This is a genomic window from Streptomyces sp. NPDC055506 (assembly GCF_053643595.1).
Genome location: NZ_JBSHKH010000016.1, coordinates 1 through 57,671 on the forward strand (window position 1 = coordinate 1; position 57,671 = coordinate 57,671).

The 57,671-nt window shown below is 71.4% G+C and carries 46 protein-coding genes and 1 pseudogene (1 of these 47 running past the window's edge); 18 read left to right on the plus strand and 29 right to left on the minus strand.

The features are described from left to right. Positions 1–29 precede the first annotated feature (29 nt). The 4 genes from ACWIF2_RS09010 to ACWIF2_RS09025 all read right to left on the minus strand — a co-directional run bounded on the left by ACWIF2_RS09010 (position 30) and on the right by ACWIF2_RS09025 (position 6,066). A complete protein-coding gene (locus ACWIF2_RS09010) occupies positions 30–1,919 on the minus strand; it encodes a glycoside hydrolase family 97 catalytic domain-containing protein (RefSeq protein ID WP_454359457.1) in 1,890 nt (629 codons plus the stop codon). Between the two features lie 24 nt (positions 1,920–1,943). Further along, positions 1,944–4,265, minus strand: a complete 2,322-nt coding sequence (locus ACWIF2_RS09015) for a glycosyl hydrolase family 95 catalytic domain-containing protein (protein WP_454359458.1) — start codon at positions 4,263–4,265, stop codon at positions 1,944–1,946. Positions 4,266–4,609: 344 nt separating this feature from the next. Next, a complete protein-coding gene (locus ACWIF2_RS09020) occupies positions 4,610–5,323 on the minus strand; it encodes an SDR family NAD(P)-dependent oxidoreductase (protein ID WP_454359459.1) in 714 nt (237 codons plus the stop codon). Between the two features lie 44 nt (positions 5,324–5,367). Further along, on the minus strand, positions 5,368–6,066 hold the full coding sequence (locus ACWIF2_RS09025) for a TetR/AcrR family transcriptional regulator (protein ID WP_454359460.1): 699 nt from the start codon (positions 6,064–6,066) through the stop codon (positions 5,368–5,370). On the opposite strand from ACWIF2_RS09025, the pseudogene ACWIF2_RS09030 reads away from it, so the two are divergent. Next, positions 6,046–6,999, plus strand: a pseudogene (locus tag ACWIF2_RS09030) (dicarboxylate/amino acid:cation symporter); the annotation flags it as partial. The gene ACWIF2_RS09025 and the pseudogene ACWIF2_RS09030 overlap by 21 nt on opposite strands. Before the next feature lie 228 nt (positions 7,000–7,227). Here ACWIF2_RS09030 and ACWIF2_RS09035 read toward each other — a convergent pair. Genes ACWIF2_RS09035 through ACWIF2_RS09055 form a run of 5 tightly spaced genes read right to left on the minus strand, consistent with a single transcriptional unit; the run spans position 7,228 to position 11,571 of the window. Next, entirely contained in the window at positions 7,228–8,148 is a 921-nt protein-coding gene (locus tag ACWIF2_RS09035; protein WP_454359522.1) for a sugar kinase, read from the minus strand. Between the two features lie 41 nt (positions 8,149–8,189). Beyond that, positions 8,190–8,810: a bifunctional 4-hydroxy-2-oxoglutarate aldolase/2-dehydro-3-deoxy-phosphogluconate aldolase gene (locus ACWIF2_RS09040; RefSeq protein ID WP_454359461.1), complete on the minus strand. Its 621-nt coding sequence runs from the start codon at positions 8,808–8,810 to the stop codon at positions 8,190–8,192. Positions 8,811–8,865: 55 nt separating this feature from the next. Continuing rightward, positions 8,866–10,011 carry a galactonate dehydratase gene (gene dgoD, locus ACWIF2_RS09045; RefSeq protein ID WP_454359462.1) on the minus strand — a complete coding sequence of 382 codons (1,146 nt, stop codon included), beginning with the start codon at positions 10,009–10,011 and terminating at the stop codon, positions 8,866–8,868. Further along, a complete protein-coding gene (locus ACWIF2_RS09050) occupies positions 10,008–10,754 on the minus strand; it encodes a FadR/GntR family transcriptional regulator (protein ID WP_382488211.1) in 747 nt (248 codons plus the stop codon). The genes dgoD and ACWIF2_RS09050 overlap by 4 nt, the downstream gene beginning before the upstream one ends. A 55-nt stretch (positions 10,755–10,809) precedes the next feature. Then, positions 10,810–11,571: an SDR family NAD(P)-dependent oxidoreductase gene (locus tag ACWIF2_RS09055; RefSeq protein WP_454359463.1), complete on the minus strand. Its 762-nt coding sequence runs from the start codon at positions 11,569–11,571 to the stop codon at positions 10,810–10,812. A 116-nt stretch (positions 11,572–11,687) separates the two neighbouring features. On the opposite strand from ACWIF2_RS09055, the gene ACWIF2_RS09060 reads away from it, so the two are divergent. Genes ACWIF2_RS09060 through ACWIF2_RS09075 form a run of 4 tightly spaced genes read left to right on the plus strand, consistent with a single transcriptional unit; the run spans position 11,688 to position 16,929 of the window. Next, a complete protein-coding gene (locus ACWIF2_RS09060) occupies positions 11,688–13,727 on the plus strand; it encodes a beta-galactosidase (protein ID WP_454359464.1) in 2,040 nt (679 codons plus the stop codon). A gap of 30 nt (positions 13,728–13,757) precedes the next feature. Next, positions 13,758–15,101: an ABC transporter substrate-binding protein gene (locus ACWIF2_RS09065; RefSeq protein WP_454359465.1), complete on the plus strand. Its 1,344-nt coding sequence runs from the start codon at positions 13,758–13,760 to the stop codon at positions 15,099–15,101. Further along, positions 15,098–16,069 (plus strand): carbohydrate ABC transporter permease, encoded by a 972-nt coding sequence (locus ACWIF2_RS09070; protein WP_454359466.1) that lies wholly within the window; start codon positions 15,098–15,100, stop codon positions 16,067–16,069. The genes ACWIF2_RS09065 and ACWIF2_RS09070 overlap by 4 nt, the downstream gene beginning before the upstream one ends. Then, positions 16,066–16,929: a carbohydrate ABC transporter permease gene (locus tag ACWIF2_RS09075; protein WP_454359467.1), complete on the plus strand. Its 864-nt coding sequence runs from the start codon at positions 16,066–16,068 to the stop codon at positions 16,927–16,929. Before ACWIF2_RS09070 ends, ACWIF2_RS09075 begins: the two co-directional genes overlap by 4 nt. A gap of 2 nt (positions 16,930–16,931) precedes the next feature. Here ACWIF2_RS09075 and ACWIF2_RS09080 read toward each other — a convergent pair whose 3' ends face one another. The 3 genes from ACWIF2_RS09080 to ACWIF2_RS09090 all read right to left on the minus strand — a co-directional run bounded on the left by ACWIF2_RS09080 (position 16,932) and on the right by ACWIF2_RS09090 (position 20,730). Then, positions 16,932–18,965: a glycoside hydrolase family 2 protein gene (locus ACWIF2_RS09080; protein WP_454359468.1), complete on the minus strand. Its 2,034-nt coding sequence runs from the start codon at positions 18,963–18,965 to the stop codon at positions 16,932–16,934. 171 nt (positions 18,966–19,136) lie between these two features. Further along, on the minus strand, positions 19,137–19,568 hold the full coding sequence (locus ACWIF2_RS09085; RefSeq protein ID WP_454359469.1) for a cytidine deaminase family protein: 432 nt from the start codon (positions 19,566–19,568) through the stop codon (positions 19,137–19,139). 1 nt (position 19,569) lies between these two features. After that, positions 19,570–20,730, minus strand: a complete 1,161-nt coding sequence (locus ACWIF2_RS09090; protein ID WP_454359470.1) for a nuclear transport factor 2 family protein — start codon at positions 20,728–20,730, stop codon at positions 19,570–19,572. 95 nt (positions 20,731–20,825) lie between these two features. Between ACWIF2_RS09090 and ACWIF2_RS09095 the strand changes: the two genes are divergently transcribed. Next, complete coding sequence (locus ACWIF2_RS09095; RefSeq protein ID WP_454359471.1) at positions 20,826–21,785, plus strand: LysR family transcriptional regulator; 960 nt, start codon at positions 20,826–20,828, stop codon at positions 21,783–21,785. Here the strand turns inward: ACWIF2_RS09095 and ACWIF2_RS09100 are convergent. Beyond that, positions 21,739–22,272, minus strand: coding sequence for an AAA family ATPase (locus tag ACWIF2_RS09100; RefSeq protein ID WP_454359523.1), 534 nt, complete (start codon positions 22,270–22,272; stop codon positions 21,739–21,741). The genes ACWIF2_RS09095 and ACWIF2_RS09100 overlap by 47 nt on opposite strands. Positions 22,273–22,393: 121 nt before the next feature. Between ACWIF2_RS09100 and ACWIF2_RS09105 the strand changes: the two genes are divergently transcribed. Together ACWIF2_RS09105 and ACWIF2_RS09110 are read left to right on the plus strand one after the other, a co-directional pair. Beyond that, positions 22,394–22,690, plus strand: coding sequence for a glycoside hydrolase family 97 C-terminal domain-containing protein (locus ACWIF2_RS09105; protein WP_454359472.1), 297 nt, complete (start codon positions 22,394–22,396; stop codon positions 22,688–22,690). Between the two features lie 295 nt (positions 22,691–22,985). Continuing rightward, complete coding sequence (locus tag ACWIF2_RS09110) at positions 22,986–23,396, plus strand: DUF5958 family protein (protein ID WP_454359473.1); 411 nt, start codon at positions 22,986–22,988, stop codon at positions 23,394–23,396. A gap of 30 nt (positions 23,397–23,426) precedes the next feature. On the opposite strand, the gene ACWIF2_RS09115 is transcribed toward ACWIF2_RS09110, so the two are convergent. From ACWIF2_RS09115 to ACWIF2_RS09135, 5 genes are all read right to left on the minus strand, one after another. Continuing rightward, positions 23,427–23,852: a hypothetical protein gene (locus ACWIF2_RS09115; protein WP_454359474.1), complete on the minus strand. Its 426-nt coding sequence runs from the start codon at positions 23,850–23,852 to the stop codon at positions 23,427–23,429. Between the two features lie 236 nt (positions 23,853–24,088). Further along, on the minus strand, positions 24,089–25,486 hold the full coding sequence (locus ACWIF2_RS09120; RefSeq protein WP_454359475.1) for an NtaA/DmoA family FMN-dependent monooxygenase: 1,398 nt from the start codon (positions 25,484–25,486) through the stop codon (positions 24,089–24,091). 21 nt (positions 25,487–25,507) lie between these two features. Further along, a complete protein-coding gene (locus ACWIF2_RS09125) occupies positions 25,508–26,710 on the minus strand; it encodes an LLM class flavin-dependent oxidoreductase (protein WP_454359476.1) in 1,203 nt (400 codons plus the stop codon). 103 nt (positions 26,711–26,813) lie between these two features. Further along, positions 26,814–27,761: a glutathione S-transferase C-terminal domain-containing protein gene (locus ACWIF2_RS09130; RefSeq protein WP_454359477.1), complete on the minus strand. Its 948-nt coding sequence runs from the start codon at positions 27,759–27,761 to the stop codon at positions 26,814–26,816. Positions 27,762–28,136: 375 nt separating this feature from the next. Then, entirely contained in the window at positions 28,137–29,054 is a 918-nt protein-coding gene (locus tag ACWIF2_RS09135; protein ID WP_454359478.1) for an LLM class F420-dependent oxidoreductase, read from the minus strand. A 93-nt stretch (positions 29,055–29,147) separates the two neighbouring features. Between ACWIF2_RS09135 and ACWIF2_RS09140 the strand changes: the two genes are divergently transcribed. The 5 genes from ACWIF2_RS09140 to ACWIF2_RS09160 all read left to right on the plus strand — a co-directional run bounded on the left by ACWIF2_RS09140 (position 29,148) and on the right by ACWIF2_RS09160 (position 41,976). Further along, positions 29,148–29,669, plus strand: coding sequence for a DinB family protein (locus ACWIF2_RS09140; RefSeq protein ID WP_454359479.1), 522 nt, complete (start codon positions 29,148–29,150; stop codon positions 29,667–29,669). 82 nt (positions 29,670–29,751) lie between these two features. Continuing rightward, positions 29,752–37,794, plus strand: a complete 8,043-nt coding sequence (locus ACWIF2_RS09145; RefSeq protein WP_454359480.1) for an SDR family NAD(P)-dependent oxidoreductase — start codon at positions 29,752–29,754, stop codon at positions 37,792–37,794. After that, positions 37,791–39,284, plus strand: coding sequence for a tryptophan 7-halogenase (locus tag ACWIF2_RS09150; RefSeq protein ID WP_454359481.1), 1,494 nt, complete (start codon positions 37,791–37,793; stop codon positions 39,282–39,284). The genes ACWIF2_RS09145 and ACWIF2_RS09150 overlap by 4 nt, the downstream gene beginning before the upstream one ends. 113 nt (positions 39,285–39,397) lie before the next feature. Next, entirely contained in the window at positions 39,398–40,909 is a 1,512-nt protein-coding gene (locus ACWIF2_RS09155) for an aromatic amino acid ammonia-lyase (RefSeq protein WP_454359524.1), read from the plus strand. Beyond that, positions 40,906–41,976 (plus strand): ABC transporter substrate-binding protein, encoded by a 1,071-nt coding sequence (locus tag ACWIF2_RS09160; protein WP_454359482.1) that lies wholly within the window; start codon positions 40,906–40,908, stop codon positions 41,974–41,976. Before ACWIF2_RS09155 ends, ACWIF2_RS09160 begins: the two co-directional genes overlap by 4 nt. A gap of 7 nt (positions 41,977–41,983) precedes the next feature. On the opposite strand, the gene ACWIF2_RS09165 is transcribed toward ACWIF2_RS09160, so the two are convergent. Beyond that, entirely contained in the window at positions 41,984–42,838 is an 855-nt protein-coding gene (locus ACWIF2_RS09165) for an endonuclease/exonuclease/phosphatase family protein (protein ID WP_454359483.1), read from the minus strand. A gap of 381 nt (positions 42,839–43,219) precedes the next feature. Between ACWIF2_RS09165 and ACWIF2_RS09170 the strand changes: the two genes are divergently transcribed. The 3 genes from ACWIF2_RS09170 (at position 43,220) to ACWIF2_RS09180 (ending at position 45,866) form a co-directional block, all read left to right on the plus strand. After that, positions 43,220–43,363: a hypothetical protein gene (locus ACWIF2_RS09170; RefSeq protein WP_454359484.1), complete on the plus strand. Its 144-nt coding sequence runs from the start codon at positions 43,220–43,222 to the stop codon at positions 43,361–43,363. Further along, positions 43,363–44,316 (plus strand): phosphoglycerate dehydrogenase, encoded by a 954-nt coding sequence (locus ACWIF2_RS09175; protein WP_454359485.1) that lies wholly within the window; start codon positions 43,363–43,365, stop codon positions 44,314–44,316. Before ACWIF2_RS09170 ends, ACWIF2_RS09175 begins: the two co-directional genes overlap by 1 nt. 119 nt (positions 44,317–44,435) lie before the next feature. Next, positions 44,436–45,866 carry an Nramp family divalent metal transporter gene (locus ACWIF2_RS09180; RefSeq protein ID WP_454359486.1) on the plus strand — a complete coding sequence of 477 codons (1,431 nt, stop codon included), beginning with the start codon at positions 44,436–44,438 and terminating at the stop codon, positions 45,864–45,866. A gap of 26 nt (positions 45,867–45,892) precedes the next feature. Here ACWIF2_RS09180 and ACWIF2_RS09185 read toward each other — a convergent pair whose 3' ends face one another. The 9 genes from ACWIF2_RS09185 to ACWIF2_RS09225 all read right to left on the minus strand — a co-directional run bounded on the left by ACWIF2_RS09185 (position 45,893) and on the right by ACWIF2_RS09225 (position 53,023). Next, on the minus strand, positions 45,893–46,054 hold the full coding sequence (locus tag ACWIF2_RS09185; protein ID WP_454359487.1) for a hypothetical protein: 162 nt from the start codon (positions 46,052–46,054) through the stop codon (positions 45,893–45,895). A gap of 165 nt (positions 46,055–46,219) precedes the next feature. Then, positions 46,220–46,909 carry a maleylpyruvate isomerase family mycothiol-dependent enzyme gene (locus ACWIF2_RS09190; RefSeq protein WP_454359488.1) on the minus strand — a complete coding sequence of 230 codons (690 nt, stop codon included), beginning with the start codon at positions 46,907–46,909 and terminating at the stop codon, positions 46,220–46,222. Between the two features lie 30 nt (positions 46,910–46,939). Then, positions 46,940–47,449: an N-acetyltransferase family protein gene (locus ACWIF2_RS09195; protein ID WP_454359489.1), complete on the minus strand. Its 510-nt coding sequence runs from the start codon at positions 47,447–47,449 to the stop codon at positions 46,940–46,942. Between the two features lie 210 nt (positions 47,450–47,659). After that, a complete protein-coding gene (locus ACWIF2_RS09200; RefSeq protein ID WP_454359490.1) occupies positions 47,660–48,385 on the minus strand; it encodes a dienelactone hydrolase family protein in 726 nt (241 codons plus the stop codon). 191 nt (positions 48,386–48,576) lie between these two features. Beyond that, entirely contained in the window at positions 48,577–49,407 is an 831-nt protein-coding gene (locus ACWIF2_RS09205) for a barstar family protein (RefSeq protein ID WP_454359491.1), read from the minus strand. Positions 49,408–49,622: 215 nt separating this feature from the next. Next, entirely contained in the window at positions 49,623–49,922 is a 300-nt protein-coding gene (locus ACWIF2_RS09210) for a hypothetical protein (RefSeq protein ID WP_454359492.1), read from the minus strand. 31 nt (positions 49,923–49,953) lie between these two features. Continuing rightward, the gene (locus tag ACWIF2_RS09215; protein WP_454359493.1) at positions 49,954–50,346 is read right to left on the minus strand and encodes a nuclear transport factor 2 family protein; all 393 of its coding nucleotides are present in this window, start codon (positions 50,344–50,346) and stop codon (positions 49,954–49,956) included. 140 nt (positions 50,347–50,486) lie between these two features. Beyond that, positions 50,487–51,485, minus strand: a complete 999-nt coding sequence (locus tag ACWIF2_RS09220) for a helix-turn-helix transcriptional regulator (RefSeq protein WP_454359494.1) — start codon at positions 51,483–51,485, stop codon at positions 50,487–50,489. 104 nt (positions 51,486–51,589) lie between these two features. Next, positions 51,590–53,023 carry a glycoside hydrolase family 43 protein gene (locus ACWIF2_RS09225; protein ID WP_454359495.1) on the minus strand — a complete coding sequence of 478 codons (1,434 nt, stop codon included), beginning with the start codon at positions 53,021–53,023 and terminating at the stop codon, positions 51,590–51,592. Between the two features lie 231 nt (positions 53,024–53,254). Here ACWIF2_RS09225 and ACWIF2_RS09230 point away from each other — a divergent pair, with 231 nt between their 5' ends. Together ACWIF2_RS09230 and ACWIF2_RS09235 are read left to right on the plus strand one after the other, a co-directional pair. Continuing rightward, the gene (locus ACWIF2_RS09230) at positions 53,255–54,343 is read left to right on the plus strand and encodes an ABC transporter substrate-binding protein (RefSeq protein ID WP_454359496.1); all 1,089 of its coding nucleotides are present in this window, start codon (positions 53,255–53,257) and stop codon (positions 54,341–54,343) included. A gap of 54 nt (positions 54,344–54,397) precedes the next feature. Continuing rightward, positions 54,398–57,235, plus strand: a complete 2,838-nt coding sequence (locus ACWIF2_RS09235) for a SpoIIE family protein phosphatase (RefSeq protein WP_454359497.1) — start codon at positions 54,398–54,400, stop codon at positions 57,233–57,235. 25 nt (positions 57,236–57,260) lie between these two features. Here ACWIF2_RS09235 and ACWIF2_RS09240 read toward each other — a convergent pair whose 3' ends face one another. Continuing rightward, positions 57,261–57,671, minus strand: partial view of a GNAT family N-acetyltransferase gene (locus ACWIF2_RS09240; protein ID WP_454359498.1) — the 3' portion only. The gene runs 297 nt beyond the window's last position; only the last 411 of its 708 coding nucleotides appear in the window; its start codon lies beyond the right edge, outside the window; it ends in the stop codon at positions 57,261–57,263.

Here is a 57,671-nt window from a genome sequence, read left to right on the forward strand (position 1 = left end):
GAAACACTCATGCTGGTCCTCCGGAAAGCTCAGCGGTGACAGCTGGTCAGGCCCGGGCGCCAGGCGCAGGCGATGCCCGCGAAGCCCCCGTTGGCCACGACATCCACGGCGAGCGTGTCGCCGTCGCGCAGTACCTGACGCCTCTGGACGAGACCGCCGGTGCCGTCCTCGACCGTCTCGACCAGCCAGCGTCCGGGGCCGATGGTCAGCGGCACCTCGGCCCGGCGGGCGGCACCGGCGTACACCCCGCCCAGGAACCAGCGGTCGCCGCCGCGGCGGGCGAGCACGGCTTCCTGTCCGGGATGCCCGGCGAGCAGCCGGGTGTCGTCCCAGGCCGCGGGGACCTGGTCGAAGTACGCCCGGGCGAGCGGCCGGGCGTCGTACGACTCGGGGGTGCCGGCGAACATCTGCAGGCCCGACTCGTAGGCGACGGTGAGGCCGACCTCGGCGGCGTCGGAGTTGGGGCGCAGGCCGACGCGCTGGAAGGCGCCGGGGGTGAAGTCCATGGAGCCGATGACGTTGCGGGTGAAGGGCAGGGTGGTGAGGTGGGCGGCGGTGTTGGTGCGCTTCTCCTCGCCGGCGACACCCTCCAGGGTCATGACGTGCGGCCAGGTGCGCTGGATGCCCTTGGGGATCGTGGAGCCGTGGAAGTTGACCAGGAGGTGGTGGGCGGCGGTCTCCGGGAGGATCGCGTCGTACCACCGGAGCGTGGACTGTGCCTCCGAGTCCATGAAGTCGATCTTGACGCCCTTGACGCCCCAGCGTTCCAGGGTGGGCAGCCACCGGGCGCGTTCCTCGGCCGTGTCGAGGTCGCGCTGGTGGATCCAGACGATGATGCCGACGCCCTTGGCGCGCGCGTGGTCGACGAGTTCGGGCATCCAGCTGTTGGTCTGCCAGTCCGGGTCGGTGGTGTCCCACGCGTCGGCCTTGAAGTACCAGCCCGCGTCGACGGCCTCGTAGGGCCAGCCGCGTTCGGCGGCGTAGTCGACGTAGGCCTTCTGCGCGGCGAGGCTCTGCCCGGCCGGGCGGCCGCCGGCGAGCCAGGTCCACAGGGCGGTGCCGGGCTTGATCCAGGAGGTGTCGCCGGCCTTCGACGCGGGGGCGAGGTCGTCGGTGAAGGTGGAGCGGGTGACCGTGGACAGGTCGCCGGTGACCATGGCCCGCCAGGGGGTGGCGAGGGGGCCGTCGGTGCGGACCCGGTCGTCGGCGAGCTTGACGCGGTAGGCGCCGGTGCCCTGTTCGTGGGCGAGCCGGGCGCCGGAGTAGGCACCGGTGAGGTCGGACTCGGCGAGCAGGGTGTAGCCGCCGTCGGTCGCGAACAGCGCCTGGTCCGAGTACTCGCCGGTGGGGGCGGTGGCGGCCGTGTACCGGACGAACTGGCCCTCGTTGTCGGCCCGGTAGGTGCCCAGCCACGCGCTCGCGTCCGGCGGCAGGTGGAAGGCGGAGGTCTCGCCGAGCACGTCGCCGGACGCGGCGGGCAGGACGTACCGGTAGGCGACGCCGTCGGCGGAGGCCCGGACGAGGAGGTCGAGCCGGGCACCCTTCGGGGTGGCGAACGACAGTCGGGTCTCGTTCATGCGGACCCGGCGGTCCAGACGCTTGCCGGATTTCGTGCGGTACCGCTCGTCGATCGTCCGGCTCTTGCGCCGCAGGAAGCGGAGGTCCTGGGAGAGGTCGGCCTGTTCGGTGACGATGCCGACGGGCGACGGCTCGATGACCGTACGTCCGGCCCGGGTCACGGACAGGCTCAGTGTGCCGGTGCTGTCGTCCAGGGATATCCGTGCGCGGGGTGCGTGTGCGGAGGCGGACACCGCCCAGGTGTGCTCCTGCTTCTCGGCCCGGGCGGGGGCGGTCGTGAGGAGTGTGGCCGCCAGGCCGGTGCACAGCGCGGCGACCGCGGTTCTGATCGGAACAGCCATGGAACCCTCCGAGGTGTGTGGGCTTTACGGCAGTCCCCAGGCGGGGCCCGGTTCGCTGACGGTGACCGGCGCGATGACGAGGTCGGGGCGGGAGCCGGAGTGCACGAGCACCTCGCGGCCCTTGGGCAGGTCGATGGAGAGCACCCCGTCGCCCAGGTCGCGGGTGCGGGCGGGGCGGCCGTCGTCGAGGAGCACGGTGAGCCGGCCGCCGAGCCCGTGCTTCAGCTTGAGGGGCTCGCCCGCCAGGCTTTTGATCCGGATGAACCGGGTCCTGCCCGCCTTGCGGACGGCGCTGACCAGGAAGGCGCCCTGCGTGCGGAAGTCGTGCAGGGTGAGGTCCGCCCACGCCGTGGGGACGGCGGGGAAGACGCGGATCACGCCGCCCCAGCTCTGGCAGAACATGTCGTGCAGGGACTGCGAGGCGGACAGCGGTGTCTCGATGACCGGACCGGCCTCGGTGTAGTGGGTGTTGGCCTGGCAGGGGTAGCGGGTGGAGGTGTCGAAGAACTTCCGGAGATAGGTGATCGCGGTGTCGCCGTCGCCGGTCATCGCGTACATGGAGGCGGCGCCGGTGTAGCTGTAGCCGCGGTGGGCGCCGGTCAGCGCGTGCCAGTGCTCGATCGACCTGGTGATCAGTTCGCGGTTCTCGGGCTGGTCCCAGTTGACGAGGTACAGCGGGTACACCATCAGCAGGTGCGAGTAGTGGCGGTGGGACTGTGCGTACGGGGTGCCGGCGCCGATCATGAAGCCGTTGCCGTCGACCGGGTAGGGCGTGAGCTTGGCCAGCGCCTCGTGCCAGCGCGGGGCCGACGGGTCGTCGATGCCGAGGAGTTCGGCGGAGTCGATGAGGGTCTGGCAGGCCCAGCGGATCAGGGCCAGGTCGTAGGTGGTGTCCTGCGGCGGTACGACGGGGTACTCGGGCGAGAGCGTGCTGGGCAGATGGAGCTTGCCGTCGCTGCCAGGGGTGAGGAAGTGCAGGTAGTAGGCGACGGCCCGGCGGAGCAACGGGAAGACCGTGTCGCGCAGGAGGGCCTCGTCCATGGAGTGCCGGTAGGACAGCCACACGTTGTGCAGCGCCCAGGTGAGGTTGCCGACCTCGCTGCCGGAGCCGGGCCTGCCCACCGCGCGGTTGGCGAACATGTCGGAGCTGCGTCCGACGCCGGAGCTGTCGGCGCGGTAGGCGGCGGGCACGTTGGCGATGAGCTGTTCCTGGTTGCGGCGCAGGGTGGTGGCGAGCGCGTCGAGTTCCAGGTGGTTGGAGCCGTGGACGAGCCAGTACTCCAGCTGGATGTTGAGGTTCCACCAGACCGCGGGCCAGGGGGTGGGCTCCAGCCACGGCCCGCAGGTGGCCATGACGGGGCCGTCCGCGCGGCTGGCGGAGGCGGCCTTGTAGAGCTGGATCCAGTGGAAGCTCTGCAGCCGCTGGTCGGGGAACGAGACGAAGCTCTTCTTGTAGAAGGCGTGCCACCAGCGGCTGTGCCGTCGCCTGAGGGCACCGTACGAGGTCGCTCCCCGCAGGTTGCGGAGTGAGTCGGCCTCGGCGGCGGTGGTGGAGGGGGCGCTGTGCCCGACGCTGAGCAGCAGTTCGTCGCCGTCGCGCCGGTAGGCGGTGGCGGTCTGGCCGCCGGTGAGGGGCTGGAGGACCTGCTCGGTGCCGTCGGCGGCGGTCCGGGTGGTCCAGGGCGGGTTGGGGGTGTAGTCGGCGGGCGGGGCCTCCTGGATCTTCCGGGGGCTGATGGCCTCCTCGGGGTGGAAGGTCCAGACGGTCCGCTCGCCGCCGGAGGCCCGTACCCGGACGGCGAGCACCTCTTCGTGGACGAGTGCGGAGAGGGTGAGGGTGCCGGCGGTAGTGGTGACGGTGCCGGTGAGTTCGGCGTTCCACAGGCTCAGCCGCCAGTCGACGGCGGTGATGGTGCCGACGGGGTCGAGCGTCAGGTGCCCCACCGGCAGCCGGCAGGTGCCCCAGCCGCTGCCGAACTCGGGGCGGTGGTCCTGGACCCGGCCGTGCTGGACGGTGAAGCGGACGCGGTTGGCGTCCGGCTCCCGGTAGATCATGCTGCCGAGCAGCCCGTCGCCGAGGAACGGGCCCTCGTACCAGCGGGTGGGCAGCCTGGTCCACAGCAGGTCCTGGCCGCGCAGGAACGTCGCCCAGGCACCGTCGGTGGTCATGGTGTCGCGGAGACTCCAGGGGCGTCCGGCACCCCCGTCGGCGGCGGACGGCAGCGTCTGTCCGGACTCCTCCGCGTGGGCTGTTCCGGGCAGGGCGGCTGCTGCCGCGCCGGAGAGGGCGGTGCCGAGTACGGCTCTGCGGGCCACCTTTGAATGGTGCTCCGGCTGTGAGGTCATGCGTCCTCCAGAGCTGACGGCTCATCAATACATCGGGTGTATCGCGGAACCTAGCAGCACTCGTGCACCTGTCAATGACCTCAGTAGCGCGACTCATCCGATGTATCGGGCCCCGACCTGGGCCGCGCCCAAGTGTTGCAGGTCGCGCTCTTCCACCGGGTGCGTGAGTTCTTCGCGACGTACGACGTCCTGCTGCTGCCGGTCAGCCAGGTCGCGCCCTTCGACGTCGGCCTCCCCTACCCCGCCTCCGTGGACGGCACCGGCATGGACGACGCGGGTGGGGGAACGGCGGCCGGGGGTCGTGGCCGCGGGCACCGCGGAGGGCGGTCGGTCATGAGCCCCCGTCAGTCGAGCGGGACGCCCGTGTGGTGCTCCAGGGTTTCGATGAGGCGGGCCTGGAACTCCTCGTCCCGCGCGGCGGGGTGCGGTGTCTGTACCCGCCGGTGGTGCCAGTAGCCGCCGGTGCTCGGGGTCACGTCGGGGTGCGTGGCGAGCCAGACCTGGGTCTGATGCCCGGCGGTCAGGTCGTCCGGTGCGTGGCGACCGCCCATGCGGGTGGGGACCCACCCCGGGTCGACCGCGTGGCTGGACGTTCCCTCCCAGCGGGACGCGAAGGCGAGCGCGAGGGCGGTCACCCACAGCTTGGTGTCGTCGTAGGAAGCCGTGCCGGTGGTCAGCCGTCGCAGGTCGATGGAGCCGGTCCGGTGCATGGAGCTGCTGAGGTAGACGAGCCTGCCCGGCTTCTCCATCAGGGCCGTCAGCAGGTAGGGCGCGACGGTGTTGACGGTGACGTCCTCCGGGCGGTTCATGACGCCGGCGTTGTGGATGACGGCGTCGAAACGGCCGAACCCGGAGGCCTGCCGGGCGACCTCGCGGATCTCCTCCGGCTCGGCGAGGTCCCCGGTGACGGCGCCCTTCCACCGGGCCGTGTCCCCCACTTCGGTGAGACGGGCCGGGCTGCGGACGTGGATCACCACCTCGTGCCCGTCGTCGGCCAGCGCGTCGGCCGTGTCGCGCCCGAGTCCGTCGGCCGCGCCGGTCACGAGGACCAGTGCCATGTCGGTCAACTCCCTTTCCTGTACGGGCCGATCCGGTCCGGAGATCAGCCGCTCTCGTCGGGGGCCACAGCGGCGGGACCCCCGGGGCCGGCGCGGAGCATGGCCTTGTAGAGGGCGTCGTGCTCGGGCGAGTCGGGCAGCGGCCCGCGCGCGGGGGCCTCCAGGGACTGGATCAGCAGGGCGACGACACGGCGCCAGGCGTCGGGCGCCGCCTCGCCGGTGGCGTTGACGACACCGGCGTTGGCCATGTGGATCAGCACCAGGTCCGAGGGGTCGAAGTCCGCGCGCAGCCGCCCGGCGGCCTTGGCACGGCCGATGAGCTCGACCATGGACGCGTACGCCTCGTCGCGGCGCCGTTCCAGCGCCTTGGCAGTGGGGAAGGTCATGGTCAGGACGTCGGCGAAGCCGAAGTCGGCGGCCTGCATCGCGCAGGCCTTCTCGATGTAGCCGACGAACCCGTTCCAGGGGTCGGGGTCCTCCAGAGCGACCGCGACCGCTTCGGCATAGGCGTCCATGCGGTCGGAGAAGACGGCGGCGACCAGCTCCTCCTTCGTCGGGAAGCGCCGGAACATCGTGGCGATCCCCACCCCCGCCTCACGGGCCACGGACGCCATGGACGCGTTCAGGCCGTCACGCGCGAACATCAGGCGCGCGGCGGCGATGATCCGCTCCCGGTTGCGCTCGGCGTCGCTGCGCAGCGGCTGCGCGGCGGGGCCATCGGATTGCTGGTCGCGGCGGGTCATACCGGCCAGTCTAGCTACCGGTATGGCCTATCCAGTTGTAGGTACGCAGCACGGCTGCCTCTCCCACCAGGTCGCGCTCGATGCGCGCGCTCCGCGCCATCCGATACCGCTCGGCCGTGCGGGCCCCTTGACGGCCAACTCCAGTCGATCATCGCCGTCTGCCTCGGAGCCCTGACCGGAACCCTCGCCCCCTCGGCCGGCGAGCAGATGAAGATCCTCGGGGAGGTGTTCCTGAACCTGGTGCAGGTCGTGGTCCTGCCGCTGGTCTTCCCGCTCATCGTGCTGGGCATCGCCCGCATGGAGTCGGTCAAGAAGGTCGGCCGGATCGCCGGCAAGGCCATCCTCTACTTTGAGATCGTCACGACTGTCATCCTGCTGATCGCGATCGGCGAGAAGTCCGAGCCCTTCGCCAACGTCCTGGAGCCCGTCGCCTCGGTGATGTTCAAGGTCGTCGGCTACGTCATCCGCATCGCGCCGCTGGGCGTCCTCGGCTTCATCTCCTACGACGTCACCCACTACGGCTTCGGCAACCTGCGCGGCCTGATGGGCTTCATCGCCGTCGTCTACGCGGGCCTGGCGATCGACGTCGGCGTGCTCTTCCCGCTGATCGCCGCGGCTTACCGCATCCGCTACATCCCGCTGATGAAGTCGATCGCCGGGCTGGCCGGGATCGCCGTCGTCACCCGCAGTTCCGGGTCGGTGCCGGCCCCGCTGATGGGCCAGCTGGAGGCGTTCGGCCTCATCCGGTCGACGACCTCGTTCGTCGTCCCCCTCGGGTACTCCTTCAACACCGACGGCTCGGTCCTCTACCAGGCCGCCGCCCTGGTCTTCCTCGCCAACGCCTACGGCGCAGACACCTCGCTGCCGGCCCTGCTCCTCATGGTCGGCGTGCTGGTGGTCCTCTCCAAGGGCATGGCCGGTGTCGCCTCCGCCTCCATCGTCGTGCTCATCGCAGCCGGCAACTCCATCGGACTGCCCGCCGAAGGCATCGCGAGGCGAAGCGCGGTACCGACGACCTCCCGCACACTCCGGCCGAGACCGAGGCCACGGCCCTCCAGAAGAAACCCGTCCAGTGACCACCTCTTCCTCGGAGATCATCGGCATCCTCGGCCGCGCCCGCCTGGCAGCGCGGCTGCCGCCGTGGATGCTCAGCCTCCTGGATCAGCGGATGGTCGTGCCGTCGGGCCGGTCGAGCAGGCCGAGTTCGTCCTGGGTCGGCAGGCCTTCCCAGTCGCCCCGGGTGGCGACGGCGAAGGCCGCAGTGGTGACGGCCCGGTGCAGACGGGCGGGGAGGTCCGCGCCGTCGAGGAGTCCGGAGAGGTATCCGGCCACGAAGGCGTCGCCCGCGCCGACCAGATCGACGGCGTCGACCCGGCGAGCGGCGCGGTCGGTCGCCCCTTCGGCGGTGAAGCCGGTCGCGCCGCGTGCGCCGCGTTTGACGACCACCTCGCCGACGCCCGCGGACAGGAGGCTGCGCACGGCCTCCGACTCGGCCGCGGCGGGCCGTTCCAGCACCAGCGGCAGCTCGTCCTCGGAGGCTATGAGCAGGTCGGTGTGGGCCAGCAGCGGCCTGAGGGCGGCGCGGGCCCGGTCGTGGGACCACAGCCGGGAGCGGTAGTTGACGTCGAGGCAGACGGTGATGCCGGCGGCCCGGGCGGCCGCGGCGGCGGCCCGGACCGCCTCGGCCGCCGACGGGCCGAGCGCCGGGGTGATGCCGGTCAGATGCAGGACCCGGGATCCAGCGGTCAGGGCGGGCAGGACATCGGCCGGTGAGACGGCCGAACCCGCTGAACCGGCGCGGTAGTAGCTGACCCGTGTGAGCGTGCCCAGGCGGGGTTCGGTCAGCAGCAGTCCGGTGGGCCGGCCGCTGTCGTCGACGGACGCGTGGCCGGTGTCGATGCCCTCGGCGCGGAGCGTACGCAGCACCAGTGCGCCGAGTTCGTCCGCACCGACCCGGCCGGCCCAGCGCACCCGGTGGCCGAGCCGGGCGAGGCCGATGGCGACGTTCGATTCGGCTCCCGCCACGGACAGTCCGAGGCTGCCGCCCAGCCGCAGCGCGCCCTGGGCCCGCAGCGCCGCCATGGTCTCGCCGAAGGTCACCACGTCCGGTGCGGCCGCTGCCGTCACGGCGCCTCCTCCGCGACCACCTTGCGGAACTCGGCCGCGCGGGCACGGAGTTGTCCGATGTCGCCGCCGTCGGCCGCGTCCCCGACGAGCGGTGAGCCGACGCCGACGGCGAGGGCGCCCCGGTCCAGGTAGGCACGGGCGGCCGACGCGTCCACTCCCCCGACCGGGACGATGGGCACCTCGGGGAACGGGTCGCGCAGGGCCCGCAGATGGCCCGGTCCGCCGAGGGAGGCGGGGAAGAGCTTGATCGCGTCGGCTCCCCGTGCGAGGGCGGCCTCGATCTCGCTCGGGGTCAGGGCGCCCATCAGCACGGGTACGCCGTACGCAGCCAGACCGTCGACCAGTGCCGGGGTGACGAGGTAGGAGGCACCGGCGTCGACGGCGCGGGCGGCGTCCGCGGCCGAGCGCACGGTGCCCGCGCCGAGCAGGGCGTCGGGGCCCAGATCGGTTCGCGCCTGCCGGATCACGGTCAGGGCGTCGGCGGTGGTCAGCGAGACCTCGACGGCGGCGACGCCTTCCTCGGCGAGGGTGCGTACGGTGCGCAGGGCCGCGGCGGGATCCTTGCCGCGGACGATCGCCAGCAGGCGGTGGGCTCGGAGCGATTCCACCAGGTTCATGAAAGCGGGCTCTCCTTGTGCGTGGGGTGCGTGCGGCGCGACGGACTCGACGGTGTCACCACTCGGTGAACGCCCCGTCGGCGCCCCGCCATACGGGGTTGCGCCAGCGGTGCCCGGTCTCGGCGGCGCGGCGTACGGCCTTCTCGTCGATCTCGACACCGAGACCCGGGCGGGTTCCGCGGACGGCGTAGCCGCTCTCGAAGCGGAACGGCTCGGGGTCCATCACGTACTCCAGCAGGTCGCACTGCTGGTTGTAGTGGATGCCCATGCTCTGTTCCTGGATCAGGAAGTTCGGCACGGAGAAGGCGATCTGCAGGCTGGCGGCCAGGGCGATCGGGCCGAGGGGGCAGTGGGGCGCCATGGCGACGTCGTGCGTCTCGGCCATGGCCGCGATGCGGCGGACCTCGGAGATGCCTCCGGCGTGCGACAGGTCGGGCTGGGCGACGGCGATGCCGCTGGCCATTACCTCGCGGAAGTCCCAGCGGGAGTAGAGGCGTTCGCCGGTCGCGAGCGGGATGTTCGTCGACTCGACCAGGCTGCGCAGGTGACCCGAGTGTTCGGGCAGGACGGGTTCCTCGACGAAGAGGGGGTGCAGTGGTTCGAGGAGGGGCAGCAGGCGGCGCGACATGGCGGTGGAGACTCGGCCGTGGAAGTCGACGGCGATGTCCCGCTCGTCGCCGAGCACCTCGCGGACGGCCGCGACGCGTTCGACGACCTCGGCGGTGCGTGCCGGGGTGTCGATCGGGGCGAGTTCGGCCGAGGCGTTCATCTTCACGGCGGTGAAGCCCGCCTTGATCTGCTCCTCGGCGAGTTCCGCCACATCGCTCGGCCGGTCGCCGCCGATCCAGGCGTACATCCGGACGCGGTCCCGGACCGGGCCGCCGAGGAGACGGTGTACGGGTGCCCCGTAGGTCTTGCCGGCGATGTCCCACAGTGCCTGGTCGATTCCGGCGACGGCGCTGGAGAGGATCGGGCCGCCGCGGTAGAAGCCGCCTTTGGTGAGGACCTGCCAGTGGTCCTCGATGCGCAGCGGGTCGCGGCCGACCAGGTAGTCGGCCAGTTCGTGGACGGCGGCGCGCACGGTGTCGGCGCGGCCCTCGACCACGGGCTCGCCCCAGCCGGTGATGCCCTCGTCGGTGGCGATGCGCAGGAACAGCCAGCGCGGGGCCACCGGGAACGTCTCAAGTCCGGTTATCTTCAACGAGTTTCCTTAGACGGCGTGTCGTTCGCGAGGTCGTCGCGGTCTTCACCGGCCCGTACCGCCGCCAGGTCGTCGGAGGCCTGGGCCAGGAGGGACGCGACGGCGGCCACGGCGGCGTCCGGGTCGCCCGCTTCGACCGCGTCCAGCAGTTCCTGGTGCACGGGTATGGAGTCGGAGAAGTGCCGGGCGCCGTGCACGATCCGGTCGCGGACGCGCAGACCGGCCTCGATGACGACCTCCATGCGGCTCAGCAGTTCGTTGTGGGCGGCGTCCAGCAGGGCGCGGTGGAAGGCCAGGTCCGCCTCGACCATGGCCTCCGCGTCCGTCCCCGCCGCGGCCATCGCCTCGATCGCCTGTCGCATCGCGTCCAGGTCGGACGGTGTGCGGCGGGTCGCGGCGAGCCGGGCCCCGGCAGGCTCGACTATCGCGCGCACCTCGGCGAGGTCCTCCAGGAAGCCGTCGGTCGGGGCACTGCTGCCCTGCCAGCGCAGCAGGTCGCTGTCGAGCAGGTTCCAGTCGGCCCGGGGCCGGATGGTCGTACCGCGCTTCTGCTTCGACTCGAGCAGGCCCTTGGACGCCAGCACGCGCATCGCCTCGCGGACCACGGTCTTGCTGACGCCGAGCTCCGTCTCGAACCTGACCGGGTCCACCACGGAGCCCGGGGGGTAGTCGCCGCGGATGATGCGCCGGCCAAGCTCCTCCACGGCCTGGCCGTGCAGCCCCTTACCGGGATGGGTCACCACGTTCTCCGTTTCCGCTCCGGTCCTGGTCGCTGATGGCGCACACGGTGGGCGCCGCTCACGAGGACTCCTTCATGACGCTCCATCCTCCATCGACCACGAGGCTCGCACCGGTCACATAGGAGGCGTCGGGCGACGCCAGGAAGGCGACCGCGGCGGCCACCTCCTCCGGCCGCCCGAACCGCTTGGCCGCCGTGGCCGCCACGCTGCGCGCCCGGTCGGGCTCCGGGATCCCCTCCCAGGCGGAGGTGAGGATGGGGCCGGGCAGCACGGTGTTGACCCGGATCTCCGGCCCGTACTCGACCGCCAGTTGACGCCCCAGCGAGCACAGGGCGCCCTTCGCCGCGGCGTAGGCGGCGTGGCCGGGCAGGCCGATGACCGCGTGTACCGAGGAGGTGAGGACGACCGACCCCGAGGACTCCCGCAACAGCGCCGCGAAGGTCTTCATCCCCCGCCAGGCCGGTTTGAGCAGCACCGCCATCTGGCCGTCCCACTCGGCCTCGCTCAGTTCGTGCGCCGGCTTGTTCAACTGGGCGTAGGCGTTGCTGTGCAGCACGTCGAGGCGTTCGTGGCGCTCCCGGACATGGCGGCCCAGGTGCTCCCAGTCGGCGCCCGAGGTCACATCGCAGCGCAGGTACTCCGCGCGTCCCCCGCCGGCCTCGATGTCCGCCACGACCGTCTTGCCGGCGGTGTCGTCCACGTCCGTGACGACGACCGTCGCGCCCTCGGCCGCGAGTCTGCGCGCCGTGGCCGCGCCGATCCCGTGCGCCGCGCCGGTGATCACCGCCACGCGCCCCGCCATCCTGTGGCATTCCGTCATCGTGCGCCTCTCCCCTCCGCCGCCCGCACCCATGTGGCCTACGTTCATCCTAGCTGTTTCAATTAATAATGAATATATCTTGACGGGGTGGTGAGGGCGCTCTGAGACTGACCGCCATGCGACAGCCAGACTCAGTACCGACCGACGCCCGGCGGCACCTGCGCCCGGCCGGAATCGCCTTCGGCGGCGACTACAACCCCGAGCAGTGGCCCGAGAAGGTGTGGGCCGAGGACATGGCGCTGATGAAGGAAGCCGGCGTCTCCCTGGTGACGGCCGGGATCTTCTCCTGGGCCAAGGTGGAGCCGAGGCCCGGTGAGTACGACTTCGACTGGTTCGACCGGGTGATGGACAACCTCGCCGGCGCGGGCGTGGCCGTCTGCCTGGCCACCATGACGGCGTCCCCGCCGCCGTGGCTGTCCCGGCTGCACCCCGGGATCCTCCCCGAGACCGCCGACGGCCGGCCCCTGTGGCCCGGCGGACGCCAGCACTACTGTCCCTCCAGCCGCGTCTACCGCGAGTACGCCGCAAACCTGGTCGAGCGGCTGGCCACCCGGTACGCCGACCACCCCGCGCTGGAGCTGTGGCACATCGGCAACGAGTACGGCTGCCACACCCCGATGTGCTGGTGCGACGAATCGGCGGCCGACTTCCGGCGCTGGCTGTCCGAACGGTACGGCGACGTCGAGGCGCTCAACGACGCCTGGTCGACGGCCTTCTGGGCGCAGCGCTACGACAGCTTCGACGAGGTGCTGCCCCCGCGTCTCGCGCCGACCTTCCCCAACCCCGCCCAGCAGCTGGACTTCGCCCGGTTCTCCGACGACGCGCTGCTGCGGTGCTATCTGGCGGAGAAGGACGTCCTGCGGCGGATCACCCCGGACGTGCCCGTCACGACGAACTTCATCGGGGTGCACAAGCCCGTCGACGCCTTCCGCTGGGCCGCCCACGAGGACGTCGTCTCGGTCGACGTCTACCAGGACCCGCACGACGAGAACACGCATGTGTCGGCGGGTTTCATCTTCGACGTCACCCGGTCCGCCCGCTCCGGGCAGCCGTGGATGCTGCTGGAGCAGGCCCCGAGTGCCGTGAACTGGCGGGACCGCAACGGGCCCAAGCCGCCGGGGCGGATGCGGCTGTGGAGCTGGCAGGCGGTCGCCCAGGGCGCGGACGCGGTCCTGTACTTCCAGTGGCGGCAGTCCCGGGGCGGTGCCGAGAAGTACCACTCGGCGATGGTCCCGCACGGCGGCACCGACACCCGCACCTTCCGTGAAGTGAGCGAGCTGGGCCGCGAGTTGGCGTCCGTGCCGCGGATCGCCGGCACCCGGTCCACCGCCGATGCCGCCCTGGTGCTGGACTGGAACAGCTGGTGGGCGCTGGAGCTGGACTCGCACCCGTCCACCGCGCTGGACCAGACGGAGATCGCGCTCGCCCACTACCGGCCGCTGTTCGAGGCAGGCATCGCCTGTGATGTCGTACCTCCCGACCGGGACCTGTCCGGCTACCGCCTCGTCGTAGTGCCCAGCCTGTACCTGCTGAAGCAGCCGGACGCCGAGCGCCTCACGGAGTTCGTCCGCGGCGGCGGCCGGCTGCTGGTGTCGTTCTTCTCCGGCATCGTCGACGACTGCGACCGGGTGCACCTGGGCGGGTACCCCGCACCGCTGCGCGAGGTGCTGGGACTGCGCGTCGAGGAGTTCTGGCCGCTGGCGGAGCGGGAGACGGTCGACGTCCGGCACTCGGACGGCACCGTCAGCCGCGCCGACCTGTGGTCCGAGGCCGTCGTGCCCGAAGGGGCGCGGTCGGTCGCCTACTTCGACTCGGGGCCGCTGTCCGGGCAGCCGGCCGTCACCCGTCACTCCTTCGGCGAGGGAGAGGCCTGGTACGTCGCGACCCGGCTCGCACCGGAGGCCATGCGGGCGCTGATGGAGGAGGTGTGCCGGACGGCGTCCGTAAGGCCCGTGCTCCCGGGACTTCCCGAGCACGTTCAGGCGACCGTGCGTGAAGGCGACGGCGGACGGTTCGTCTTCCTGCTGAACCACGGCCCGGAAGAGGTGGAGATCACGCTCCCGGAGCCGATGACCGATGCCCTGGGTCAAGGGGCCGCTCCCGCCGACCGCCTCACGCTGCCGGCAGCCGGAGTGGCCGTACTGGTCGAGCCGTAGAGACAACCGAGCTCCGGACAGGGGACGTACATGAACAGCTCACCACTCTCGCGGAGGTCTGTGCTCGGATGGGGTGCCGGGGCACTCGCCGCGCTCCCGGCCCTCACCGCCTGCGGCCAGACCGTCGGAGCCGCCCGCACGACCCGGCAGGAACCCGCCCGGCCCGGCCGGCCGGTGAAGCTGGTCTTCTGGACGTGGGTGCCGATGCGGAAGACCGTCGACCTGTGGAACCGGACGCACCCCGGCATCCACGTCGAGTTGCAGAGCATCCCCGCCAACACCCAGGGCGGCTACCAGAAGATGCACTCCTCGCTGACCGCGGGCAACCCGCCGGACCTGGCGCAGGTCGAGTATCACGAGCTGCCCGGTTTCATGCTGGTCAACGGCCTGACGGACCTGAGCGCGTACGGTGCCGACGAGCTGCGCGACAGCTATGTGCCGTGGCAGTGGAACCAGGGTGTCTTCGGGGGGCGGGTCCGTACGATCCCGCAGGCCTCGGGCCCGATGGGGCTCTTCTACCGCAGGGACCTCTTCGAGAAGTGGGGCATCGGGACGCCCGGCACGTGGGCCGAGTTCGAGCGGGCCGCCCGCGTGGTCAGGGAACGCGGCAGCGGTGCCCGGCTGTGCACGTTCGCGCCCAACCAGCCCACCTGGTTCGCCGCGATGTGCTGGCAGCGGGGTGCGCGGTGGGTGCGCACCCAGGGCGACACCTGGGTCGTCGACATGGACGGCGGCCTGTCGCGCGAGGTCGCCGACTACTGGGAGAGGCTGGTCCGCGACGACCTCGTCTTCGTCGGACCCGACATGTCCAGCGCCTGGTACCGGCAGGTCCAGACCGGACAGATCGCCGCCTGGGTCGGGCCGCAGTGGGGCGACGCCCTGCTGCGCGGCAACGCGCCCGGCACCGAGGGGAAGTGGCGGGTCGCCCCGCTCCCCCAGTGGACGGCGGGCGACAACGCCTCCGCCAACTGGGGCGGATCCTCCACCGCCGTCCTCCAGGGCAGCCGCCACCCGCGCGAGGCGCTGCGGTTCGCGCACTGGCTCAACACCGACCCCCGGGCCGTCGATCTGAACATCTCGGTGGGCTACGGCTGGCCCGCCGCCACCGGCGTCTTTCGCGGATCGGCACTCGACAAGCCCGACCCGTTCTTCGGCGGACAGCGGTACAACGACGTGTTCACCGCGTCCGACCGGGCCATCGACACCTCCTGGAAGTGGTCCCCCACCACGGACGCCGACTTCTCCCGGCTCGGGGACGCCTTCGGCGCTGCCATGGCCTCGGACGGCACGCTCGCCTCGTCGCTCGCCGACGCGCAGCGCAGCTCCGTGGACAACCTGCGAGCCAAGGGCCTGAAGGCGAGGAGCGCGCGATGAGCACCGCGACCACCAGGACGCGGACGTCCGCGCCGGTCAGCCGTACGAAGGAGTCCGAACCGGGCGGCCGGCGGTCCGCGCGCCCGGACCGGGCGGCATGGGGCTTCGTCCTCCCCTTCGTCGCCCTCTTCCTGTTCTCCTTCGTCCTTCCGCTCGGCTACGCCGTCTACCAGAGCCTGCTCAAGCCGGTCCGCTCCGGCCCGCTGGGCCTCGGCCCGGCCGCCGTGGGCTTCGCCGGGCTGGACAACTACGCCCTCGCGTTGCAGCAGTCGGCGTTCCTGGAGAGCTTCGCGCGGGTGCTGCTCTTCGGCCTCGTGCAGATCCCGGTGATGCTGCTGCTGTCCACCGCGCTGGCGTTGGCACTCGACACCGTCTCCCACCGCTGGGCGGGCGTGCTGCGTGCCGCCTACTTTCTGCCGTACGGCGTGCCCGGTGTCATCGCCTCGATCCTGTGGGGGTTCCTCTACGTACCGGGCGTGAGCCCGATCGTCGACCTGCTCGGCAGGGTGGGCCTCGCGCCGGACTTCCTCGGCCACGACGGCGTGCTGTGGTCCATCGCCAACATCGTGATCTGGGAGTTCGCCGGCTACAACATGCTGGTGATCGTCGCCCAGCTGAAGGCGATCCCGCAGGAGCTCTACGAGGCCGCGCGCATCGACGGGGCCGGTGCCTGGCAGACGGCGATCCGGATCAAGCTGCCGCTGGCCCGGCCCGCCCTCGTCCTCACCGGTGTCTTCTCCATCATCGGCACGCTGCAGTTGTTCGCCGAGCCCCTGGTCATCAAGCCGCTGACGTCGACGGTCACCAGCTCGTACACACCGAATCTGAGCGCCTACAACGAGGCGTTCGCCAACAACAACATCTACCTCGCCGCGGCCGAGTCGGTGATCCTCGCCCTCGTCGCGAGCCTGCTGTCCTTCGGCTTCCTCAGCCTGGTGAACCGCGGGAAGGGAAGGGATGCACGGTGAGCGTGTCCACACCGCACGTCAAGAAGCCGGCGGCCTCGCGCATCCTGCTGGTCGCGCTGCTGTCCGTCGCGGCGCTCTACTTCCTACTGCCCGTCTACTGGCTGCTGGTGGCCTCCACCAAGAGCAGTGCCGGCCTCTTCGGCACCTTCGGGCTGTGGTTCTCCGATCCGCGGTGGCCGCAGAACATGGCGAACGTCTTCTCCTACGGCGACGGCATGTTCTGGAGCTGGACCGCGAACAGCCTGCTGTACGCCGGGGTCGGCGGTGCGCTGGCCACGCTGCTCGCGTGTGCCGCCGGCTACGCCCTCGCCGTCTACCGGTTCCGCGGCCGGGAGACGGTCTTCAAGGGCGTACTCGCCGGGGTGCTGCTCCCCAGCACGGCGCTCGCCCTGCCGATGTACCTGCTGTTCAGCAAGGTGGGCCTGGCCGACTCGTACTGGGCCGTGCTGATCCCCAGCATGGTCAGTCCGTTCGGGGTGTATCTGTGCCGCATCTACGCCGAGGCGGCGGTGCCCGCCGAGATGCTGGAGGCGGCGCGGGTCGACGGCGCCGGCGAGTGGCGGATCTTCGGCACGCTCGTCCTGCGCACGATGACCCCCGCGCTGGTGACCGTCTTCCTCTTCCAGTTCGTCGGCATCTGGAACAACTACTTCCTGCCGCTGGTGATGCTCTCCGACGACCGGAAGTACCCCATCACCCTGGGCCTGACGACCTGGCAGTCGGCGGCCGAGCGCGATCCCGACCTCTACCAGCTCACGGTGGGCGGCGCGTTCCTCTCGATCCTTCCGCTGGCCGCCGCGATGCTCGTCCTGCAGCGCTACTGGCGGTCCGGCCTGACCCAGGGCAGCGTCAAGGGCTGAGTTCACCCGGTCCGCGGGCCGGTCGCCTTCCGGAACGTCTCGTACACGAGCTTGGGCCGCTCCTCGCCGAAGGTGAGCAGGCCCATGACGGAGATGCCGTTGTACGCCTGGTTGTACCCGGCTCGCTGCTTGTAGTCCTTGAGGACCCAGTAGGTGAAACCGGCGACGAACTCGCTGCGTGCGACCACCTGTGTCCAGTGGGCGGTGAAGCCGGCCGCCTGCCATTCCTCCGTGCCCTCGGTGGTGCCGGGGCCGTGGTTGCCGGCCAGGGACCAGGTGCCGTTCTCGGTGATCAGGATCGGCTTGTCGGGATACTTCGCGTGCACCGCGTCCAGCGTGGGGCCCAGGTCGGCGTCCTTGCCGTAGAAGTAGCCGAAGTACTCGTTGAAGCCGATGACGTCGGCGAGGTCGAAGGCCGGGTCGTTGCTGGTGCTGGACGCCCAGGTCACGGGCCGGGCGGTGAGGTCGACCGCCTTCACGGCCGCCTTGAGGTCGGCGAGCCAGGCCCGGTAGACGGGAGCGCCGTCGGCGTCGATCTCCGACTCGTTCTGCAGTCCCCAGAGGATCACCGAGGGGTGGTTGTGCTGGTTCCACGCCATGGTCAGGGCCTGTGCCCGGGCGAGGCCGTAGCGTTCGGTCTGCAGTTTCTCCTGGGCGGTGTTGAGCCACATGGTGTCAATGTCGTCCATCACGAGCACGCCGTGCTCGTCGGCCCAGTCGTAGACGTAGGGGTGGCGGTTGTAGACGCAGTTGCGGATGAGGTCGGCGCCCAGTGCCGTGATGTGGCCCAGTTCCCGGTCGTAGTCGGCGGGCGTCATGGCCCTGCCGTGTGCGGCCGTCTCCTCGTGCCAGTTGAGGCCTTTGAGGAAGAGGGGCTTGCCGTTCAACCGCAACTTGGCGTCGGCGACGGCCAGTTCGCGAATGCCGTAGACGGTGGACAGGGTGTCCACCCGTGGGCCCGAAGGCCGCTTGGCGGTCAGGGTGGCGCGGGCGGTGAGGGTGTGCGGTGAGTCCGGGCTCCATCGTGGGGCGTGGGGGACGCGGACCGTCGCGCGTACGACGCCGGCCGATCGGGCGGCGATCCGGGCCGGGACCACGACGGGACGGCCGCCGCTCTCGCGACCGGGGTCCAGGGTGAGCCAGCCGTCGAAGGCGGACATCCCGTGGTTCTCGACGACCGCGCGCGCCTCGACACGCCCGTTCGCTCCGGCCACGAGCAGTTTGGCGATGGTGACCCGCGGAACCGCCTCGATCCAGGCCGAGCGGGTCAGCCCCGCGTAGGGCCAGTAGTCGACGGGCTTGTACGGGATCTCGTGGTCGTCGGTGACCGGCTGGGGCGGCGTGGCCGTGTAGTCGGTGTAGCTCGCCCGGCGGAAGACCCGTACGGCGATCGTCTGGCGCCTGCCCGGCCGGAGCGCCCCCGACACCGGAAGCGCGAAGGGCGAGTTGGCCCCTTCGTGCTTGCCGAGACGCACGCCGTCGAGCCAGACCTCGGCGCTGTAGCCGACGGCCAGGAAGGCGATGCGGACGTGGCGGTCACGCCAGGACCCGGGCACGTCGACGGCGGTGCGGTACCAGGCGTAGCCGTCGGTGAACGCCGTGCCCTTGCCGAAGGGGGCGGTCTCCGAGCCGAATCCGGGGGTGTCCAGCAGATCCCAGGCCGATGGCACGTCGATGAGGCCCCAGGCCCGGTCGTCGAGGTCCGAGGACTGCCAGCCTTCGCCGAGTCCCTGGTTGCCGGGGTCGAAGCGGAAGCGCCACCGCCGGTCCAGGGACAGGTAGTCGCGGGTCGGCTCTCGGGTGCGCCAGCCGTCGAAGGCGGGGAGCACGGCGCCGTATTGGAAGACGACGCCGGTATCGCCGACCTCGCGCACATGGGTGCCGGAGGGCTCGGTGGCCGGGTGGGTGTCGAGCACCGGGCCGCCGTCCGCGGCACGGGCCGTCTGCGGCCAGGCGGGCAGGGCGACCAGGCCGGCCGCGCCGAGTGCCGTGACGACGGTGCGGCGGGTGGGAAGGCCGTGGCTGGGTTGGGTCATGGCAGAAGCCTGGGGAGCCGCCCCAACCCTGTCAAGGATTATTCATAAATAATGAATTGAGCTGCCGCGACCTCTCATCGAGCCGGAAGCGCGGACACCCCCGAGCGGGTCGAGATGCGCGGGGAGCACGCTCGGTCGGCCTCCGGAGGGCTTCACCAGTGAGGCGCTGCCCTACTCGGCGTCGTCCTGGTGGTCGGCCCAGAGATAGCTCTCGGGGAGCAGGTCGGTGATACGGACGGTTCGGACGCGGTCGCCCTCGCCGACGATGACCTCGAGGGCGGGAAAGTAGTCGAGAAGGACCTGACGGCACCGGCCGCACGGAGGGACGACTCCCCGGTCGCGGTCGCCCACGGCGACGATCGTGTCCAGTTCATAGACCCCTTGTGCGGCTGCCGCGCCGATGAGGGTCAGCTCGGCGCAGGGGCCTCCGGTGAAGTGGTAGACGTTCACCGCCGTGACGATCCGCCCGTCCTGAGCGCGGGCCGCGGCCGCCATGGTGTGGTTGTCGCCCCGGCAGCGAGTGCGGGCGATGTCGGCCGCTGCCTTGATGAGTTCGTGGTCGACGTGGTGCGTCCGCGTGGTCGTCTTCTCCGCTTTCGTCATGTCACGAGTGTCGGTGATAGGCCTTGTTGGCGATGCGCCAGCCGCCGCCGTCGGCTCGGACCAGCAGGAAGAGGTCGGTGAAGAGGTCAGCGCCGTGCCGCAGCGTCATGGTGGCGGTCGCGACCGTGCCGTGGACGTCGACGGCGTCGATGCGACGGGAGCGGGTCGCTTCGTCCTGGGCCGGCCGGCCCGGGAAGAGAGCGCAGTACTCGTCCAGGCGCCAGGAGACGAACGCCCCGTCCCGACGTCCCTCGATGTGCGCGGTGGGCAGGAACGCCTCGCGGAAGTGGGCGGGGTCGCCGGTGGCGTGTCCGCGCATATAGGCGCGGAGCGGTTCGAGCACGACGTCCGCGACCGCGGGGACCGTGGCGGCGACGGCGATGTCGGCCTCGGGGTCGGCGGGAGGGTCGGCCAGGCCGGCCGCGCCGCGCAGCGGGGTGTTCGACGCGTCGGCCAGCAGGGCCATGTCCTTGGCCAGCGCACCGATGGTGAACTCGGCCGTGACAGCGGCCGATTCTCGGGCGAGGAAGGGTCTCTTGGCGGTCACGAGTCCGCCGAGCCGGCCGAGTTCGAGGACGTCCAGCACCTGGGCGCGGGGCAGGCCGAGGGCGTCGGCCTGCCGCAGCGAGTCGCGCAGCGCGAGGACGGCACCGGCGAGGCTGTTGTTGGCGATCAGCTTGAGCGCCGCGGCGGTGGAGGCGTCGTCCACGCGCCGCACGGTGCCCAGCGTCTCCAGAACCGGCCGGGCGCGGTCGACAGCGTCGTGGTCGCCGGCGGCGAGGAACCGCAGAGCGCCCGCGGCGGCGGCCGGCACGGATCCGAGCACGGGCGCATGCACGTAGGACGGGCCGAACCGCCGGGCCAGCTCGGACGCTTCGGCGGGTGCGACGGTGCTGGTGTTCAGCACGATCGTGTCCGTGCGCAGCACGTCACGGACCTCGTCGAGGACCTGCCGGCAGGCCGGGCCGTCGAACAGCGCCAGGAGCACGAGGCCGGCCTTCGCCACGGCCTCGTCCGGATCGGCGGTCGTCTCGACGGCGCCTGCCGTGCGCCCTGAGCGGCTCCAGCCGACGACGTGCCGGCCCTGGGCCGTCAGACGGGTCGCCATCGCGTTGCCCAGGCGCCCCAGACCGAGGACGGCGATCGTGTGTGGTGTGGTCATACGCGCCAGACTCGTGCACCGCGTCGACTGCGACAAGCGCGGACTTCGCAGCCCTGCCCTGCGGAACTCGCATACCCACTGGGCATACTGGCGCGATGGAACTGACGGTGTGGCGAACGTTCGTGACCGTGTGCCGTCTGGGGTCGCTGTCGGCGGCGGCCGCCGAGCTCCATCACACGCAGTCGGCCGTCTCCCGGCAGATCGCAGGTCTGGAGCGGGAGCTCGGCGTGCCCCTGATGGAGCGCCATGCGCGCGGCGTCCGGCCGACACCCGCCGGCGAGGTGTTCCGGCGCCACGCCCAGACCACGCTGAACGAGGCCGACCGCGCCGTTCGCGCCGCGCGCGACGCCCATGAGGGGGCGTTCAACCGGCCGCTGGCCGTCGGCGCGACGCCCTCCCTGGCCACGGGGATCGTGCCCGAAGCCATCCGGGCGTTGTTGCGGCAGACCGAATCCGTTCGGTGGAGTCTCCTCCCCGCCCTGAGCCCGGAGCTGCACCACCGCGTGCTCGACGGCGATCTCGACGTAGCCGTCGTCACCGACGCCCCGCCCGGACTGCCCCAGGATCCGCGGGTCGAACGACGGTTCCTCGGGCTGGACGACATGGTCGTCGCGCTGCCCGTCGACCATCCGCGGGCCGGGCGGGGCCCGGTGCACATCCACGCCCTGGCCGACCAGACCTGGGCCGAGGACAACGACGGCTCGGCGGCGCTGCTGCGCCAGCACGCCGCCCGCGCCGGAGTCAGCGCCCGCATCGACCTCGTCGCGGCCGATCTGCCCGGCAAGCTGGCCCTGGTCGCGACCGGTCACGCCATCGCGCTCATACCCGGCGTGCTGACACGCGCCCTGCGGACCGACGTCACCACCGTGGACCTCGTCGACCCCCCGGCCCGCGGCATCTACACGATCACCCCGCGCCGCGACCCGCACCCCGCCGCAACGCCCCTGCTCGACCACCTCGCCACGGCGTTCGCGTCGATCCGCCCTGCGGCGGCCCGCGCCACGCCGGTCAGCGGTCCCGTGCGGGAAGGCGGTCCAGGCCGGTCTCGAGCATGATGCGATCGACGGTCTCGTGCAGGGCGCTGCCGGCGCCGATGACGGTCTCGATCCGGCCCGGCAGCAGATCGAGCGGCCGGTGCCAGTCGCGCAGTTGTGCCTCACTGACCTCGTCGGCGATCGGTTTGGTGGCGTGCCGGGCGAGGGTTACGGCGAACGGTACGTCCAGGTAGTAGCCGCGGGTCGGGCCCCGGTGGTCGGCGCGCAGCCGGGCGAGCATGTCGCCGTAGCGGTCGGCGTAGAGGATGCCCTCGACCACGACATGGAATCCGGCGTCCAGCGCGTAACGGGCCGTCAGGTCGATCAGGCCGATGTTCGCGGCACCGGGCCGGTCGCGCTCGCGCAGGACGATGCGGCGGAGGTTGTCCTGGCCGACCAGGGCCAGGCCACGGCCGAACCTCTCGCGGAGCGCGGCCGCGACGGACGACTTGCCCGAGGCGCTGTTGCCGCGCAGGACGACCAGCCGGGTTTCTTCGCTGCCCACCATCACGGCGGTCAGGTTACCGAGTGCCCTCGCGACACACTGAGCAGTGAGGATCCAGGCAAGCCGTCCAGAAGATCCGTCATCGCCGACAGCCCCGAGGCCTGCCTCGGGGCTGTCGCCCTAGGTGCGCGCGCTGCTGAGCACCGTCCCGGTCGCCTGGGACGAGACACCCTTCCTGGCCGCCGACTCCGGCAGCCATGTCGTCGTCGCCCGCCGCAAGGGCCGCACCCGGTACCTCGCGGGCGTCAACGGCAGGACCCTCACCATCTCCCCCGGCCTCGACTCCTCCGCGCCCGGCTGCACGCCGCCCACCGGCCGGGCGCAGCGGTCCGCCGTCATCCGACGACGCCTGCCCGAGTCGCCGATTCGGGCAGGCCCTCCGAGCGTCGCGGGGAGTCCTGACGCCGGGTCACGTCGCTGATCCCGACGCCAGCAGGCGCCTACTGGTGGTCGGCCGCCTTCTTCGCCGCCGGCCTGGTCATCAGCGTCGTCCTCTACCGGCGCGACGTACCGGCCACCGACCCTGACGCGGCGCCCGTGGTGCACATGTGAGGCCCGGCCGGCGTTGCGTTCCGGCACCGGCCTCCCATGCGGCCCGCCGGATGGTCGGCGGGCCTGATCCTCGCGGCGGGCCGGTCACCGACCCGAAGTGCTTCCCGGAGGACGCGGACGCCTATGTACTGGACCCGTCAGGAAACTGACAGCCGAGCCGGAAGGTGCTGCAGGTGAATGAGCGCTCTCTGATTCTCAACGAGCTCGCCCAGGGCTTGCGCCCGCCGGCCGAGGGGCTCGCATGGTTCGAGGGGCTGGCCGACGCGGAACAGTCCGCTGTGCTGCGGGAACTGCACCAGTTCTGCGTCCAGGCACGTGCTACCGGCGAGGACGCAGTGGAGGGCATCCGGCGGTCCGGGCTCAGGCCGACCCACACCCCGTCGATGCTGGTCACACGGGGACGAATCGACGAGCAGTTGGGAAAGGTCGCCGGCTTGACGCCGCTGCACGAGCGAGTCAGGGCGTTTCGTCTGCTGCTCCAGGTCTTGGGACTCGCAGACGCGCGGCGGCGAGAGCGGGCCTGTGCCGACGGGTGCTGTCACGAATGGCACCAGTTGGGACGCGGCCGCGAGTGAGGTTCCCGCCCGGGGCCGGGCGGCACGAGATCAGGAGCCGTAGTAGGGGTTCGCGGCGATGTACCCGGTCTCGCACTCCTCCGGTGTTCCGGGTGCGCTGCGGCACAGGGTCATGGTGAGGCTTCTGATGCCGGTCGGGTCGGAGGCGGCGATGTCCTGGAAGTCGGCGGTCGTGTCGCAGCCGTCGGTGTTGTGGTAGTCGCTCAGCGGACGGGCGGCGCCGGATCCGGTCTGGACGGTGAGGGTCGCGCGGACAGGACGGTCGTCGCAGGTCTGGTCGGCGACGGCCAGGGCGCCGTTGTGGAAGGAGTTCCGGTCGACCCAGGTCAGCTGGATGCGGGCCCGGTCTCCCCAGCTGGTCGTGATGTCGCCACTGGTGGTCTCCGCCCAGCCCTGGCCGGCGGTACCCAGCGTGAGCGCGGTCGTGGCGGCGACGACGAAACCTGCACGGCGCATGTAGATGCCTCCTCCGGCGAAGCGGCCGGCTGTTCTGCCGCATATGTCGTGTCAATTCTCGACCGCTCCCGGCACTCACTCTCGCGAAGGGCCGCCAAACGCGTGAGCAGCGGGACGAGGGCCAGCCGCGCCACCGGCCGGCCTTCGACCGTGCCGTCCGTCGTCATCAGCAGGCCACGCACGCGCTCGCCCCCCGGGAGGCCCCGAGGGTCCCGTCGGCGTGCCGGCCAGGGACGCTACGACGCCGCTCGCCGGAGCTTCGGCTCCGTGTGGCCGTCTGGGTGGGACAGGCCGAGGTGGTCGCGGAGTGTGGTGCCGGTGTAGTCGTGGCGGAAGACACCGCGTTCCTGGAGCAGCGGGACGACGGTGTCGGCGAACTCGTCCAGGCCGCCCGGGGTGATGTGCGGGACCAGGATGAAGCCGTCGGCGGCGTCCGCCTGGACGAAGTCGTTGATGGTCTCGGCGACGGTGGCCGGGGAGCCGATGAACGACTGGCGGCCGGTGGTCTCGATGACCAGCTCGCGGATCGACAGGTTCTCCGCCGCGGCGCGCTCACGCCATTGCCTGGCGACGGCGATCGGGTCGCGGAACATACGGACACTGGCCCGGCCGCGGGCGATGGTGTGCTCGCCGGGGTCCGGGTCGATGTCGGGCAGCGGGCCGTCCGGGTCGTAGCCGGAGAGGTCCCGGTTCCAGACGTGTTCGAGGTACTTGATGGCGGTCTGCCCGCTGACCTGCAGGCGTCGCACCTCGTGGGCGAGGTCCCGCGCCTCGGCGTCGGTGTCGCCGAGTACGAAGGTCGCCGCGGGGAGGATCAGCAGCTGGTCGTGGGTTCGGCCGTGGCGGGCCAGCCGTCCCTTGACGTCGGTGTAGAACTCCCGCCCGGCCTCCAGGGTGCTGTGCCGGCTGAAGATGGCGTCGGCGCTCGACGCGGCGAACTCACGGCCTTCGTCGGAGTCGCCCGCCTGGAAGATCACCGGGCGGCCCTGCGGGCTGCGCGGCACGTTGAACCGGCCCGCGATGTCGAAGTGCTGTCCGCGGTGGACGAAGGCTCCGGCCTGCGCGTCCTTCAGGAAGATGCCGGATTCCCGGTCGGCGACGATCTCGTCACCGTGCCAGGAGTCGAACAGCTCGGTGGCGGTGGCCAGGAACTCCTTGGCCCTGGAGTAGCGCTCCTCCTGGGGGAGGAAGCCGCCGCGCCGGAAGTTCTCGCCGGTGAAGGCGTCCCAGGAGGTGACGACGTTCCAGGCGGCGCGTCCGGCCGACAGGTGGTCCAGGCTGGCGAACTGCCGGGCCACCTCGTAGGGCTCGTTGAAGGTGGAGTTGATGGTGCCGGTGAGGCCGATGTGCTCGGTGACGGCTGCGAGAGCGGTCAGGACGGTGAAGGTGTCGGGGCGCCCCACCACGTCCAAGTCGTAGATCCGGCCGCCCTGTTCGCGCAGTCGCAGCCCTTCGGCGAGGAACAGGAAGTCGAACTTGGCGCGTTCGGCGGTCCGTGCGAAGTGGGCGAACGAGCTGAAGTCGATGTGGCTGCCCGCCCGTGGGTCACTCCATACGGTGGTGTTGTTGACGCCGGGGAAATGGGCCGCGAGATGGATCTGCTTCACGCGCTCGCCCCTGGTCGGTTCGCTCATGGTCGTAGGACTCCTCCGGCTTCAGGCGGTGGCGTAGCGGTTGGCGGGGCGGGCGAGCCCGAGCAGCCCGCGCAGGGTGTCCGCCTCGTAGGCGTGCCGGAAGGCGCCTCGGCGTTGCAGTTCCGGTACCAGGCCGCGGGTGATCCGCTCGAGGTCGTGGCCGATCACTCCGGGGCGCAGCCGGAAGCCGCTCAGGCCGGCCCGGCGGCGCTCCAGCAGCAGGTCCGCCAACTGCCCGGGCGTGCCGGTGAAGATCTCGGCGTCGCTGGTGTAGGGGTAGCCGGCCAGGCCGTCCAGACGGGCCTTGCGATCCGCCGCCGTCGTGTGGTCGTCGTCCAGGAACACGACCAGGTCACCGAAGACATGGAGCGGCTCCCGCTCCCGGCCTGCCTCGGCCCGGGCGGCACGGATCTCGGCGACGACGGCCCGGGCCTGGTCGGTGTCGTGCGGGGTGACGTAGCCGATGTCCGCCGAACGGCCGACCAGTCGATAGGGCACGCTCTGGTGCGCGAGCGCGCTGACGACGGGCTGTCCCTGCGGCGGCCGGGGTGTGATCGAGGGTCCCTTGACGCTGAAGTGCCTGCCCTCGAAGTCGATGTAGTGCAGCTTGTCGCGGTCGATGAAGCGGCCGGTGGCGACATCGCGGATCTCCGCGTCGTCCTCCCAGCTGTCCCACAGGCGGCGTACCACCTCGATGTGGTCGGCGGCCTCCTCGAACAGCTCGGTGATCAGGTCCCGGCCGGCCGGGGTGTCCCGGTCCTCGGCGCGCAGGGACGGGAAGGTGCGGCGGCCGAAGTGCGCGGCCTCGTTCTGCCGCGCCGACACCTGGACGCGCAGGCCCGCGCGGCCGGTGCTGACATAGTCCAGGGTGGCGATCGCCTTGGAGATGTGGAACGGCTCGGTGTGGGTGGCGACCACGGTCGGCACCAGCCCTATGCGCCGGGTCAGCGGTGCGACCCGGGCGGCGATCAGTACCGCGTCCAGCCGGCCCCGCACCTGGTCGGTGCGCTCGTCCGGCTCTGTGGGGTGCGAGGACTGCGGCCCGAGCGCGTCCTCGAAGGTCACGAAGTCGAGCAGGCCGTGTTCGGCCTCCGTCACGAGGCCGGCCCAGTAGCCGGCGGTGAACACGTCCTGGGGCCGGGCGCCCGGCTCACGCCATGACGCCGGGTGCCAGCCCGTACCGTCCAGCGCGACGGCAAGGTGCAGAGGGGGAGGTGCGGACACGAAGAGGGTGCCTTCCAGGTCGGCCGTACGGGTTCAACAGCCCTCCCGAGGAGGGCACGGGGCCCGCCATGTTCCGGTATGGCGGGCCCCATGTCGTCGCAGATTAGGCGGAGTCGGTCGGACGAAGGTGGAGGGCGTATTGCGGTTCCATGAAGCCGGTCGGGCCCTGCCGGGCGGTTCCTTCCGCGATGTGAACGGCCCAGTCGAGGATCTGTACCGCCGCCCCGGCGGCCTCCAGCCCTTGGCAGTGGGCGTGGTGCCTGCGGGCGATGCCGTCCAGGTCGAGATGGCGGCCGAAGGCGGGGTGGGCGGCGAGCCGTCGGGCGTAGGTCCACAGGTGCGGATGGTCGGCGACGCGGTGGACCGCTGCGGCGTCCAGGTGCAGTCGGTGCACGGTGTCGAGCTGGACCAGGGCCACCCACAGCCGCACGTCGGCGGCGGTCAGTTCATCGCCGAGGACGAACTCCTGGTCGGCCAGGCGCCACTCCAGCGAACCCAGGACCCGCAGGAGGGAACCGAGGGCGGTGTGGCGGGCCGTGGCGTCGGTGTCGGCCTGTCCGGCGCGCTGTGCGGCCTCGTTGACGCTGTGGTCACAGAGGCGTTCGACGGCCTCTATCTCCTCCTCCGCGCCGGGCGGGTAGAGGACGGGACCCTCGGTGCCGTCGTCGCCGAAGAACCGGGCCAGGTCCCGGAGGATGTGCGAGGAGTGGGTGGTGACGATCCGCCCGGTCCAGGTGTCGCTCAGCACCGGTGCGAGGGCGGGGCCGGGGTGCCGGTGCGAGCTGGCCTCGTACAAGGGGCTCAGCGCGGAGTGTCCGCCGTCGGGCCGGTCGGGGAGGGCCGGCAGCAGCACGACCGGGAGGGTGTCCTCCAGGCCGAGCAGGCTGTGGGTGATGGCGATCCGCAGACAGTGGGGGCAGGACAGCGAGAGGTGGAGGCGGTAGCGGCGCGGCGCGGCGTAGTAGCCGCTGTTGGCGTCACAGCCGATCCTGCCCCGGAACGGCGGTGGTGAGGGGAGGGACGGGACGGTGGTCAGGGGTGCGGCGGGCATGTGTCTCCCTGGGTCCGGGTCCGGCATGTGGTTCTGGGAGGTGCGGCGGGAGGGCAGCGCACGTGGGGGACGGGTGCGCGGCGGCGTCGGCGCGTACCCGTGCGCGGCGGGGTCGCGGCGCCGGGGGGCGCCGCCGATTCAGCGGAGGGGGTTCGCCGCGCTGCAGACGCGCAGGAGATCGATGTGCCGGCGGGAGGTGAGGAGCAGAGACCACCGGCCCGCGCGCGACGCGCGGTCGGCGGGCGGCTCCAGTCGCTCCATCATTTCCTACCGATGCACTAGGGATCTCTGCTCTGGAGTGTCAGGCGGCTTTCCCGCCACGTCAAGAGGGCCTGCGCCCGCCGTGGCTCCGCCGCCTCCCTCCTGCCCGGTGCCTCAGCCGTTCGCCAGCTCTCCGAGCAGCTTCCAGGTGCGGTGCCGGTCGGCCTCGCTGCCCAGGTCCGTCGTCGTGAAGACCACCTCCGTCGCCCCTGCTTCCCGGTACCGGGCGACCTCGGCGGCGACGGTCTCCTCGTCCCCGATCACGGCCTGGTCGACGGCCCGGGTGCCGCCGGACAGTCCGATGACGCGCTGGTAGGACGGAAACCGCTCGTAGAAGGCGAGCGCCTCGGTCGCCTGCTCGCGCACGCTCTCGGCGTCGGCGGTGACCACTCCGGGGACGAACGCCACGATGCGGGGCGCGGGCCGGCCGGCCGCCTCGGCCGCGGCGGTGACGGCCGGGACGATGTGCTCGGCGAGGGCGCGTGGGCCGGCCAGGTAGGGGAGGATGCCGTCCGCGAGTTCGCCGGAGACGCGCAGCGCCTGCGGCGCCATGGCCGCGACCAGCAGCGGCACGGGAGGTTCGGCACCCGGCACGGTGCCCGGCAAGGGGGTGGTGGCGGTCAGCAGCTCGCCGTGGAAGTCGGCGCTGCCCGTCTCGAGGAGTTGACGCAGGGCGGTGAGGAATTCCCTGAGCAGGCGGATGGGGCGCTCGTGCGGGATTCCGAAGCCGGTCTCCGTCAGGTACTTGGTGCCGAGCGCGAGCCCGAGGTGGTAGTGGCCGCGGGTCGCCGCCTGGGCGGTCTGGGCCTGGCTGGAGATGAGGAGCGGATGGCGGCCGAAGACGGGGATCGCGGAGGTCCCGACCTGCAGCCCGGGTACCTCGCGGCCGACGATCGCGGCCAGCGTGGGTGAGTCGTAGGCGAAGGTCTGCCCGAACCAGGCGGAACGTAATCCGGCCTCGTGGGCTTCCCGCGCCAGCCGTACCGTGCCGTCGATCTCATGGTGAAGGGGAAGCGCTACTCCGATGGTCATACCCGGGCAACCGGCCTCCTCGCGACCGGCATTCCTGCTCGCTTGTGACAGGCTCATGAACGCACACATCCTGACCGGCCTATCGTTGCGCTCATGGTCTTCGAGTCAACGACAGATCCCGCCGTCTTCCACGCGGCGTTCCGCGATCAGTTCGAGGTCTTCCTCGATGAGCATCGAGCCGCGCTGCACGACAGTCTCAACGGGCTGACCGAGGAGCAGGCGCGCCGGTCGCTGGTCGCGTCCAAGACCACGCTGCTCGGCCTGGTCAAGCACGCCACGTTCGTCGAGAAGGTCTGGTTCGACGAGGCGATCACCTGCCGGTCCCGTCGCGAGATCGGCATTCCCGACTCGCCCGACGAGTCGTTCGACCTCCACGACGACGACACGATCGCCTCGATCCAGAAGGCCCATCAGCAGGCGTGCGCGGCGTCCCGCCGAGCCACTGAGAAGCTGACGCTGGACGACGTCCTGCAAGGCAACCGCCGGGGCCCGCTGCCGCTGCGCTGGATCTACCTGCACACGCTGCGCGAGCTGGCCCAGCACTGCGGCCACGCCGAGATCCTTCGCGAGCAGATCCTCGACGACGTCCCCGGCGACACGATGCGCCCCAGCTGATCCGGAGCGCCGACCTGAGCACCGCCCCCGGGTCCCGTAAGGTCAACATCGTTGCACCGAGCAGGACTTGGGAGGCGGAGACATGGGGCGTGACGAGCTGATCCGGCCGGTGCCGGAGCTGTTGCGGCAGCACGCCGAGGCGGCCCCGCAGCGGGTCGCCTACTCCGACTCGGCGCGCGGCGTCACCTACGCCGAGCTGGAGCGGCGCACCCGCTCGCTGGCCTCCTACCTGAAGACCCGAGCAGCACTGCGTGCTGGCGACCGCGTGGCGATCTGCCTCGGCAACCGCGTGGAGACGGTGGAGAGTTGCCTCGCCGTGCTGCGCGCGGGACTGGTCGGCGTACCGCTCAACCCGCGGTCCTCCGACGCCGAGCTGGCCCACTTCCTCCAGGACAGCGGCGCCGCGTTCGTCATCACCGATGCCGCGCACCTCGCACAACTACGGCGCCTGGGAGCGCCGTACGACCGCCTGGGCGTCCTGGTCACCGGGGCCGGGCCGGTCCCGGACAACGCCGAGCCGTTCCTGAGCGCGGTCGAGAGCGACGCGTCCGCGGAGATCGACCTGCTCGGGCTCGACGATCCGGCCTGGATGCTCTACACCTCGGGCACCACGCACCGGCCCAAGGGCGTGCTGTCCACGCAGCGGGCGGCGTTGTGGTCCGTGGCCGCCTGCTACGCCCCGATCTTCGGCCTCTCGCCCGACGACCGGCTGCTCTGGCCGCTTCCGCTGTTCCACAGCTTCAGCCACTCCCTGGCGATCCTGGGCGTGACCGCTGTGGGCGCGAGCGCCCGGATCGCCGGTGAGCTGCTGCCGCCGGGCGGGCTGCGACAGGAGTTGCTCACGGCGCACGAGGGGCTCGGCGGGCCCTTCACCATGCTGGCCGGCGTGCCGACGACGTATCACCGACTGGTCGACTCGGCGGGCGAACTCCCGCAGGCGCTGCGGATGTGCGTGGTGGCCGGTGCGCCGAGCGGCCCGGCTCTGCGCGCGGCCGTGGAGGAGACGCTGGGGGCGCCGCTGCTCGACGCGTACGGCAGTACGGAGACCTGCGGCATGATCGCGGTGAACCGCCCCGGCGGGCCAAGAGCCGAAGGTTCCTGCGGGGCGCCCGTCCCGGGCATGGACGTACGCCTCGTCGACCCGCGCGGCGGCGAGGACGTCCCGGACGGGGCCGAGGGCGAGGTCTGGGTGCGAGGGCCGAGCCTGATGACCGGGTACCACGGGCAGCCCGAGGCGACGGCGGCCGCGCTGCGGGACGGCTGGTACCGCACCGGCGACCTGGGCCGTCGCGTCGAGCACGACCAGCTCCGGCTCACCGGCCGGGTCAGCGAATTGATCATCCGCGGGGGCGAGAACATCCACCCCACGGAGATCGAACAGGCTCTGGCGCGGTGTCCGGGCGTGTCCGAGGCCGTGGTCGTGGGTGTCCCGCACGACGTGCTCGGCGAGGTGCCGGTTGCCTTCGTCGTGCCGGATCCGGACGGGATCGACGCCCGGCGGGTGCTCGCCGAGTGCCGCACCCGGCTGGCCGACTACAAGGTGCCGGTCGAGATCCATGAGATCGCCGCCGTCCCGCGCACCGCGTCCGGCAAGATCGCCCGGCACGCGCTGGCCGTCCCGGCTCCGGCCACGGCCGGCCCCGCTCGTACCGCCCTGCGCGAGCGGCTGCTGCCTCTCTCCCCCGAGGACCGGGAACGCGCGCTCCGCGAAACGGTGCTCGCCACGACAGCCGAGGTCTGCCGGCCCGCACCCGGTGATCTGCCCGACGCGGAGAGCCCCTTCGCCGATCTCGGCATGACGTCCGTAGGCGCCGTCGAGCTGGTGGACCGGCTCGGCGAGCTGACCGGCCTGGACCTGCCGTCGGCCCTGGTCTTCGACCATCCGACACCGGCCGAGGTCGCCCGGTACTTGCGCGTGGCACTCTTCGAGGGCGTGCCTGACGAGCACCCCCGTGCGCCCCGTGCACGGGACCGGTCCCCCGACGACGATCCCGTCGTGATCGTCGCCATGGGCTGCCGGTATCCCGGCGATGTCAACTCCCCGGAGGATCTGTGGGAGTTGGTGACGCAGGGGCGGGACGCCATCTCGGAGTTCCCGACCGACCGCGGCTGGGACCTGGACGCCCTGTACGACCCGGATCCCGACCGGATCGGCACGTCGTACACCCGACACGGCGGATTCCTGCACCGGGCCGCGGAGTTCGACGCCGGGCTGTTCGGGATCTCGCCGCGCGAGGCACTCGCGATGGATCCGCAGCAGCGGCTGCTCCTGGAGACGTCCTGGGAGGTGTGGGAGCGGGCCGGAATCGATCCCGTCTCGGTGCGCGAGAGCGACACCGGTGTGTTCGTGGGCGTGATGTACGGCGACTACTCCGCCCGGTTCAGCCGCTCCCACGAGCTGGAGGCGCACCTGGGGCTGGGCTCGGCGGGCAGCGTGGCCTCGGGGCGGATCTCGTACGTCTACGGTCTGCGCGGCCCCGCGATCACGGTCGACACCGCGTGCTCGTCCTCGCTGGTGGCGCTGCACCAGGCGGCGCGGGCGCTGCGCTCGGGCGAGTGCTCGCTGGCGCTGGCCGGCGGGGTCACGGTGATGGCGACGCCCAAGCCGTTCCTCGCGTTCAGCCGGCAGCGCGGGCTGTCGCCGGACGGACGGTGCAAGTCGTTCTCGGCGGCGGCCGACGGTACGGCCTGGGGCGAGGGCGTGGGCCTCGTCCTGCTGGAGCGGCTGTCCGACGCCCGGCGCAACGGCCATCCGGTCCTGGCCGTGCTCCGCGGCTCCGCCGTGAACTCCGACGGCGCGTCCAACGGGCTCGCCGCGCCCCACGGGCCGGCACAGCGGCGGCTGATCACACGAGCGCTGGCGGACGCGGGCCTGCGCGCCGGTGACGTGGACGCGGTGGAGGCACACGGCACCGGCACCAGGCTGGGCGACCCCATCGAGGCGGGAGCCCTGCTGGCCACGTACGGGCAGGACCGCGAGCAGCCGCTGTGGCTCGGGTCGGTCAAGTCCAACCTCGGGCACACACAGGCGGCGGCCGGAGTCGCCGGCGTCATCAAGATGGTGCAGGCCCTGCGGCACGGCGAACTGCCCCGGACCCTGCACGCCGACTCGCCCTCACCTCATGTCGACTGGTCCTCCGGCCGCGTGGAGCTGCTGACGGACGCACGGCCCTGGCCGGCCTCGGACCGGCCGCGGCGTGCGGGAGTGTCGGCTTTCGGGATCGGCGGGACCAACGCGCATGTGATTCTGGAGGAGGCTCCGGAGGGGGAGGCGGCGGTCTCCGCGGAGACGGTGGCGGCACCGCCCGCGCCCTGGCTGCTCCCCGCCACCGTTCCATGGTTGCTCTCCGCCGCCGACGAACCCGCCCTGCGCACCCAGGCCCACCGGCTCGCGGCCGACATGACGAACCGGCCCGGACTGTCGTTCTCCGACGTCGCCCACTCGCTGGCGGTATCGCGCTCCGCACTCCCCCACCGGGCGCTCGTGCCGGCCGGCGACCGGACCCGGATGCTGGACGCGCTGACCGCGTTGGCGGAAGGCCGCGACGCACCAGGGGTCGTACGAGGACTGGCGGGCCCGGAGATCCGTACGGCCTTCCTGTTCACCGGGCAAGGCGCCCAGCGCCCGGGGATGGGCGCCGAACTGCGCGCAGCGTTCCCCGTGTTCGCCGACACCTTCGACGAGGTCTGCCGGCACCTGGACGACCGTCTCCCCCAGCCGCTCAGCGCGGTGCTGTCCGCCGAGCCGGGGGCACCGGAGGCGGCTCTGGTGGACCGTACGGACTTCGCCCAGGCCGGACTGTTCGCCTTCGAGGTGGCGCTGTTCCGGCTGCTCGGGGCGTGGGGCGTGCGCGCCGACCGCCTCGCGGGGCACTCCGTCGGCGAGCTGGCTGCCGCGCATGTCGCCGGGGTGCTCGATCTGCCCGATGCCGCGACGCTCGTCGCCGCGCGAGGCCGTCTGATGCAGGCACTGCCCACCGGCGGCGCGATGGTGGCGCTGGACGGGACGGAGGAGGAAGTCCGCACCGCGCTCGCGGAGTTCGGGGCACAGGCGGCGGTCGCTTCCGTGAACGGGCCTCGTTCCGTGGTGATCTCGGGCGCGCGGGACGCGGTGCGCGCCGTCGCGGCCCGCTTCGAGGCGCGGGGCCGCCGGGCCGTAGGGCTGCGGGTGAGTCACGCCTTCCACTCGCCCCTGGTCGAGCCGATGCTCGACGAGTTCCTGGCTGTGGCCGAGAGGTTGACCTTCCGGCCGCCGCGGATCCCGATCGTCTCCACCGTGACGGGCCGCCCCGCCGAGCCCGCCGAACTGTGCTCGCCCGAGTACTGGGTGCGCCACGCCCGGCTTCCCGTGCGCTTCGCCGACGCCGTGCGCCGACTCGCGGACGACGGGATCTCCGCCTACCTGGAACTCGGCCCCGGGCCCGTCCTCACCGCGGCGGCCACCGACTGCCTGTCCGACGCGCCCACGACGGGCTCCGTTCTCGCCGTGGCGACACGAAGCGGTGCGTACGAGCCGGAGACGCTGCTGTCGGCCGTGGCACGGCTGCATGTGGCCGGGGCCGCTGTCGACTGGGCGGCGGTGTACGCGGGTTCAGACGCGCGCCGCGTGGACCTGCCGACCTACGCCTTCCAGCGGCAGCGGTACTGGCTGGACGCACCGCGCCCGGCGGCGGCCGACGGCGGGGCCCTGCTGAGCCCGGCGTTCCCGGTGCCGGACACCGGGCGGACGGTGCTGACCGGACTGTTGTCCCTCGGGACCCACCCGTGGCTCGCGGACCATGTCGTCGCCGGGAGGGTCATCGTGCCGGCGACGGTGTTCGTCGAGATGGCCGTGCGGGCGGGAGACGAGGTGGGCCGCGGCACGGTCGACGAACTCGTGCTGCTGTCACCGCTCGCTCTGCCCGGTCCCGCGGGGGTGCGGATCCAGGTCGTGGTGGGCGCGCGGGACGACTCGGGCCGGCAGACGATCGACATCTACTCCCGGTCGGAGGAGTCCGCCGAGGACCCCTCATGGACGAGAAACGTCACGGGACAGCTGGGCCTCGGTCGCACGGCGCGGGACGAGCTGACCCAGTGGCCGCCCCAGGGCGCCGAGGCGGTGGACCTCACCGGCGCGTACGCCGCCCTCACCGAGGCCGGGCTCGCCTACGGGCCTGCCTTCCAGGGGGTCCGCACGGTCTGGCGGCGCGGCGACGAGGTGTTCGCGGAGGTCGGGCTGCCCCCGTCGCACGCGTCGGAAGCGGGCCGCTTCCAACTCCACCCCGCGCTGTTCGACGCCGCGTTGCACGCCCCCCTGCTGGGCCGGTCCGCCGGCACGAGCACGGTCCGTGTGCCGTTCGCCTGGAGTGGCGTGAGCCTGCACGCCTCGGGAGCCACGGAGCTGCGGGTCAGGGTGACGCCCACGAGCCCGGACACGGTCTCGCTGACCCTGGCCGACCCGTCCGGCCGACTCGTGGCACACGTGGACTCGCTGACCATCAGGGAGCTCCCGGCCGACCGGGCCGACATGGCAGGCGACATGGCCGATGACACGGCTGACGACATCGTACGAAGGGCCCTGCTACGCCCTGAGTGGTCCGCCCTCGACGTCTCCGGCGACACCGACGAGCGCGCCTGGGTGGTACGCGGGCCCGACGAGCTGAACCTCGCCGGGTTCCTGACCGGTCCCGCGAACCCCGAGGTCGTCGCCGTCACCGCCATCGCCCGTGCCACCGGCGCCGATCCGCTCTCCGCCGTGCACGAGCTGACCGGCCGCGTCCTCAAGGCACTCCAGGACTGGCAGGGCGATCCGGGTACGGCGGGCTCACGGCTGGTGGTGGTGACGCGGGATGCCACCGGGCCGGTGCCCGACCTGGCGGGTGCGGCGGTCTGGGGGCTGGTGCGCGCGGCGCAATCGGAGCTGCCCGGTCGGGTGGTCCTGGTGGATGTGGACGGGCGGCCCGAGTCGCTGCGGATGCTGCCGTCGGCGATCGCCACCGGCGAGACGCAACTGCGAGTGCGGGAGGGGCAGGTGACGGTACCGCGACTGGCTGCGGCCGGTGATGCCTCGGACTCCGCGGCTCCCTTCGACACGAACGGCACAGTGCTGATCACCGGAGGCACCGGCGCGCTCGGCGCGGAGCTGGCACGTCACCTGGTCGCCGAGCACGGCGTACGGCATCTGCTGCTGACCGGACGCCGAGGGCCAGGGGCACCCGGCGCCCGGGAACTGCGCCGCGAGCTGGAGGAGTCGGGAGCGCGGGTCGCCGTCGTCGCCTGCGATGCGGCCGACCGCGCCGCCCTGGGCGAGGTGGTCAAGCGCTGCGAGCCTCCGCTGACCGCGGTGGTGCACGCCGCCGGGGTCCTCGACGACGGCGTGCTGGACTCGCTGAATCCCGGGCGGATGGCGGCCGTGCTGCGGCCGAAGGCCGACGCGGCCTGGCATCTGCACGAACTGACCCGGGACATGGAGCTCTCGGCGTTCGTCGTGTTCTCCTCCGTCTCCGGTCTGCTGGGCCGGGCCGGTCAAGGCAACTACGCGGCCGCGAACTCGTTCCTCGACGCCCTCGTCCAGCGCCGTGCCGCCGAGGGGCTCCCTGCGGTGTCGCTGGCTTGGGGCCCGTGGGAGCACACCGCCGGCATGGCGGCGGGGCAGCTCCCACGGCGCCCGCAGGCAAGTGACGTGTTCGTGCCTCTGTCGACGCAGCAGGGCTTGGCCCTGTTCGACGCCGCGCTGCGCTCGACGGAGCCGGTCCTGGCGCCGATCCTGCTGGACCGGGCAGCGCTTCGGTCGGCTGCGGGGCACCTGCCGCCGCCGTTGCGCGGGCTCGTCCGTCAGAACCGGCCGACCGTGGCCGCGACGTCCTCCGGTTCGGCCGGGTCTTCCGGGTCTTCCGGGTCTTCCGGGTCTTCCGGGCAGATGCTGGAGGCGGGAGCCTGGCGCAAGCGGCTGGCCTCCGTACCCCTCGGTGAGCGGGAGGCGGCGCTCGTGGAGTTGCTGCGGGCCGATGTCGCCGCGGTGCTCGGTTACCCGGACGCCGACGCGCTCCCGGCCGGCAAGACCCTCGCCGACCTGGGGTTCGACTCCCTCACCGCGGTGCAGATCCGCAACCGGCTCAGCATCGCGCTGAAGCTCCGGCTGTCGGCCGCGGTGGTGTTCGAGCACCGTACGGCCGAGGAACTGGCACGCCATCTGCTCGGCCTGCTGGACGACGAACCGGCGACGGCCACGGCGACGGCCACCCAACCCACAGGGCCCGAGCCACAGGCGTACACCCTCTCCTCGCTGTTCCGGACGGTCAGTGCGGCCGGACAGCCGGTGGCGGCGATGCACCTGCTCGTCACCGCGTCCTGGGCGCTGCCCACCTTCCCGGCCGCCCGGGGACGCGAGCACGCGCTGCCCCCGATCCGCCGCTCCCACGGCCGCTCCGGGTCCGGCACCGGCTCCGGAAGGCCGACGGTCGTCTACTTCCCGGCCTACCACCCCTCGCTCGCGTCGGACGACGGGGACTTCCCCCGCTTCCACCGCGCGTTCCAGGACGACCTGAGCGTTCTGGAGTTCCCGCACCCGGGGATCGGCGCCGGTGCCGCCGTACCGGAGGACCGTGCCGCCCTGGCGCGTACGCAGGCCGAGAACGTGCTGCGGCACGTCGGGGACGGGCCCTTCGTGGTCGTGGGACGGTCGGCGGGCGGCAATGTGGCGCACCTGGTGGCCCACCAGCTGGAGACCATGGGCCGGGCAGCGACCGGTCTGGTGCTGCTGGACACCTACCACGTCACGCCGGAGAACAGCGACAAGGACTGGCTGCTGTCCCTGGGCGCCCCACCGCCGCAGGACACCGGACGGCCGCTCTTCACCGGGGACGACGACAGCGCCCTGGCGGCGATCGGTGCCTACAACCGGATCTTCCTCGGCTGGGCCCCGGAACCGGTCGCCACACCCACGCTCCTTGTGCGCGCTCTGCGGCCCACACCCGCCATGGCGGCCTCCGCCGACGCGGACCACTGGCGGACGTCCTGGCCCACGGCACACGAGACCGCGGACGTCCCCGGCGACCATCTGACGATGATGCGGGAGCACGCGGAGACCACCGCGTCGGCGATCCGCACCTGGATCGACGCGCGCACGACGAAGGGAGACCAGTGAGTCCAGCCCATCCCCCGCGGGACTTCGACGTCATCGTGGTCGGTGGCGGCCCGGCCGGGTCGACCGTCTCGGCGGCCGTCGCGCTGCACGGCCATCGCGTCCTCCTCGTCGAGAAGGAGACCTTCCCGCGGTACCAGATCGGTGAGTCCCTGCTCCCCTCCACCGTGCACGGCGTGTGCCGGATCCTCGGTGTCGAGGACGAGGTGGCGCGGGCGGGCTTCAAGCCGAAGCGCGGCGGCACGTTCCGCTGGGGCCGCAACCGGGACCCCTGGCAGTTCTCCTTCGCGCTGTCGCCCCGGCTGGCCGACCCGACCTCGTTCGCCTACCAGGTCGAGCGGTCCCGGTTCGACGCGATCCTTCTCGACAACGCCCGCCGGGTCGGGGTCGACGTACGGGAGGGCTGCCGTGTGACCGACGTGGTCGCCGACGAGGAGCGGGTCCGCGGGGTGCGCTGGACCGGCCCCGACGGTGAGGTCCGCGAGGCCCGCGCCCGGTTCGTCGTGGACGCGTCCGGCAACGGCAGCAGGATCCACCCGCACGTCGGCGGAAAGCGGATCTACTCCGACTTCTTCCGCAACATCGCGGTGTTCGGCTACTTCGCAGGCGGCGCGCGGCTCCCGGCGCCGAACGAGGGCAACATCTTCTGCGCCGCCTTCGACGAGGGCTGGATCTGGTACATCCCGCTCCGGGACGACCTGACCAGCGTCGGGGCCGTGGTCGCCCGCGAGAACGCCGAGGCCGTCCAGGGAGACCCGGCGACCGCCTGGCGCCGGCTGATCGACGCCTGCCCGGAGGTACGCGACCTGCTCGACGGCGTCCCGCAGGCCACGGAGGCGCCCTACGACCAGGTCCGTGTCCGCAAGGACTGGTCGTACTGGAAGTCGCGGCTGTGGCGGCCCGGCATGGCACTCGTCGGAGACGCGGCGTGCTTCGTCGACCCGGTGCTCTCCAGCGGGGTCCATCTGGCGACCTACGGCGGACTGCTCGCCGCCCGGTCCCTCAACGGCTGCCTCGCCGGAACCCTGGACGAGGAGCGGCTGTTCGCCGAGTTCGAGGCGCGCTACCGGCACGAGTACAGCCTGTTCCACGAGTTCCTGGTCTCCTTCTACGACATGCACCAGGACGAACGGTCGTACTTCTGGAAGGCGCGCAAGGTCACCCATATCGGCACGACAGAACTGGAGGCGTTCGTCGAACTGGTGGGCGGTCTGGCGTCCGGTGACGCGTCACTCACCGGGGCCGGACCGGCGGGCGAACGGCTGACCGCGGCGGCCGACGACTTCGAGCGAGCGGTGCGCCGTCTTCCCGACTCCGATGACCTGCGCAATCCGCTCTACGAGTCCAAGACCTTCCGGCAGGTGTTCCAGGAAGGGACCGTCCTTCAGGAGCGCGGGCTGTTCGGCGGCCCGCTGGAGGACGAGGCGCCGCTGCGGCCGGGCGGTCTGGTGGCGTCGGAGGACGGGCTGTCCTGGGTCGACCCCGAGCCGTAGGAATCACACGGTCACCGCCATGAGATACCCCTTGCCTGAATGTATAGCCTCATGCAGAGTTCTTGGTGCATGAATAGCGGTCAACTGCCTGGATCGAGGGGTGTTGGGGCTTGATCTCGTCTCAGACTGTGGACACTCCCAGAGGTGTCGGGCACGGCTCGGCTCTGGTCGCTCTCGACGGCACCGGTCTCGGTGTGGCGGACGTCGCGCGGCTCGCCCGTGGGACCGTGCGGCCGACTGCCCGGAGCGAGGCGATGCGGCGTATGGAGGTGTCCTGGAACGCCGCCCGGCAGATCGCCGCGACCGGCCGCGTCTACGGCCGCTCCACCGGCGTCGGCGCCAAACGGAACGAGGACGTGCCCAGCGGTGCGGACGCCGAGCACGGTCTGCGGCTGCTGCGCAGCCACGCCGGCGCCATCGGTGAGGAGCTTCCCGCCCGTGAGGTGCGCGCGATGCTCGCCATCCGGGCCAACCAGCTGCTGGCCGGAGGCGCGGGGCTGCGGCCCACCGTCGTGACGGCGCTGTGCGAGGCGCTGGAGAGCGGGGCGTACCCGGTCGTCAACGAGTTCGGCTCCGTCGGGACCGGCGATATCGCGGCCCTGGCGCAGGCGGGGCTGGCCTTGGCCGGGGAGCATCCCTGGCGCGGGGGCACCCCGCCGGAGCCCCTGCCGCTCGACAACAACGACGCGCTGGCCTTCATCAGCAGCAACGCCCTCACCCTCGGCCAGTCGGCCCTCGCCCTGCACGAGCTGCGCGGGCTGCTGGAGGCCACCCAGGTCGTCGCCGCGCTGTCGCTGCTGGCCACCGACGGATCGCACGAGGCCTACGCCGCTCCCGTGCACGCCGCCCGTCCGCACCGCGGCTGCGCCGACGTCGCCCGCCGGATGCGGGAGTTGATCGGCGCGGCGGATCGTCCGACCCCGCCGCTGGACCGTCTCCAGGACCCGTACGGCTTCCGCTGTCTGCCCCAGATCCACGGCCCGGCCCATGACGCGGCGGACGCCCTGGAAGAGGTCGTCGCCGTCGAGATCAACGCGGCCGCCGAAAACCCCCTGATCTTCCCCGAGGACATGGCCGCCTACCACCACGGCGGCTTCTACCAGGCCCAACTCGCTCTCGCCCTGGACCACTTCCGACTGTCGCTGACGCAGGTGGCCCGTCTGTCGACCTCTCGCCTCGCGACCCTGAACGAGCCCGCCTACACCCGTCTGCGCCCCTTCCTCTCCGACCAGGAGCCCGCCTCCTCAGGCGTGATGATCCTGGAGTATGCCGCCGGGGCCGCACTCGGTGATCTGCGGGCGTTCTCCGCGCCCGCGTCGCTCGGCCACGCCGTGCTCTCCCGCGGCGTCGAGGAACAGGCCAGCTTCGCGTCCCTGGCCGCGCGTCAGACACTGCGCGCCTGCGCCGCGTACCGGCTCGTCGTCGGCTGTGAACTCGTCGCCGCCGTACGGGCATTGCGCCAGCGAGGGCTGAGGCCCGAGCCGGGGCTTCCGGTGGCCCACGCGCTGGAACTCGCCGGATCGGTGCTCGACGAGGACCACGCCGACCGGCCGCTCACGGACGATGTGACGGCGGCGGCCGCTCTGCTCGACCGGTTCACGGACATCTGGAGGAAGGGCGCGTGAGGTCACCCGTACGGATCGGCGCACTCGTTCCGCTGAGTCGGCCCGGCTGGGCGGAGGCGGGCCGGCACCTGCTCGCCGGACTCGAGTTGGGCATATCCGAAGTCAATGACTCCGGCGGGATCGCCGGGGGACCACTCGAGCTGGTGGTGCGGGACACCGCGGCTGATCCCCGGAGGGCCACGGCGGCAGTGGACGAACTGGCCGCCCTCGGCGTGGCGGCCTTGGCCGGGGAGTATCACAGCGTGGTCGCCCGCGCCGCTGCCGCCAGGGCCGATGCCGTCGGCCTGCCGTTCCTCTGCTCGTCGGCGGTTCTCGACGCGCTCACCGAAGAGCCGACGGACTGGGTCGCGCGCCTGCCCCCGCCGCAGTCCCACGGCTGGCGGGTCTACGCGGACTTCCTCCTCGGCGCGGGCCACACCCGTATCGCCGTGGCGACCCAGCCGAGCGTCTACTGGGCATCCGGGATCCGCATACTGCGGGACTCTCTCGCTCCACGCGGCGGCACGGTCACCGAACTCGACAGCGCGCTCACTCCCACGGCCGTGTGCGACGCACTCGTCGACCATCGCGCGACGGCCCTCCTGCTGCTGGTCGGCCACCCGGAGCCGGCCGTGCCGATCGTCCGGTCCGTCCGGGGCGACCAGCGCCTCGCCGAGGTCACGATCGGCGCTCCGGCCGGACAACCGGAGTTCACTGAATGGGCGGAGTCGCTGGGCGGCGACGGCGCCGGGATCCCGTTCCTGCGCTACCTGCCCGAGCACCTCACCCCGCTCGGCGCACGAGTCGGTACGGCCCTCCGCGAGCGGCTGGCCGAAGCGCCCTCCTTCGTCGCCTTCGAGGGCTACGACACGATCGCCGTCCTGGCCGACGTCCTGCGTTCGCACGGCACGGACCGGCGGCGCGTCGCCGACTCCTGGCCGCGTGTCGCGGTCGAAGGCACCCGCGGGCAGATCCGGTTCACCCGCACGCCGGGCATCAGCGTCCGGCAATGGGCCGGGCCACCCATCCAAGTCGTCGATCGGGATCCGGCGGACCTCGACCGCTTTCGGGTCCTTCACACCGGCTGAGGAGCGGTCAGGGGCCCTCGCTGAAGGTCGGATCCACGTCGGTGTACAGCAGGTCGTGGTCCGAGTACGGGGTGGTTTGCACCCGGTGCCTGAGCGGGGCGATGCCTCGCAGGAAGACGTAGTCGAACTTGCTGCGCCAGTCGGTGGTCGGCCTGCAGGTGCCGGCGGACGAGGGACGGCACTCGGGATCCGTATCCGCGGCCAGGGCCCAGATCGGGGCGAGTTCGGAAGCCTCCGGCACGGCGTTGAAATCGCCGATGACGATCGCGCGGTCGTGCCGGGCGACGTCTGCGGCCAGTACGCGGGCCTGGTCCGCCCGGACTGCTTCCTGACGTCGTTGGGCGAGGTGGGTGTTGTAGACCCGGACGGGCTGGCCTCCCACCATGGTGGTGACGGCCATGTAGCCACGGTCCTCTGATCCTCCGTCGGGGTATTCCACCTCGACGGCGTCCCTCATCGGGGCCGCAGAGAGGACCGCCTGGCCGAAGGCTCCCGGATTCCACGGCACTCCCCCGCAGCGCCCCCAATCCTGAAGAACCGTGCCGTACTCGACGTGGTATTCCAGCCCGTGGAGGCTCTTCAGATACTCCCGGATCCTCTCGACGTCCCGCACACACGCTTCTTGCATGCCGATGACCTGAGGCGCATACGTGGCGATCTCCGCCGCCCGGCCGACGTTGCTCGCATCGCAGGGGTTGCAGATGTTCCACGTCATGACCCGGTTCGGTACGACATCCCTGACGGCGTCGACGGGCACGGACCTGCCGAAGAGGGCACCGCTGGGCGCACTGGGTCCGACAAGCACCATGCAGGCCGCGACCACGGCACCCGCGAGTAACCGCGTACCCCTGACGAGCACCATCGCCTCCTCCGTGTGGACACCTGTGGCATTCGACGTCTCCACGCACGAGGTTATGGGACGGAGCTGTGAGCGACACACGCTTCTGATCCATCGGCAGGTGCGCGATCCGCGCAACCGCGGCGCTCCGCGACTCTGCTCGGCTCATGACACGTGGTGCGCGAAGTGCGCGCGAACCCTTGCGCGATCCGCGCAGCCATGCGAGCGTTCCCCTGGCGCCGACGCCTGTCACCCCAGGACGACGACGCCATCTGCGCATTCCGCGCACCCGGCGCACCGCAGACGCACATCCGGCGTCCGACAGCCGCGCACCCATCACGAGGCATCACCCGCCCGCGCCCCGTCCCGGCACCGCTCGCATCACCCGCCCAGGAAGGAAACGCCGTGACCGTCGGCATCCAACTCCCGCAAGTCCCCGTACCGCTGTCCCGTCACTTCCTGGGCAGGATGGCGGTTTCCATGCCGCACGCGCTCGCTGGGTGCGTGGACGCCGCCGGCGGCCGCGCGGCACGCGGCGGAGCGCGCTGATGCCGACCACGCTCATCACGACGCCCACCTTCGCGCGGCATTCGGCACTCCCCTGGCAGATCCTCGAAGAGAACGGGGCAGGACCACTCCGCCCGTGCGCCGACGCGGCCCTGCCCACCGCCGAACTGTTCTCCCGCGCCGCCGAAGCGGACGCCCTGATCGTCGGCATGGACCCCATCACCGCCGAGGTACTGGACGCCGCACCCCGTCTCAGGGTGATCGCCAAGCACGGCGTCGGCGTGGACACCATCGACGTGGCCGCCGCCCACGCCCGTGGCATACCGGTGGTGTGCGCGCCGGGCAGCAACTCCCGTGCGGTGGCCGAGTACAGCTTCGGTCTGCTCCTGTCGGCGACGCGCTCCCTCACGGCCTCGCACACGGCGGTGGAGTCGGGTGGCTGGCCGAAGCTGTTCGGCCCCGAACTGCACGGCAAGACGCTCGGGATCGTCGGCTTCGGCCGCATCGGGCGTCTGCTCACCGGCTACGCCCGCGCCTTCGGGATGCGTGTGCTCGCCCACGACCCGTACGTCCCGGGCGACGACGTCCGCGCGCACGGCGCCGAACCTGCCGCCCTCGACGACCTGCTGGCCCGCGCCGACGCCGTCAGCCTGCACACCCCGCCCGACCCGTCCGGCACTCCGCTGCTGGACAGCACCCGTCTCGCGGCGATGAAACCGGGCGCGATCCTGGTCAACGCGGCGCGCGGCGGCCTCGTCGACGAGAGCGCGCTGGCCGACCTGCTGTGCTCCGGGCACCTCGGGGCCGCAGCCCTCGACGCCTTCAGCACCGAGCCCCTGCCCGCCGACCACCCCCTGCGCGAGGCCCCCCGCACCCTCCTCACCTCGCACATGGCCGCCTGCACTCCGGAGGCCAACCAGGCCATGGGCGCGATCGTGGCCGAGGACGTCGTCCGCGTACTGGCAGGCGAGGCACCGCACCACCAGGCCCGCTGAGCCCCGCCCTTGATGGCCCGGCCGCCCCGATCCCTCCCTCCCCCTCCCCCCACACACGACACACCTCTGTCCCCGTACCGGATACCGGTGACGACGCCGGAAGATCCCTAGGACCTGACATGGCCATCACGTCGACCGACGGCGCCGCCGCGGCGCCGCCCCCCGCGCAGCCCGACCCGTACGCGCTGCGCGCCGAAGACGCCCGCCCGGCGCCCGACCACTTCCGCGGCCGCCTGCGCCACCTCGGTCCCGGGCTCATCCTGTCCGCCGCGGTCGTCGGCTCCGGTGAACTGATCACCACCACCTCGCTCGGCGCGAAAGCGGGCTTCGCCCTGCTGTGGCTCGTGATCATCTCCACCGCGGTCAAGGTCTGGGTGCAGATGGAGCTGGCCCGCTGGACCATCCTCAACGGCCGCCCCGCGCTGGACGGCTTCCGCGACGTCGGACCCCGCATCGGCCGCCTCAGCTGGATCAACTGGCTGTGGATCGGCATGGACTTCGCCAAGATGTTCCAGCGTGGCGGCATCATCGGCGGCACCGCGGCCGCCTGCTCCATCCTCTTCCCGATCCACGGCGGATCGCTGAGCGGCACGTCCCTCACGATCTGGGCCGTGATCGTCACCGCCGCCGCCATCCTCATCCTCCAGACGGGCAAGTATCACGTCGTCGAGCGGGTCGAGGTCATCGGCATCACGCTCAAGACGGTCATCACCGTCGGCCTGGCGCTCGCCCTGCCGCTCACCGCGTACGGCTACGGGACCGAACAGCTCGCCGACGGGCTCAGCTTCCAGATCCCGGCCGGCACGGTCGGCATCGCCCTCGCGATGTTCGGCATCACCGGCGTCGGCGCCGACGAGATGACGACCTACACGTACTGGTGCCTCGAGAAGGGCTACGCCCGCTGGACCGGCCCCGACGACGGCACAGAGCAGCGCGCCCGGCGCGCCGAGGGCTGGCTCAAGGTCATGCGGCTCGACGTGGCTGTCTCCTGGTTCGTGTGCACCATCTGCACCCTGTCCTTCTACGTGATCGGCGCATCCGTGCTGCATCCGCAGGGCCTGGTGCCCGAGGGCAACGACATGATCACCACGCTGTCGCACAGCTACACCGACACGCTCGGTCCCTGGGCCGAGTACCTCTTCCTGGGCGGCGCGATCTCCGTGCTCTTCTCGGTCACCGTCGCCTCGTCGGCCAGCGTCCCGCGGCTGTGGACCAACACCCTCGGTCTGCTCGGGGCGATCGACTGGAACGACATGCGTGTCCGCACCCGCACGGTCCGGATCCTCACCTGCTGTCTGCCCCCGGTGTGGATGTCCTTCTTCCTGTGGGTCCAGTCTCCGGTCCTCATGGTGCAGATCGGCGGAATCGGAGGCGGCGTCTTCCTCCTCGCCGTGGTGATCGCGGTCTGGCGCCTGCGCTACACCGGCGTCCCGCCGCGCTTCCGCGCCAACCCCTGGATGACCGCCGCCCTCGTCCTCAGCAGCGCGGCGATTCTCTTCCTCGGGGTGTACGGCGTGCTCGAGACGCTGGGCTTCATGCCGGACGACTGACCGGCTATGCCCCCACGCGGCGATGCTCAGCCCCGCACGGCGGCGTCGTAGACGGCCCGCGGGGGGGGAGTTGTCCCCGGGTAGCCGAAGGCGGTGACCCGATCACCGGCCGGACGGCCGAAGGCGACCTTCTGCGCCCCCACCGCGTCGATGAGCCGCTTCCCCCTGGCCGGGGTGGCGACGACCATCGCCGCTATGTCGTTGACGGTTTCCTCGGCCCAGGAACGCGGTGTCTTGGCCGACTTGACGGCGTAACGGCCGTACGGCGCCTTGCCCTTGGCGTGACATGGAGGTCCTCGCGGAGACCGGCATCCCGCAGGTCGCCGGACAACGTCCGCTGCCCGGCGAAGACGTCACCCACGGTCCGTTCGCTGTGGCGGGTGGGGCGGCCAGGGACCGAGAGCGGGCAGCCCCTTCGTCGCCATTGGTGTCATCACAGGCGTACGTCCGGCGAGCCAGGCCGCCAGGTCGCGTACACGTCCGGTGACCACCGTGCCCGGCTCGGCGTCACCCACTGACCATTGGTGACCCACGTCTTCGGCACGCAGGCGTGTGCCCGCCGGAAGGCGGCCGAGGAGGAAGGCGATGGCATGTGCGGCCAGGTCCTCGGGCCAGTCGTCCGGCCGCACACCGCATTCCAGGTCGACCATGTGGATCCATGCCTCGCGCCAGCGCGCGAAGACCGTGGCGGCAAGGTCCGCGTTGCGGAAGGTGACGGGCCGGGCCCAGTCCATGTCGCCGACGCGCGCCCAGGCCGCCTCCAGCACAGCAGTGTGCGCGGCGAGTTCGGCACGGTGCTCGGCGGCGCTTCGGCCCGCCATGGCCTCGATGATGGCGTTGCGCTCGTCGACCCCGCCGTCGTATCCCGCCACGAGCTCACCGCGCAGGGCATGCTCCGCGAGACGGGCGAACATTCTCGCGTTGTCGGTGAGATGGGCCAGAACGTGGCCGCGTGACCAGCCCGGAAGGGCGGATGCCTCGGCCACCTGCTGGTCGTCCAGCCCGGCCACGAGCCTTTGCAGCATCCTGTGGGCTTCGATCACCGCTGCGACTGGAGGTGGCATGCCCCCGCCCTAGAGGGCCGGGGGCTGGTCGAGGACGGCCGGGACCTGGGCAGCGAGTTCCCTGAGGGGCTCACCGCTCAGCCGGCACACCCTCCACTCGTCGAGGAAGTCCACGCCGAGCGACTTGTAGAAGTCGATCGTCGGCTCGTTCCAGGCCAGAACCCACCACTCGAAGCGCTCATAGCCCCTCCGCTCGCAGATCGCGGCCAGGGAGGCGAGCAGAGCCTTGCCGTGTCCCCCTCCTCGGGCCTGCGGGCGCACGAAGAGGTCCTCCAGGTGCATGCCGCGCGTGCCGGTCCAGGACGAGAAATGGGGGAACCACAGGGCAAAGCCCACTGCCTCGCCCGTCTCGTCGTCCTCGGCGATCAGCGCGAAGGCAGCGGGGTGCTCCCCGAACATCGCCTCACGGAGCTGCTCCTCGGTCGCCCGGGCCTGGTCAACAGACCTTTCGTACTCGGCGAGTTCGCGGATCATCGCGCGGATCTCCGCGACGTCGTTCACAGTAGCGGCACGGATCATGCCGGAGATCATCGGTCACGGAACCATGGCGTGTCCATCCGATTCCGCGTACGTGAAGTCAGACGTGAAGTCAGCTCTGCCCGGGATGTCGGCAGCCGCCGGTGCACAGTTATCTGCACCTCTTCTCCTCGTTGCTCGCGGTGTTGGTCATCACTCGGCATCCCCGCACGCCGCCGTCCGCAGGAGTGAACAAACCCTAGTCTGCCCAGATCACTCCGTTATGGGTAGGCACTCGGCGAGCAGGTCGAGGACGTCCCGCCAAGCTCGCTGCGCATGCTGAGGGTGATAACCGACCCCGGGAAGCACGATGTGGTCGACCGGTGGGTGATGGAAGGCGTGCAAGGCGCCGCCGTAGACCACAAGGCGCCAGTCGACGCCCGCAGCCTGCATCTCGGCGGTGAATGCGTCCCGTTGCGCGGGCGGCATGATCGGGTCTTCCGACCCGACCCCGGCCCACACCGGACAGTGAATGCGCGCCGCCTCGCCTGGTCGGCCCGTGGTCAGTCCGTTGACTGTCGCGATGGCGCGCAGATCGACGCCGTCGCGCCCGAGTTCCAGCGCGATTGCGCCCCCGGTGCCGTAGCCGACGGCGGCGATCCGGTCCGGGTCGGTCCGCGGCTCGGCACGGAGCACGTCGAGCGCCGCGTGGCCAATGCCTCGCATCCGGTCGGGGTCGGCGAGCAGTGGCATGCAACGGGCCAACATCTCCTCAGGGTCGCCCAAATAGCGCCCGCCGTGGAGGTCGAAGGCCAGCGCCACGTATCCCAGCTCGGCGAGCGCATCGGCCCGGCGGCGCTCGATGTCGCTGAGCCCCGTCCCCTCGGGCCCGACCAGGACCACGGGCCGACGGTCGACACCGGCCGGGAGCGCGAGATGCCCGATCATCGTCAGGCCGTCGGCCGCGTATTCGATCGCGCGCGTCGTCACCGTCGTCATGAGCCTGGACTGTAGTGATCGTCGGGCCCGGTCGGGCCGGTGTTCTGCCGCTGGCAGAAGGCAGGTCTCTTGCGTATTCCGGAACCACCCCGTCAGCGGTGCAGCTCAGAGCCTGTGAACAAACCGCCGTCCGCCCGAAGGGCGGGCTCACCGGACGCCGCTGTGCACAGACGCGGTTTGTTCACAGGCTCTCACCGAAGGATGACGCTCACACCTCGTTCCTCGAAGATCTCCAGGAGCAGGTCGAACAGCACAAGCTCGCGATCGCCGACGGGCACGCGCTCTGCCAACCGCGTCCGAGCCTCGGCCGAGAAGTCCCAGTGCAGGGTGAACGGAGTGGTCGCGCCCCAGCCGCCTCTCAGACAGTCGTCCAGAGCGCCCAGGTTCCAGCCGAAGTATCCACCGGGTCCGTTGATGGCCTCACCGATCGCGCAGTAGAAGGTGTCCCGGTCAACGACATGTCGGCCGTCCAATGTGAACACCTGGCCTGCAGGCGCATCGGGCTTCCCCTGGCGCTGGTACTCCCGGGACCACAGGGCCACCGACAGCCACGCGTGTCGGTCCTCGGGCGCGAGTTCGTACCACATTCCGGTGTGGTTCAGGCGGCCGGTGCGAACCAGTTCCCACGGTCGTTCAGCTCCGGGCAGGGCGTTCTCGCACCAGAGCGTCACCGTGAGGTCGACAAGGCCGGCACCGCTGGCGGAGGGCTGGACCTCCATGACGGTGACCTCGTTGACGAAGTAGGACCCCATGGTGGCACCGTCACCGTCGAGGAGGTCGAGCCAGGCGTTCCCCGCCATGGCACGACGACTGCCGACGTGGTCAACGCACCTCAGTAGGCCACCCTGCGGGAGGCAACCCGTGAGATGCACTCGGCGCGCGCCCTCCTCACCCGGCAGGGACGTGAACAACCCCTCTGCCTCGTGAGCGAAGCCCCAGAAATCGCTGTCGTCCTGATCCGAGGTCAGCGCGTACTTCTGCCCCTCGCCGCCCAGCACCGTTGTTCGCATCGCGCCCCCCATGAGAGCGCTGATCCTACCGACGCCGGGGGATCTGCCCGGCGGCCGCCGGCGCCGCCAACATGAGAGTGAAGTGCAGAGAAGTCCACCAGGACAGAACTGTCAGGTGAGGAACTTGGGGGTCAGCTCCTCTGAGCGGTAGAAGAAGCAGACCAGGAGGATCGCCCGTTCGTGGGCTTCGAGGCTGCGGCCGAGTTCGCCGACGTGCTTGAGGGTCTTCACCCGACGTAGGTATCGGCGTTGACGAGGAAGTCGAGCCGTGACTGCCCGAGGAACGTCTCACGCCGGACGGACTTCGCGGTGACGATCTGCGGCAGGAGCCCGCTACCGAGGGCTGTTTCGACGTAGCGGTTGGCCGCGGTCTGGTTGATGCCGATCCAGAGGGGCTGCCGGGCACCGGACGGATCCACGCTGACCGCCTCGACCGTATAGAGGATCTTGCGGGTGCTGCGGTTGCTGCGGGACGCAGGCTCGCCGATGCGGCCGGTGGTCGGGCTGCGGGTCCACCGTCGCCGCACAGACGGACGGCGGGCCCGCTCCCGCGACCGATCAGTGCCGGGGGTCGCCTCCGGCCTTGATCGTCGGGCTGAGGTCGAAGACGCTGATCACATGGGTGATCTTGCCGTCCTTGACGGTCATGTAGTCCATGCCGCGGAAGTCCTTCGCGAAGGGCACGTCGGTGGTGTAGACGGTGGCGGCCTGGGTGTCATTGCCCAGCACGTCGATCACCGTGCCGCTGATGACCTTGCTCGCGAACGGCTCCAGGAACTGGCGGTAGCGGTCCCGGCCCTCGAAGCGGCCGTTCGGAGCCTCGCACACGACGTCGTCGGCGAGGAGATCCAGTGCCTTCTCGACATCGCGGCCGAGCCAGGCCCGGACGAACTCGTCGGCGATCTTCTGGGCGGAGTCGCCGGCGGCAGTCATGTCGCTGGTGGCAGTCATGGGGAACAGTCCTTCCAGGTGGTTGATCCTTAGTTCGTGTCCTCATGCTGGCAGGGGATACTTGACAGGTAGCGTCAGGTATCTCAGAGACTCCTCGTCATGGACGCACGCGCCTGAGCGGACGCACCCCACCGGACGAGTCAGGCGCCGCGGCCCTCCGCGTACAGGGAGACCGTCTCCTGAGCCCGGCGCACCAGAGCCTCGCGCAGTTCCACAGGCTCCAGCACCTCCACCGCCGGGCCGAACACCAGCAACTGTTCGGCCGCGCGAAGCGCCGGGAACCGCAGCTCCAGCTCCACCGGTTCCCCCTCACCGCCCGCGCTGGCCTCGGCCTCCTCCAGAACAGGCATCGGGCCTGCGAGGTCGGCTTCGTGGTAGCGCAGGAACCGGGCCAGCACCGACCGCTGCACCCGGGCCACCACCCGCACCGAGGCGGGAATCCGGTCGATGCCCTCTCGCAGCACCTCCCACACATCGGCCAGCTCCGCCCCCGCACGGCGGCGTACCGGCTCGTCGACCACCGACGCCGACAGCATCCGATCGAGGCGGAACATCATCGGCTGCCCCCGGTGGTCCGCCACCAGGTACCAGGCCCCGGCCTTGCTCACCAGCCCGTACGGATCCAGCGTGTACGAGCGCACCTGAGCGTCGCGGCCGTGCCGGTAGCGCAGCCGCAGCCGACGGTCGTTGAACACCGCCGCCTGCAGCACACCGAGATCGACCGTCGAAGGACGCGGGCCGGTGCGCCAGCGCATCGGATCGATCATGATCCGTCTGCTCGCCAGATCCGCGTCCCCGCGAAACGGCGCCGGCAGCGCCACCATCACCTTGCGCAACGCCGAACCGATCGCCTGCCCCAGCCCCAGATCCGTGTGCGCCTGCTCCGTGACCAGCACGAACAAGGCACGGGCCTCGTCCGCGGTCAGACCGGTGACGTCGGTCCGATACCCCGGCAGCAAGGCGATACCTCCCTGGCTCCCGCGCTCCGCGTACACCGGCACACCCGCGGCCGACAGCGCCTCGACGTCCCGGTAGATGGTGCGCACCGAGACCTCCAGGCGTGCTGCCAGGTCGCCGGCGGGCAGCTGCCCGTGCGCTTGCAGCAACAGCAGGATGGAAAGCAACCGGTCCGACTTCATGCCTCAAGCATGCTGTACATACATGACGGCCGACGTCATGTATGTACGCTTCGCCGGCCCCGGGCGATGGACCCTGCCGAGCAAGGCGCCGACGAGCGGCCGAGTCACGGGACGGTCTTGAACGTGGCGTCGCCGCGTCCCGTCGCGGTGGTGATCGGGTCGAGTTTCAGCCGGAACCCGAAGTGGCGGATGTACCGGTCGGGGTGGTTGTACGACTGGAATGACGACCACGTCGAGTCGGCGAGACCGGCGACCCTGCGGAATGTGGCGTCCGCGGCGAACGCGGCGGTGCCGTCGTTGTGGACCAGCTGGAAGTCGGTTCCGTCCTGGCGCAGGTAGTACCCGGGGAAGTTCACCGACTCCAAGGAGACCGTGCCGTTGCCCGCGAGGCCCGGCCGCAGCCGGAACCGGGCGTCCTGGGCGGGGTTGACGTTCGGGTCGACGCGCACGTCGAAGTTCGTGTGCCGGATGTACCGGTCCTGGTAGTTGTACGACTGGAGCCGATCGACCGGGGTGTCGGCCCAGCGGGTCAGGACGCGGCTCTCCTCGGCGGCCGTCAGGCTGAGGATCGCCCCGTGGCGCTTCTTGGTCCCACCCATGGCGTAGCTGCCCGAGGCCGGCAGGTGGTAGGTGCCGGAGGCGGACGGGCTGCTCGTCAGGACGGGCATGTAGCCGCGGCCGGCGGCGTACTGGTCGAGGTAGAGGGCCCACTCGTCGCGGTCACGGAACCTCATCCACATCGGGCCCTCGACCTGGGATCCGGTGAGGCCGATCCCGGAGAGGTTGCCGATGGTGGTCCAGGTCCCGAGGATCGAGTCGCTGCCTTCGAGGGTGATCTGGCCGTCGCCGGAGGCCCGTACATAGCGGTAGGTGCCGGTGCCCGCCGGCACCTCGATGATCTGGGTGTCGATGATGCCCTGCGTACCGGGGCGGTCGATGTACAGCCGCGGGGTGGTGATGGTGCGGAAGTCGGCGGTACGGGCGTAGTAGACGCGGTGCTTCAGTACGCCGTTGAGCGTCGCGTTCGTCGCCCAGTACAGGACGTAGTCCTTGGTCTGCGGATCCCAGATCGCTTCCGGCGCCCAGGCGTTGCGCCCGTCGGGGATCGCCCCGGCGACGTTCAGGAGCCAGGGCTGCGACCAGGTGACCAGGTCCGTCGACTCCCACACCACGAGGTTGCGGCTGCCGTTGGAGGTGGAGTCCTCCCACGACTGCCCGCAGCCGATGCACAGGTCGGTCGCGATGATCCAGTACTTGCCGCCGTCCGGTGAGCGGACCAGCGAGGGGTCGCGCACCCCGCGCGTGCCGACCGTCGAGCGCAGGGTCGTCCCGCCGCCGTTGAGGTCGCTCCAGTGCAGGCCGTCGGCGCTGTGCGAGAAGTAGATCTGCTGACCGGCGGCTCCCTCGCCGATGAAGTGGGTCATCAGATAGCCCGGCTCGGCCGCGCTCGCCTTGCCGGGCCTGATCAGCGCCTGGCCGGTAAGGACAAGGCAGACGGCGACCAACAGCGCCACCAGCCTGCTGAGAACCGTGGACATGGGCATCTCCTGCTCTGGAGGCCGTTCGATATATCAGACGCCGTTCGTAGAGCCGGGCAGACGCTAAGGGCGAGCAACCGGAGGCGTCAATACATGCGGCAGGTCCGAAAGGGACCCCACGCCTGTGAAGACAGGACTTTTCCTGATAAGAACTGACTGAAGCTCAAAGCAGGACCAGCCGGGAATCACCCTCCGTCACGGATCATCCAGACGACACTGTGGAGGCAGCCGGTGGGAGACGTCGGGATCGACCGCAGGGCCTTCCTGAGCGGAGTCGGCGAAATCGCAGCCGGTGCGGCTGCCGCATCGCTCACCGCGTGTGACAGCCGCGCCGACCGGAGCTCCACCAAGAGCAGCGAATTGCTCGTGGTCCGTGACTTCGGCGGCTCTTACGGGGAGGCGAACCGCAAAGCCGTCTACGACCCGTTCACCAAAGAGACCGGCGTCCGGATCAACGTCGTGAACTTCTCGAACACCCAGATCCTCGCCCAGATCAAGGAAGGCCGTCCGCGATTCGACGTCATGGACATCGACATGTCCAACCTGGTGCGCTTCGAACATGAGGGCGCCTCCGAGGAGTTGGACTACGGCCGATTGAAGAACACCAGGAACGCGGGAATCGCCGAGTCCCTGCTCACCCCCAACGGCGTGGGAAAGAGCTATTGGGCCAGCGTCCTCGCCTATGGAGCGGACGCCTTCGGCGGGAAAAAGCCCGAGTCGTGGGCGGACTTCTGGAACCTCGGCGCCTTCCCGGGCCGCCGGGCGCTTCAGGGCGAGGTGGACTGGCCGGAACTGGAGTTCGCCCTGCTCGCCGACGGAGTGTCGCTCGACAGGCTCTACCCGCTGGACGTGAACCGTGCTTTCAAGGTCCTCGACGAGATCAGGGGCTCGGTGCGGACGTTCTGGGAGTACGGCGCCGAACCGGGCGAGTTGCTGGATCGCCATCGCGTCGTGGCCTCCAGCACCTGGGCCGGCCGCGTCCAGAGCCTGATCAAGGGCGGGTCTCCGCTCGCGTACGAGTGGAACGGCGCCCGCCGGCAGAGCAACGGCTACGGAATTCCCAAGGGCGCCGCCAACACCGACGCCGCTTATCAGCTCATCGACTTCGCACTGCGGCCCGAGGTGCAGGCCCATATGGCCCGTATCTACCCCGAGGGACCCGTAGTGCCGGCTGCCTACGGGTTCCTCACCGAATCCACCGCCGTGCACCTGGCGAGCACACCTGGACACCTGTTGTCGGGCTTCGACCTGGACATCGTGTGGTGGCTGGAGAACGGGGACTCCGTGACCAGGCGCTGGCAGGCGTGGGCGCGCGGCTGACCGACTGAACTCAGCCATATGGCTGTATATGAACACGCATGGTAAAGAGTCGGTATGGCCAGGCACCTTGGTCGACTCTCGCCCTTCCGGCCCCACGCGCACGGCGGAGGCCGCCCTCGGTGGGCCTCGCGACGGGACAAGGACCCCGACTCACAGCCGCGGCCTGACGTCCGGCCCCCTGGGAGACGCCGGCAAGCCCTGCCAAGGGTGCGCAGCGTGGCCGGCCAAGTGTTTCTGCTCCAGCTCGTGATCATGGTGCTGTTCGCCGCCGCCGCGGGAGGGGCTCTCGTGGTGCAGGCCCGGAACTCGAACACGCAGGAGGCCCGGCAGCTGTCGATGGGCGTCGCACAGTCCTTCGCGCGCGCCCCGGGGACGCTGGCCGCCATGAAGTCCGGCGAGCCCACCAAGCTGCTGCAGCCGCGCGCCGAGGACACCCGCAGGAACACCGGGGTCGACTATGTGGTCGCGTTCGACCCCCAGGGTTTTCGCTGGACCCACCCCGACCCGAAGCTGATCGGCAAGCACATCTTCGCCCTGCGCGAGGGCGGCGCCGCCGACCGGCCCTTCACCAAGACGTTCGAGGGCAGCCTGGGCCTTGCCGTGGACACCACCGTCCCCGTCTACGACACCAACGGGACCACCATCGTCGGCTTCGTATCGGTCGGGGTCACCGTCGCCAGCGTGGACGACGTGGTGCAGGAACAGCTGCCGCAGCTGCTGGGGTTCGCCGGCGCGGCCCTCGCCGTGGCCGCGATCGGCACGGCACTCGTCTCCTGGCGGCTGCGACGGCAGACCCGCGCCCTGGATCCGTCCGGGATGACCCGGATGTACGAGCACCACGACGCGGTGCTGCACGCCGTACGGGAAGGCGTAGTGATCATCGGCGATGACGCCCGGCTGCTGCTCGCCAACGACGAGGCACGGCGGCTTCTGGACCTGCCCGCGGACGCCGAGGAGCGCCGTGTCACCGAACTCGGCCTGGCGGCGGACACCGCCGAGCTGCTGAGCTCGGGCCGGACGGTGACGGACGTGGTGCACCTGGCGGGCGACCGGCTGCTGGCGGTCAACATTCGGCCCGTCGACCCCGGCAGCCGCCCTGCCGGCAGCGTCGTCACCTTGCGGGACACGACAGAGCTGCGGGCACTGGCGGGCCGGGCGGAGGTGGCCCGGGAGCGGCTGGGGCTGCTGTACGAGGCGGGGATACGGATCGGCACCACGCTGGACGTGGTGCGCACCGCGCAGGAACTGGCCGAGGTGGCGGTCCCCCGGTTCGCCGACGCCGCGACGGTCGATCTCCTTGATCCGATCCTGCGGGGTGCGGTGTCGGGCGGCCCCGGCCCCGAGATGCGCCGCGTGGCGGTACACGGCGTCGACGGTGCCCGCGCTCTCTACCCGGTGGGGGAGCTGATCCGCTTCGTCCCCACCTCGCCCGTGGCCGTCAGCGCCGAGCGCGGCCGTGGGGTCCTGGACGCCGACCTGACCGCGACCAGCGAGTGGATGACCGCCCAGGATCCCGAACGCGCCCGGCGCCTGCTGGCCCTCGGCTTCCATTCCCTGATCACCGTGCCGCTCCAGGCCCGCGGTGTGGTGCTGGGCATGGCGAGTTTCTGGCGCTCGGACGCGGTCCCCTTCGGCGGGGAGGACCTGGCCTTCGCCGAGGAACTGGCCGCCCGGGCCGCGGTCGCCGTCGACAACGCCCGTCGCTACACCCGCGAGCACACCCTGGCCGAGACCCTCCAGCGGAGCCTGCTGCCCAGCTCCCTGCCCGACCACTCGGCCGTGGAGGTCGCCCACCGCTACCTGCCCGCCCTGGAAGGCGTGGGCGGCGACTGGTTCGACGTGATTCCCCTGCCCGGCGCCCGCGTCGCCCTGGTGGTCGGCGACGTGGTCGGGCACGGGCTGCATGCCGCGGCCACGATGGGTCAGCTGCGCACCGCGGTGCACAACTTCTCCGCCCTGGACCTGCCCCCGGACGAGCTCCTCGGGCATCTGGACGAGCTGGTCGCCCGGATCGACAGCGACGAGAACGTCGAGCGGGACAACGAGAGCGTCTCGGGAGCCACGTGTCTCTACGCGATCTACGACCCGGCATCCGGGAGGTGCGCACTGGCACGGTCCGGGCATCCCGAGCCGGCCCTGGTCCATCCCGACGGCACCGTGGAGTACCTGCGGGTGCCCGGGTCACCGCCGCTGGGTCTGGGCGGCGCACTGCCCTTCGAGACCGCCGAACTCACCCTCCCCGAGGGCTCCCGGCTGGTCCTCTACACGGATGGCCTGATCGAGGACCGGGAGCACGGCCCAGACACCGGCCTCGAGGGACTGCGTCACGCCCTGGCCCACCCGGACCGGACACCGGAGGAGACCTGCCAGGACGTCCTCGACGCGATGCTGCCCGCCCGGTCGAGCGACGACATCGCCCTGCTCGTGGCCCGCACCCGCCTGCTGGACCCCTCTCACGTGGGCGAATGGGACGTGCCCGGCGATCCGGCGGTCGTCGCCCGCATCCGGGCGGATGCCGCTCGCCGGCTGGAGTCCTGGGGGCTGGAGGAGATGGCCTTCACGACCGAGCTGATCATCAGCGAGTTGGTCACCAACGCCATCCGCTACGGCACGGAACCGATTCGGCTGCGGCTGGTGCACGACCGCGACAGCCTGATCTGCGAGGTCGCCGACGGCAGCAGCACCTCGCCGCACCTGCGCCGGGCCGCGACAACGGACGAAGGCGGGCGCGGGCTGTTTCTCGTCGCCCAGTTCGCCCAGCGGTGGGGCACCCGCTACACGGCCCGGGGCAAGGTGATCTGGACGGAACAGTCCACCCAGAGCGGGCCGGCCGATCCCGAGGACGTGTCGTCCGACGCCCTGCTGGACCAATGGGAGGACGCGGCCTGGTGAGCCGACGGCTCCGGGGCCGGATGCCTCACGGAGTGCGGAACCCGCGGAACGTCACATGCTTCCGGGTCTCGAATCCGAGTCGCTCGTAGAGCGCGATCGCGCCGGTGTTCGCCTCGGCCACGTGCAGGAAGGGACGTTCGCCCCGGCCCACGATCCGCGCGACCAGCGCGCGCACCAGACGGGCGGCGTGGCCTTGTCCGCGTGCCTCGGGAGCGGTGCAGACAGCGCTGATCTCGGTCCACCCAGGAGGCCGGAGCCGCTCCCCGACCATCGCCACCAGCTTGTCGCCGTCGTGGATGCCGAGATAGGTGCCGAGTTCATGGGTGCGTGGCCAGAACGGCCCCGGCTTGGTCCGCTCGACGAGGTCGAGCATCCCGGGCACGCTCTCAGCGCCCAACCGGACCACGGCGGGGTCGAGTTCGAGGGGAGAGGCACC

Coding starts and splice junctions, on each gene's coding strand:
- ACWIF2_RS09080 (WP_454359468.1), bottom strand. CDS start 18,965: ATGACCCAACCCAGCCACGGCCTTCCCACCCGCCGCACCGTCGTCACG.
- ACWIF2_RS09010 (WP_454359457.1), bottom strand. CDS start 1,919: ATGGCTGTTCCGATCAGAACCGCGGTCGCCGCGCTGTGCACCGGCCTG.
- ACWIF2_RS09065 (WP_454359465.1), top strand. CDS start 13,758: ATGAACAGCTCACCACTCTCGCGGAGGTCTGTGCTCGGATGGGGTGCC.
- ACWIF2_RS09235 (WP_454359497.1), top strand. CDS start 54,398: ATGGCCAGGCACCTTGGTCGACTCTCGCCCTTCCGGCCCCACGCGCAC.
- ACWIF2_RS09140 (WP_454359479.1), top strand. CDS start 29,148: ATGGTCTTCGAGTCAACGACAGATCCCGCCGTCTTCCACGCGGCGTTC.
- ACWIF2_RS09060 (WP_454359464.1), top strand. CDS start 11,688: ATGCGACAGCCAGACTCAGTACCGACCGACGCCCGGCGGCACCTGCGC.
- ACWIF2_RS09120 (WP_454359475.1), bottom strand. CDS start 25,486: ATGAGCGAACCGACCAGGGGCGAGCGCGTGAAGCAGATCCATCTCGCG.
- ACWIF2_RS09195 (WP_454359489.1), bottom strand. CDS start 47,449: ATGATCCGTGCCGCTACTGTGAACGACGTCGCGGAGATCCGCGCGATG.
- ACWIF2_RS09085 (WP_454359469.1), bottom strand. CDS start 19,568: ATGACGAAAGCGGAGAAGACGACCACGCGGACGCACCACGTCGACCAC.
- ACWIF2_RS09020 (WP_454359459.1), bottom strand. CDS start 5,323: ATGGCACTGGTCCTCGTGACCGGCGCGGCCGACGGACTCGGGCGCGAC.
- ACWIF2_RS09130 (WP_454359477.1), bottom strand. CDS start 27,761: ATGCCCGCCGCACCCCTGACCACCGTCCCGTCCCTCCCCTCACCACCG.
- ACWIF2_RS09035 (WP_454359522.1), bottom strand. CDS start 8,148: ATGGCGGCGCTGCGGGCCCAGGGCGCGCTGCGGCTGGGCGGCAGCCTC.
- ACWIF2_RS09185 (WP_454359487.1), bottom strand. CDS start 46,054: ATGGTCGTCGCCACCCCGGCCAGGGGGAAGCGGCTCATCGACGCGGTG.
- ACWIF2_RS09165 (WP_454359483.1), bottom strand. CDS start 42,838: ATGGTGCTCGTCAGGGGTACGCGGTTACTCGCGGGTGCCGTGGTCGCG.
- ACWIF2_RS09115 (WP_454359474.1), bottom strand. CDS start 23,852: ATGCGCCGTGCAGGTTTCGTCGTCGCCGCCACGACCGCGCTCACGCTG.
- ACWIF2_RS09135 (WP_454359478.1), bottom strand. CDS start 29,054: ATGACCATCGGAGTAGCGCTTCCCCTTCACCATGAGATCGACGGCACG.
- ACWIF2_RS09205 (WP_454359491.1), bottom strand. CDS start 49,407: ATGGGGGGCGCGATGCGAACAACGGTGCTGGGCGGCGAGGGGCAGAAG.
- ACWIF2_RS09055 (WP_454359463.1), bottom strand. CDS start 11,571: ATGACGGAATGCCACAGGATGGCGGGGCGCGTGGCGGTGATCACCGGC.
- ACWIF2_RS09175 (WP_454359485.1), top strand. CDS start 43,363: ATGCCGACCACGCTCATCACGACGCCCACCTTCGCGCGGCATTCGGCA.
- ACWIF2_RS09215 (WP_454359493.1), bottom strand. CDS start 50,346: ATGACTGCCACCAGCGACATGACTGCCGCCGGCGACTCCGCCCAGAAG.
- ACWIF2_RS09095 (WP_454359471.1), top strand. CDS start 20,826: ATGGAACTGACGGTGTGGCGAACGTTCGTGACCGTGTGCCGTCTGGGG.
- ACWIF2_RS09040 (WP_454359461.1), bottom strand. CDS start 8,810: ATGAACCTGGTGGAATCGCTCCGAGCCCACCGCCTGCTGGCGATCGTC.
- ACWIF2_RS09180 (WP_454359486.1), top strand. CDS start 44,436: ATGGCCATCACGTCGACCGACGGCGCCGCCGCGGCGCCGCCCCCCGCG.
- ACWIF2_RS09100 (WP_454359523.1), bottom strand. CDS start 22,272: ATGGTGGGCAGCGAAGAAACCCGGCTGGTCGTCCTGCGCGGCAACAGC.
- ACWIF2_RS09220 (WP_454359494.1), bottom strand. CDS start 51,485: ATGAAGTCGGACCGGTTGCTTTCCATCCTGCTGTTGCTGCAAGCGCAC.
- ACWIF2_RS09145 (WP_454359480.1), top strand. CDS start 29,752: ATGGGGCGTGACGAGCTGATCCGGCCGGTGCCGGAGCTGTTGCGGCAG.
- ACWIF2_RS09090 (WP_454359470.1), bottom strand. CDS start 20,730: ATGACCACACCACACACGATCGCCGTCCTCGGTCTGGGGCGCCTGGGC.
- ACWIF2_RS09225 (WP_454359495.1), bottom strand. CDS start 53,023: ATGTCCACGGTTCTCAGCAGGCTGGTGGCGCTGTTGGTCGCCGTCTGC.
- ACWIF2_RS09070 (WP_454359466.1), top strand. CDS start 15,098: ATGAGCACCGCGACCACCAGGACGCGGACGTCCGCGCCGGTCAGCCGT.
- ACWIF2_RS09025 (WP_454359460.1), bottom strand. CDS start 6,066: ATGACCCGCCGCGACCAGCAATCCGATGGCCCCGCCGCGCAGCCGCTG.
- ACWIF2_RS09015 (WP_454359458.1), bottom strand. CDS start 4,265: ATGACCTCACAGCCGGAGCACCATTCAAAGGTGGCCCGCAGAGCCGTA.
- ACWIF2_RS09200 (WP_454359490.1), bottom strand. CDS start 48,385: ATGACGACGGTGACGACGCGCGCGATCGAATACGCGGCCGACGGCCTG.